The 57,671-nt window shown below is 40.9% G+C and carries 45 protein-coding genes, 1 tRNA gene and 3 pseudogenes (1 of these 49 cut by a window edge); 22 read left to right on the top strand and 27 right to left on the bottom strand.

Going from position 1 to position 57,671, the window contains the following annotated elements:
• Positions 1–628 carry the final stretch of an AAA family ATPase gene (locus HMPREF2086_RS07230; RefSeq protein WP_084330326.1) on the top strand. The gene continues 1,889 nt to the left of window position 1, outside the view, so 628 of the gene's 2,517 nt are visible here — the last part of the coding sequence; the start codon falls outside the window, past its left edge; its stop codon occupies positions 626–628.
• A 74-nt stretch (positions 629–702) separates the two neighbouring features.
• Here HMPREF2086_RS07230 and HMPREF2086_RS07235 read toward each other — a convergent pair whose 3' ends face one another.
• From HMPREF2086_RS07235 to trpS, 3 genes are all read right to left on the bottom strand, one after another.
• The gene (locus tag HMPREF2086_RS07235) at positions 703–1,287 is read right to left on the bottom strand and encodes an RBBP9/YdeN family alpha/beta hydrolase (protein ID WP_023928132.1); all 585 of its coding nucleotides are present in this window, start codon (positions 1,285–1,287) and stop codon (positions 703–705) included.
• A 10-nt stretch (positions 1,288–1,297) separates the two neighbouring features.
• Positions 1,298–1,603 (bottom strand): DUF5408 family protein, encoded by a 306-nt coding sequence (locus HMPREF2086_RS12475; RefSeq protein ID WP_023928133.1) that lies wholly within the window; start codon positions 1,601–1,603, stop codon positions 1,298–1,300.
• 117 nt (positions 1,604–1,720) lie between these two features.
• Positions 1,721–2,809 carry a tryptophan--tRNA ligase gene (gene trpS, locus HMPREF2086_RS07245; RefSeq protein ID WP_023928134.1) on the bottom strand — a complete coding sequence of 363 codons (1,089 nt, stop codon included), beginning with the start codon at positions 2,807–2,809 and terminating at the stop codon, positions 1,721–1,723.
• Between the two features lie 198 nt (positions 2,810–3,007).
• On the opposite strand from trpS, the gene HMPREF2086_RS10915 reads away from it, so the two are divergent.
• From HMPREF2086_RS10915 to pseC, 3 genes are all read left to right on the top strand, one after another.
• Complete coding sequence (locus HMPREF2086_RS10915) at positions 3,008–3,601, top strand: LPP20 family lipoprotein (protein WP_023928135.1); 594 nt, start codon at positions 3,008–3,010, stop codon at positions 3,599–3,601.
• 187 nt (positions 3,602–3,788) lie between these two features.
• Positions 3,789–4,247: a tRNA (cytidine(34)-2'-O)-methyltransferase gene (locus HMPREF2086_RS07260; RefSeq protein ID WP_023928136.1), complete on the top strand. Its 459-nt coding sequence runs from the start codon at positions 3,789–3,791 to the stop codon at positions 4,245–4,247.
• Between the two features lie 39 nt (positions 4,248–4,286).
• Positions 4,287–5,510, top strand: a complete 1,224-nt coding sequence (pseC, locus tag HMPREF2086_RS07265; protein WP_023928137.1) for a UDP-4-amino-4,6-dideoxy-N-acetyl-beta-L-altrosamine transaminase — start codon at positions 4,287–4,289, stop codon at positions 5,508–5,510.
• Positions 5,511–5,705: 195 nt separating this feature from the next.
• Here the strand turns inward: pseC and HMPREF2086_RS07270 are convergent, their stop codons facing one another.
• Positions 5,706–8,156 (bottom strand): TonB-dependent receptor, encoded by a 2,451-nt coding sequence (locus tag HMPREF2086_RS07270; RefSeq protein ID WP_023928138.1) that lies wholly within the window; start codon positions 8,154–8,156, stop codon positions 5,706–5,708.
• A gap of 471 nt (positions 8,157–8,627) precedes the next feature.
• On the opposite strand from HMPREF2086_RS07270, the gene HMPREF2086_RS07275 reads away from it, so the two are divergent.
• Positions 8,628–8,703: transfer RNA gene (locus tag HMPREF2086_RS07275), tRNA-Ala, on the top strand.
• Positions 8,704–9,104: 401 nt separating this feature from the next.
• On the opposite strand, the gene prpD is transcribed toward HMPREF2086_RS07275, so the two are convergent.
• The 4 genes from prpD to HMPREF2086_RS07300 all read right to left on the bottom strand — a co-directional run bounded on the left by prpD (position 9,105) and on the right by HMPREF2086_RS07300 (position 14,700).
• Positions 9,105–10,559: a 2-methylcitrate dehydratase gene (prpD, locus tag HMPREF2086_RS07285; protein WP_023928139.1), complete on the bottom strand. Its 1,455-nt coding sequence runs from the start codon at positions 10,557–10,559 to the stop codon at positions 9,105–9,107.
• A 77-nt stretch (positions 10,560–10,636) separates the two neighbouring features.
• On the bottom strand, positions 10,637–11,764 hold the full coding sequence (locus HMPREF2086_RS07290) for a citrate/2-methylcitrate synthase (protein WP_023928140.1): 1,128 nt from the start codon (positions 11,762–11,764) through the stop codon (positions 10,637–10,639).
• 47 nt (positions 11,765–11,811) lie between these two features.
• The gene (gene prpB / locus HMPREF2086_RS07295; RefSeq protein ID WP_023928141.1) at positions 11,812–12,690 is read right to left on the bottom strand and encodes a methylisocitrate lyase; all 879 of its coding nucleotides are present in this window, start codon (positions 12,688–12,690) and stop codon (positions 11,812–11,814) included.
• An 87-nt stretch (positions 12,691–12,777) separates the two neighbouring features.
• Positions 12,778–14,700, bottom strand: a complete 1,923-nt coding sequence (locus HMPREF2086_RS07300; protein WP_023928142.1) for a propionyl-CoA synthetase — start codon at positions 14,698–14,700, stop codon at positions 12,778–12,780.
• A 386-nt stretch (positions 14,701–15,086) separates the two neighbouring features.
• Between HMPREF2086_RS07300 and HMPREF2086_RS07305 the strand changes: the two genes are divergently transcribed.
• The 7 genes from HMPREF2086_RS07305 to HMPREF2086_RS07335 all read left to right on the top strand — a co-directional run bounded on the left by HMPREF2086_RS07305 (position 15,087) and on the right by HMPREF2086_RS07335 (position 21,993).
• Positions 15,087–16,007, top strand: a complete 921-nt coding sequence (locus HMPREF2086_RS07305; RefSeq protein WP_023928143.1) for a hypothetical protein — start codon at positions 15,087–15,089, stop codon at positions 16,005–16,007.
• A gap of 290 nt (positions 16,008–16,297) precedes the next feature.
• Positions 16,298–17,836, top strand: a complete 1,539-nt coding sequence (locus tag HMPREF2086_RS07310; protein ID WP_023928144.1) for a flagellin A — start codon at positions 16,298–16,300, stop codon at positions 17,834–17,836.
• Between the two features lie 44 nt (positions 17,837–17,880).
• Positions 17,881–18,168 (top strand): hypothetical protein, encoded by a 288-nt coding sequence (locus HMPREF2086_RS07315; RefSeq protein ID WP_034560466.1) that lies wholly within the window; start codon positions 17,881–17,883, stop codon positions 18,166–18,168.
• 11 nt (positions 18,169–18,179) lie between these two features.
• A complete protein-coding gene (locus HMPREF2086_RS07320) occupies positions 18,180–19,469 on the top strand; it encodes an argininosuccinate synthase (protein ID WP_023928145.1) in 1,290 nt (429 codons plus the stop codon).
• Positions 19,470–19,647: 178 nt separating this feature from the next.
• Positions 19,648–19,785 (top strand): hypothetical protein, encoded by a 138-nt coding sequence (locus HMPREF2086_RS11640; protein ID WP_156921323.1) that lies wholly within the window; start codon positions 19,648–19,650, stop codon positions 19,783–19,785.
• Positions 19,786–20,098: 313 nt separating this feature from the next.
• Positions 20,099–21,283 (top strand): HipA domain-containing protein, encoded by a 1,185-nt coding sequence (locus tag HMPREF2086_RS07330; RefSeq protein ID WP_023928146.1) that lies wholly within the window; start codon positions 20,099–20,101, stop codon positions 21,281–21,283.
• Positions 21,284–21,537: 254 nt separating this feature from the next.
• Entirely contained in the window at positions 21,538–21,993 is a 456-nt protein-coding gene (locus tag HMPREF2086_RS07335; RefSeq protein WP_023928147.1) for an LPD3 domain-containing protein, read from the top strand.
• Between the two features lie 650 nt (positions 21,994–22,643).
• Here HMPREF2086_RS07335 and HMPREF2086_RS10920 read toward each other — a convergent pair.
• The 6 genes from HMPREF2086_RS10920 to HMPREF2086_RS07370 all read right to left on the bottom strand — a co-directional run bounded on the left by HMPREF2086_RS10920 (position 22,644) and on the right by HMPREF2086_RS07370 (position 29,753).
• Positions 22,644–24,587: a hypothetical protein gene (locus tag HMPREF2086_RS10920; RefSeq protein ID WP_023928148.1), complete on the bottom strand. Its 1,944-nt coding sequence runs from the start codon at positions 24,585–24,587 to the stop codon at positions 22,644–22,646.
• Positions 24,588–24,679: 92 nt separating this feature from the next.
• Complete coding sequence (locus tag HMPREF2086_RS07345) at positions 24,680–26,470, bottom strand: hypothetical protein (RefSeq protein WP_023928149.1); 1,791 nt, start codon at positions 26,468–26,470, stop codon at positions 24,680–24,682.
• Positions 26,471–26,953: 483 nt separating this feature from the next.
• Positions 26,954–27,907: a carbon-nitrogen hydrolase gene (locus tag HMPREF2086_RS07350; RefSeq protein WP_023928150.1), complete on the bottom strand. Its 954-nt coding sequence runs from the start codon at positions 27,905–27,907 to the stop codon at positions 26,954–26,956.
• A 6-nt stretch (positions 27,908–27,913) separates the two neighbouring features.
• A complete protein-coding gene (locus tag HMPREF2086_RS07355) occupies positions 27,914–28,180 on the bottom strand; it encodes a hypothetical protein (RefSeq protein WP_023928151.1) in 267 nt (88 codons plus the stop codon).
• Positions 28,144–28,905 carry a tRNA threonylcarbamoyladenosine dehydratase gene (locus HMPREF2086_RS07360; protein WP_023928152.1) on the bottom strand — a complete coding sequence of 254 codons (762 nt, stop codon included), beginning with the start codon at positions 28,903–28,905 and terminating at the stop codon, positions 28,144–28,146. The genes HMPREF2086_RS07355 and HMPREF2086_RS07360 overlap by 37 nt, the downstream gene beginning before the upstream one ends.
• Before the next feature lie 218 nt (positions 28,906–29,123).
• A complete protein-coding gene (locus HMPREF2086_RS07370) occupies positions 29,124–29,753 on the bottom strand; it encodes a class II aldolase/adducin family protein (protein WP_023928153.1) in 630 nt (209 codons plus the stop codon).
• A gap of 808 nt (positions 29,754–30,561) precedes the next feature.
• On the opposite strand from HMPREF2086_RS07370, the gene trpB reads away from it, so the two are divergent.
• Both trpB and HMPREF2086_RS07385 read left to right on the top strand, forming a co-directional pair.
• Complete coding sequence (gene trpB / locus HMPREF2086_RS07380) at positions 30,562–31,779, top strand: tryptophan synthase subunit beta (RefSeq protein ID WP_023928154.1); 1,218 nt, start codon at positions 30,562–30,564, stop codon at positions 31,777–31,779.
• A gap of 268 nt (positions 31,780–32,047) precedes the next feature.
• Positions 32,048–32,647 (top strand): outer membrane beta-barrel protein, encoded by a 600-nt coding sequence (locus HMPREF2086_RS07385; RefSeq protein ID WP_051397618.1) that lies wholly within the window; start codon positions 32,048–32,050, stop codon positions 32,645–32,647.
• A 6-nt stretch (positions 32,648–32,653) separates the two neighbouring features.
• Here HMPREF2086_RS07385 and HMPREF2086_RS12375 read toward each other — a convergent pair whose 3' ends face one another.
• The 3 genes from HMPREF2086_RS12375 to metK form a co-directional block, all read right to left on the bottom strand.
• On the bottom strand, positions 32,654–32,785 hold the full coding sequence (locus tag HMPREF2086_RS12375; RefSeq protein ID WP_267902082.1) for a hypothetical protein: 132 nt from the start codon (positions 32,783–32,785) through the stop codon (positions 32,654–32,656).
• Between the two features lie 257 nt (positions 32,786–33,042).
• Positions 33,043–33,393, bottom strand: a complete 351-nt coding sequence (locus HMPREF2086_RS07390; protein ID WP_023928156.1) for a TIGR04076 family protein — start codon at positions 33,391–33,393, stop codon at positions 33,043–33,045.
• A 15-nt stretch (positions 33,394–33,408) separates the two neighbouring features.
• Entirely contained in the window at positions 33,409–34,572 is a 1,164-nt protein-coding gene (gene metK / locus HMPREF2086_RS07395; protein WP_023928157.1) for a methionine adenosyltransferase, read from the bottom strand.
• Between the two features lie 269 nt (positions 34,573–34,841).
• Here metK and HMPREF2086_RS07400 point away from each other — a divergent pair, with 269 nt between their 5' ends.
• Positions 34,842–35,750, top strand: a complete 909-nt coding sequence (locus HMPREF2086_RS07400; RefSeq protein WP_023928158.1) for a menaquinone biosynthesis family protein — start codon at positions 34,842–34,844, stop codon at positions 35,748–35,750.
• A 4-nt stretch (positions 35,751–35,754) separates the two neighbouring features.
• Here the strand turns inward: HMPREF2086_RS07400 and HMPREF2086_RS07405 are convergent, their stop codons facing one another.
• Positions 35,755–36,342 carry a flavin reductase family protein gene (locus tag HMPREF2086_RS07405; protein ID WP_023928159.1) on the bottom strand — a complete coding sequence of 196 codons (588 nt, stop codon included), beginning with the start codon at positions 36,340–36,342 and terminating at the stop codon, positions 35,755–35,757.
• Positions 36,343–36,428: 86 nt separating this feature from the next.
• Positions 36,429–37,691, bottom strand: coding sequence for a glycosyltransferase family 9 protein (locus HMPREF2086_RS07410; RefSeq protein ID WP_023928160.1), 1,263 nt, complete (start codon positions 37,689–37,691; stop codon positions 36,429–36,431).
• Between the two features lie 96 nt (positions 37,692–37,787).
• On the opposite strand from HMPREF2086_RS07410, the gene hisS reads away from it, so the two are divergent.
• The 3 genes from hisS to HMPREF2086_RS07430 all read left to right on the top strand — a co-directional run bounded on the left by hisS (position 37,788) and on the right by HMPREF2086_RS07430 (position 41,973).
• Positions 37,788–39,191, top strand: coding sequence for a histidine--tRNA ligase (gene hisS / locus HMPREF2086_RS07415; protein WP_023928161.1), 1,404 nt, complete (start codon positions 37,788–37,790; stop codon positions 39,189–39,191).
• 413 nt (positions 39,192–39,604) lie between these two features.
• A complete protein-coding gene (locus HMPREF2086_RS07425; protein WP_023928162.1) occupies positions 39,605–40,918 on the top strand; it encodes a CapA family protein in 1,314 nt (437 codons plus the stop codon).
• 197 nt (positions 40,919–41,115) lie between these two features.
• Positions 41,116–41,973 carry a flagellar hook-basal body protein gene (locus HMPREF2086_RS07430; protein WP_023928163.1) on the top strand — a complete coding sequence of 286 codons (858 nt, stop codon included), beginning with the start codon at positions 41,116–41,118 and terminating at the stop codon, positions 41,971–41,973.
• An 81-nt stretch (positions 41,974–42,054) separates the two neighbouring features.
• Here HMPREF2086_RS07430 and HMPREF2086_RS07435 read toward each other — a convergent pair whose 3' ends face one another.
• The 4 genes and pseudogenes from HMPREF2086_RS07435 to HMPREF2086_RS07450 all read right to left on the bottom strand — a co-directional run bounded on the left by HMPREF2086_RS07435 (position 42,055) and on the right by HMPREF2086_RS07450 (position 46,615).
• Positions 42,055–42,366, bottom strand: coding sequence for a DMT family transporter (locus HMPREF2086_RS07435; RefSeq protein WP_023928164.1), 312 nt, complete (start codon positions 42,364–42,366; stop codon positions 42,055–42,057).
• 272 nt (positions 42,367–42,638) lie between these two features.
• Positions 42,639–42,956 (bottom strand): annotated as a pseudogene (locus HMPREF2086_RS12135) (DMT family transporter); the annotation flags it as partial.
• Between the two features lie 239 nt (positions 42,957–43,195).
• On the bottom strand, positions 43,196–45,886 hold the full coding sequence (gene lon, locus HMPREF2086_RS07445; protein ID WP_023928166.1) for an endopeptidase La: 2,691 nt from the start codon (positions 45,884–45,886) through the stop codon (positions 43,196–43,198).
• A 72-nt stretch (positions 45,887–45,958) separates the two neighbouring features.
• Positions 45,959–46,615 (bottom strand): outer membrane protein assembly factor BamD, encoded by a 657-nt coding sequence (locus tag HMPREF2086_RS07450; RefSeq protein ID WP_034561414.1) that lies wholly within the window; start codon positions 46,613–46,615, stop codon positions 45,959–45,961.
• Between the two features lie 541 nt (positions 46,616–47,156).
• On the opposite strand from HMPREF2086_RS07450, the gene htpX reads away from it, so the two are divergent.
• Together htpX and folE are read left to right on the top strand one after the other, a co-directional pair.
• Positions 47,157–48,098 carry a zinc metalloprotease HtpX gene (htpX, locus tag HMPREF2086_RS07455; RefSeq protein WP_023928168.1) on the top strand — a complete coding sequence of 314 codons (942 nt, stop codon included), beginning with the start codon at positions 47,157–47,159 and terminating at the stop codon, positions 48,096–48,098.
• A 56-nt stretch (positions 48,099–48,154) separates the two neighbouring features.
• Positions 48,155–48,715 (top strand): GTP cyclohydrolase I FolE, encoded by a 561-nt coding sequence (gene folE / locus HMPREF2086_RS07460; protein WP_023928169.1) that lies wholly within the window; start codon positions 48,155–48,157, stop codon positions 48,713–48,715.
• A gap of 98 nt (positions 48,716–48,813) precedes the next feature.
• Here the strand turns inward: folE and HMPREF2086_RS07465 are convergent, their stop codons facing one another.
• The 4 genes and pseudogenes from HMPREF2086_RS07465 to HMPREF2086_RS12615 form a co-directional block, all read right to left on the bottom strand.
• A complete protein-coding gene (locus HMPREF2086_RS07465) occupies positions 48,814–51,816 on the bottom strand; it encodes a TonB-dependent receptor plug domain-containing protein (RefSeq protein WP_023928170.1) in 3,003 nt (1,000 codons plus the stop codon).
• 105 nt (positions 51,817–51,921) lie between these two features.
• Positions 51,922–52,869: a DMT family transporter gene (locus HMPREF2086_RS07470; RefSeq protein WP_023928171.1), complete on the bottom strand. Its 948-nt coding sequence runs from the start codon at positions 52,867–52,869 to the stop codon at positions 51,922–51,924.
• Between the two features lie 226 nt (positions 52,870–53,095).
• Positions 53,096–53,590, bottom strand: a pseudogene (locus HMPREF2086_RS12610) (methyl-accepting chemotaxis protein); the annotation flags it as partial.
• A 678-nt stretch (positions 53,591–54,268) separates the two neighbouring features.
• Positions 54,269–55,087: pseudogene (locus HMPREF2086_RS12615) on the bottom strand (PDC sensor domain-containing protein); the annotation flags it as partial.
• A 299-nt stretch (positions 55,088–55,386) separates the two neighbouring features.
• Between HMPREF2086_RS12615 and HMPREF2086_RS07480 the strand changes: the two are divergent.
• The gene (locus HMPREF2086_RS07480) at positions 55,387–56,178 is read left to right on the top strand and encodes a pentapeptide repeat-containing protein (RefSeq protein WP_023928173.1); all 792 of its coding nucleotides are present in this window, start codon (positions 55,387–55,389) and stop codon (positions 56,176–56,178) included.
• Positions 56,171–57,634, top strand: a complete 1,464-nt coding sequence (locus HMPREF2086_RS07485) for a hypothetical protein (protein ID WP_023928174.1) — start codon at positions 56,171–56,173, stop codon at positions 57,632–57,634. Before HMPREF2086_RS07480 ends, HMPREF2086_RS07485 begins: the two co-directional genes overlap by 8 nt.
• The last annotated feature ends 37 nt before the right edge of the window (positions 57,635–57,671 follow it).

The following is a 57,671-nucleotide window of genomic DNA, read 5'->3' on the forward strand; positions in this document are numbered from 1 at the left end:
CGGTGCACCTGCAGGATATGTGGGCTATGAAAATGGCGGAATCCTCGTAGATAAAATCCGCAAAAATCCGCATTGTGTCCTTGTCCTAGATGAAATAGAAAAAGCACATAGCGATATTTATAATATCCTCTTACAAGTGATGGACAATGCCACTCTTACGGACAATATGGGCAATATCGCACGGTTTAATAACTCTATTTTGATTCTCACTTCAAATGCAGGGAGCAAAGAGGGCAATGCTATTGGATTTGGCGCGGATAATTCCGCTCGCATAAGCGGTGCGCTAAAAGATATTTTTAGCCCAGAGTTTCGAGGCAGGCTTGATGGAGCGATTCACTTCAATCCACTTAGCAAAGCAGAATTTAGAAAAATAGCGCAAAAAATATTTAGCGATATAAACGAGTCGCTAAAGAGTCGCGGGATAAAAATCACGCTTGATTGCAGTGCACTAAATCGCCTAAGTGAGAGCAGTGGGGAGAGTGCGCTAGGTGCTAGAGAGATAAAAAAGACGATTGATAGTGAGATAAAGGCAAACTTAAGCGAGATTATCATTAGTGGCAAGCTAGATAAAGGTGGCGAAGTGCTTGTAAGTTTTGCTAAAGGCGAATTTGTATTATCACTGAAGTAAGTCCCACTTAAGCGCACTATGTTGAAATGTGCTTAGAATGGGGCTTAGAATTTAGAAGTGTGTTGAAAATGTGCCTAGCATTCTAGCTGCATACGCAATAGCGAGAACCCAAGCTCAAAAGTATCAAACCCATCACTTTGCATAAAATGCCCTCCCTTTGGCTCGCACACAAATGTCGCTTCGATATTTTGAGCTAGATTTTGGCTTAGCTCACAAGGCACGATTTCATCATCTTTTGCAGCGATAATGATACGAGAGCGAGCAGTAGAGATGATACTACCATACTCTAGCTCGCCATTTGTGAAGCTATCTAGCTGCGGAAGTGATGGAAGCGGAGCGCAAAAGCCCGATACAAGCAGGATTCCACCGAGTTTTTGTGAATCTTTTTTCAGCGTTTGGACATAGCGCAGTGTGGTAATCGTCCCCAAACTATGAGCGACAAAAAAAGTATTTGTATCTGCTACGCCCACATTGTCCTTTATGCACTCTAGCCATTGTGTTAGGGTTGGCATTTGTGGATTTGGCATAGCCAAAATCTCTGCCCTCGCCCCTAGATTTTCTACCTTCTTTCTTAGCCACACAAACCAATGCTTACGCGGGTGTGCGTCAAATCCGTGAATGATAAATACGCGCTTTTGCTGATTCTCTGCGGATTTCATTTGACACTACTTATTTAGTGTTGATTTGGTTTTGATTTGGCATTTGGCTAGATTCCACACTAGAATCTACATTAGAGGGATTTTCTAGCACTTGCTTTATTGTTTTTATCTCACGGCTTATTTGCGCAGTGGCAGTGATTTGATTTAGCAGTATATAGATATTTATCATTAGTAGCACCACTGAAGCCATACCGATAAATATCACGATTTTCATCGCCCTACGAGCGATACATATAGCTAGTTGGCTATCACTAGAGGTGCTAGAAGTGTTTTTGCGAGTTTCTTGCAAAGTGTTTTGTGTATTTTGTGTATCCATAAATATGCGCCTTTTTTAGAGTATTTTTTGATTTCTAGTCTAAAGCAACAATCTTGCCAAAACCCCACACAAAAACCAAAAAAGCTAGATTCTAGCAAAACCATTGTCTTATACATCTCACACAAGCCCTATAAGATTTTTTGCCCTCTCATAAGTGGCTTTGGCTATGGGGCGGACTTTGTCCGCGCTAGATTCCAAAACCTGCTTTATATAGCCCTTTTCGCGCATTATTTCATCATATTTTTCCCTAATAGGACGCAAGGACTCTACTAGCAAATCTCCTAGCCTAGACTTTAGCTCGCCATAGCCCTTGCCTGCGAACTCCGCTTCTATCACCTCTCTACTTTGCTCACTAAAAATCTCATACATACATAGCAAATTATAAAGCCCCAAGCGATTCTCATCAAACACGATTTCACGCGCAGAATCTGTCGTAGCTTTTTTGATTTTGCGCGTGATGACTTCAGGGCTATCAAGCAAAAATATCGCGTGATTTTCGCCCTTTTGGGATTTGCTCATTTTTATTTGAGGATTATCAAGTCCCATTATTTTTGCACCGACTTTTTGAATAAGTGGATTTGGGATTTTGAAGCACTCGCCATAGTCGCGATTAAATTTTTGCGCGACATTGCGGGTAAGCTCTAAATGCTGCTTTTGGTCTTGCCCCACAGGGACGAAATCCACCTCATAGAGCAAAATATCTGCCGCCATAAGCGCAGGGTAGTTAAAAAGCCCAACGCTTGCTTTTTGTGCACTAGATTTCGCGCTTTTGTCTTTGAACTGCGTCATTCGCCCCATATCGCCCATAGAAATATTACAATCCAAAATCCACGCTAGCGCAGGGTGATAATCAATCGCGCTTTGGACAAAAAGTGCGGATTTTTGCGTATCTATCCCGCAAGCTAGTAGCATAGCAGCTAGTTTATAAGTGCTAGATTCTAGCTCTTTTGGGCTATGGGGCATCGTGATAGAGTGAGAATTGGCGATAAAAAAGATATTTTCATACTCATCTTGGGAATCTACCCAATTTTTCACTGCACCCAAATAATTTCCTAGATGAATCTCTCCTGTGGGCTGTATGCCCGAAAAAACGCGCTTTTTTGCGCTTAAGTTTTTGACAGATTTGGTGTTTGAGGGCAAATCTGTGGGGGCTTTTGCCAAAGATTTTGTCTGTGGATTTTTGCTAGCAGAATCTTTTTTGTGCATCATTATCCTTTTTGTTGATTTTCTTAAGATTTGTCAAATTTAGGCTTACCAAGTTTGCGCAAACAAAGTGCATAAAAAAGTGCATAAAATGGAAAAAACCTCATATAAGGTTATTTTAAGCGCATTATATCGTTTTTTAGAAATCGTTAATCTTTTAAAGGATATAATGCGGGCTTATTCCAAAACAAAGGATTCAAAATGAGGAATGTAGTAAAAATGTCAGCTAACCTAGTTCTTGGGCTAGTATTTGGATTTATCGCGTTGCTAGGCTTTGTGGGCTGTGGCGACAAAGGCGGACTACAAGGGATAAAAAACGATGCAGGCGTAGCAGCAGAATTTGATGGCGCACCTGATTGGGTTACGGGCGATTCTGGGCTACTTGCTGCCACAGGCAGTGCCAAAATCAAAAACAACAATCTTAGCTTTGCCACTACCCAAGCAGAAGCAGCTGCTCGCACAAAACTCGCAGGGCAAATCAACACCCAAGTAGAAAGCAAGTATAGAGAGCTAACCACAAGTGGCGAAGACAGCGTAAACCAAGAAGCAGTCCAAGCCATACGCCAAAGCGTAAATGAGTCCCTAGCTGGCTCTCGCGTGGTAAATAAATGGGTAAGCAAAACAGGAAATCTATATGTGCTTATCAAAATCGAAAAACTTGACACACGACTTTTAGAAGAAAATCTACAAAAAGCAAAAGGTGTAAATCAAGCCGCCGCCAAAAAGCTAGCTCAAACCGTTGATGAACTAATCGATGGCGAAAAAGCAAAAAGCCAAGAGCTAAACGCTCAATAACTTTTAAGCCAAAAGCACCAAAATCTTAAAGTAATTTTGCTTAGGATTTTGCGTGTTTGACTTTGTCCGCTTTAAGATTGCATTTTAAGCATTTGGGTTAGATTCTAGCCCAAATGCTTTTTTTATGTTTTACGCATTTTGATTCTGCTTTTTTCTTTTTATCATCTCTATCTTTTTAAGTGCTAAAATGACACACATTATCTTACTTCAGCCTAGAATCCCCCAAAACACAGGAAATATCGGCAGGCTTTGCGTAGCAGCGCAAGCCAAGCTACACCTTATCCACCCATTAGGATTCCACCTAGATGACAAATACCTAAAACGCGCAGGAATGGACTATTGGGAGCATTTGGACTTAAAAGAGTGGGATTGTGTGGAGGATTTTTGGGAGTGCTACCCGCTTGATTGCAATCATTATTTTTTCAGCACAAAAGCAAAAAAGATTTTTTATGAAGCACGATTCCAAAAGGAATGCTTTTTGTATTTCGGTAGAGAAGATGCAGGAATCGATGAAGTGATTTTGCAAGACAATGAAGAAAAAACTTTCAAAATCCCTATGTCGCCAAAAGCACGAAGCCTAAACCTCGCCACAACCGTAGGCATAGCACTCTATGAAGCTATAAGGCAAAATGGCTTGCAACAATAAACCACCCCATACTTTAGACAAAAACACAAGTGAGAAAAAATGCCAAACCAAAAAACCAACATATTTCTACCATACAGCACACAGCTAATTGATAAGCGCGACATAAAGCGCGTAAAATCCGCACTAAAATCCCCGCTTTTGACACAGGGCGAGCTATGCGAGGAGTTTGAGGGCAAAATCGCCAAATACATAGGAGCAAAATACGCGCTTTGCTTTAATTCTGCGACTTCCGCGCTGTATTGCGCGTATCGTTGCGCCTTTAAGCAAGGGCAAAGTGTGATAACCACGCCAAATAGCTTTGTGGCTACGGCAAATATGCTCCTTGCGTGCGGGTGCAAGCCCATATTTGCTGATATTTTAGATGATGGCAACATAAGCGTAGAATCCATAAAATCCCTGCTAACAACAAAAATCAAAAACACCACAGACAATAATGCAAAAGCGCAAAATATCGCAGGAATCGTAAGCGTGGATTTCGCAGGCAAAAGTGTAGAAGCAAAATCAATAAAATCCATTGCCAAAGCGCACAATCTAGCCTTTGTCTCTGATAGCTCTCACGCCTTTGGTGGCGAGCTAGATGGGCGCAAAATCGGCACTTTTGCAGATGTGAGTATTTTTAGCTTTCACGCCATAAAGCCTATCACAACCGCAGAGGGCGGAGCGATTATCACAAACGATAAATCTATCTATGAGAGAGCAAAACTTTTGCGCTCACACGGGCTTAGCAAGATTTCACTTTGGGATAGTGAGGTGCAAGATTTTGGGTTTAATTTCCGCTTAAACGAATTGCAAGCCGCACTAGGACTATCACAGCTAGAAAAAATCGATGAGTTTCTAGACAAGCGAGAAAAAATCGCTAAAATCTATGATGAGGCTTTTTATGAAAATCCAAAATTTGCCAAAGAATACTTTACCCCCACCCACGCGCAAAATCCTCCAAATATCAAAAGCACAAATCATCTCTACCCTATCTTATTGTCAAATAAGCTAATCCCACACAAAGAAGCGATTTTTAGGGCATTGCAAGCAAGGGGGCTGGGTGTGCAGGTGCATTATAAGCCGATTTTTGATTATGAGCTGTTTAGAGATTGTGTGCGAGATGGACAAACAAAACAACACCAAGCAAAAAGCCAAGCAAGACACAAAGCAAGGCAATGGTATGAAGCTGAAATCTCTATCCCACTTCATCAAGCGATGAGCAAAAAAGACATAAAATACTGCATAAAATCCGTTCTAGAAGTGTTTAGAAATGCGTATAGATAGTGATATTTTTTAAGCAAAACTAGATTTTGCTTTTTTTATAAAAGTTTTTGCAAAAAAGATTTTGCTAGCAAAAATGCGTAGCAAAATCTTAAAAAATAGCTTTTAGATTTTTTCACTTTTACTTTGCTTTTTATGCTTTGCTTTTTTGCACGCTTTACTTGCCTTGCACCTTTTAGAATTATTGCTTTGTTTGGCTTAAAACTCCCATTTACCTGCGATATAGTAGCTTCTCCCCTCCCCTGCTAGATAAGTCCTAGTATTTGTAGTTGTTTGCCCTCTAGCCGAGCTAGAGCTACTTTGATAAGCGACATAAAAGCTATCATACACATTTCGCACGCCCGCACTTATGCTAAATCCATTATAAGCGTAAGTAAATCCTATATCCCCTAGCACATATCCTCCACGATTCATTAGCGCGTAGTTGTTATCCACTTGTTGTCCATAGTAGCTGTTGTTATAAAAAATATTTAGAGAATGCTTGCCTACTTTTATAGCTTGCACATTTGCTAGCAAACTTACCTTCACTATTGGCACATAAGGGATTTGCTTGCCCTCTTGGCTTGCATCACTCGCACCTATGGCATTGGCATTAAACATAGCAGTTTCATCTCTCCCCTTTAGCACATTTGAGTAGTTAAAATTTATCGATTCTTGCAAACTCAAAATCTTATCAAAAAGTCGCTGTTTGCCCACAAACTCAAAGCCAAATCGTTGCGTCTCGCCAAGATTAAAAAAATTTCTTACAGCAGTTTGATAGATATAGCGGATTTCATTAAATGAGTGCGTATAATACGCACTTGCAGAAAAGCTAGAAAACAAAAACTCATCTCTCCACCCTATCTCACCTGTGAAATACTGCTCTGGCTTAATGTTTGATTTTGCAAATTCTTTTGAAGTATTACTTGTGCTAATTGCGTTTATAATCTGTGCGACACTAGGGCTAATAAACCCTATCTCGCCTTTGGCATATACAGTTCCCGCCTCGCCGTAGTGAAATGCTGGAGTGATTTCAGCTGCATAGTTTGCCTTAATATCTTGGCGTGAGCCCACACTGCTTACAATGTTGGTAGGTGGAATAGCAAATCTTGTAACCGCAGTTCTATCCACATCATAATATACCACTTCCCCTCTTGCACCACCTGTGAGTGAGAAATATTTACTCGGCATAAACGAATCTAGCAAATACACTCCACCACTATATCTCACTCCCTCACGCTTATCGCTACTTCCGCTATTTGCGCTACTGATTTCGACATTATTATCTAGCCCTACATAGAGTTTATTATTTTTGGTGCTATGCTTTAGCTTTAGAAACACACCTGCGTTGTGATTGCTATTTGTGCCTGTGATATTTGCATTTGCAATCGTTGGGTCGCCTGAAATTTCAGGGAAAGCAAAATCACTAAATGAATAAAATCCAAGTGCGCTAAAGCCCAAATGCTGACTAAAATCTGCGCTATATTTCAAAGAAGCCTGCACCAAATCCTGCATAACAACGCCATTTAAAGTAGCTTGCGTGGGTGTGCTATATCGCTCTTGCTTCATTGCAGAGATAGATTTTTCTTGTGTGCCGTTTATAAATTTATTATTATAGCCTGCAAAAAATTGATAAGATTTTGCATAGTTCGCACTAAAATCTAGCTTGTGTTTTTCGCTGATTTGGTATGAGGCTTGCAAAGAAGCATAAGCATTTTTGGTGTATTCTCTCGGGCGCAAGCCATTTTTGTAGGCATAAGATACATTTGCACTTATGAATGCTTTGTCCTTGATATTATAGCCTCCACCTACGCTTGCTTTGCCGCTTAGAGCTTCTTTTGCTTCGTATGCCACTCCCTCTAGGCTGACCCTGCCATAATTTTTGCTAGGCTTTTTGGTAATGATATTTACCACACCACCGCGTGTGCCACTACCATATAGCACAGAGCCACCACCCGCAAGCACTTCTATGGACTCTATGTCGTTAATGTCTATGAGATTAAATGGATTTGCTCCATTTAGCGAAAAGCCATTGCGGCTCGCGCCATAGCCTGTGTCGTTTATATTGATTGGCACGCCATTTATGTATGTTTTTACAGATTTGATTGCATCTAAGCCCTGCCCTCGAATGTCGATTTGTCTTTGCCCATTTGCACTGGGGGTAAGCGTGATAGAGGCTTGGTGTGAGAGGGCTTGCTCTAAGTCTGCATATCCTTTGTTTGCCAAGTCCTCCTTATTGATAAAAATAGCATTTTCTCTATTCATTTCTCGCTTTGGTGCGCTAGCACTTACTCTCCCCAAATCTTTTGCTTCTAAGTTTTTGTAGCTTGCTTGGGTATCTAAATCATCTTGTGTGTTTTGACTAGAGTGATTGCTTGAAGTGCTTTGAGGAGATAAATCCTGCGAAGTGCTTGCGGGATTTGTAGTGGTTGTAGCGTTTGTAGTAGTTGTGGTGTTTGTGTTATTTGTGGTGTCTAACGCGGAATCGATTTTATCCCTAGATTTCACGCTTTGTGGCTCTTTGGATTCTAGGCTAGTTTGCGCTAGGATTACTCTCTCTCTCTCTCTCTCGTTGTCTGCATTTAGCTCTACTGAAATAGCACTTTGAGATAGCAGCATAGTAGCCAAAGTCGCGCTCAAAGTCGCACTAATGTGGGTATGCCTTTTCATTTTTATTCCTTTTGCAAGATTTTTTTGTGGGTAGGTTTTATTTTTTATTAAAAGCGATTTTTATTTCGCTTAAATAAAAATAGCGCATTATAATACAAAAAAATAATAATAAAATAAAAATGCGCTTAATTCTTAAAAATTCTCAAAAATAGCATCATAATAAGAGTGCCTATAAAAATTTCAAAATAAGTTTTTACTCTAAACAATGCTTGATTTAATCCCACAGCTTTAAATCAAAATCTATTTTGTGGGACAAATATTTATTTCAAACTCGTTTATCAAAACCGCTTAATGATTTTTGGCAAATTGCTATATCTTAAAAAAAGTTTGGAAAGTGCTTGGAAAATATTTGAGGGGTATTTGGAGTTTTTTTGCTGATTTTAGGGATTTTTCAAGGATTTTTTGGTAGGATTTTGGTTTTTATTTCATAAGATTTTGGCGTAGTTTTAGCTTAAGTATCAAGCATAAAAAGGGGTGTTAGCTCAGTTGGGAGAGCGCAACGCTGGCAGCGTTGAGGTCAGGGGTTCGAACCCCCTACACTCCACCATTTTTTGCCACTATTTTTATTACCACCATTTATTCTCTTGTAGCCTTTTGTTTTTCTTACAAAACCTCATTTATTCTTTTTTACAACCTTTTTGCAAAATCACTTCTTAAAGCACATAGTCGCCAAATCTTTTTTAATGTGTTTTTTTTTACATATTTTTTTGCACGCCAAATTTTTATATGAATTTTTTTTTTATAAGTTTGAGAAAGTATTGAAGTATTTATAAAAATATTTTCAATGATTCTACCAAGCCCAACTTAAAATCTAAGATTCTTGCTAGTAGATAAAACACTAGCAAGTAATTTTGTGATTTTTTGTGCTTTTTGCTAGATTCCCCCTCCTTGCGCAACATTGATTTTTAGCACCGAGCAAATTCTCACTCCACGCGTGCCACCTCACAATTACAGCACAAACAAATCACTAAATTCATTAAAATTCATATTAAGCAGGTTTTTATCATTCTCAAACGCGCTTAAAATCATCTCGCACTGCTTTGGCGAAAATCTAGTCGCTAGATTTGTCCTAAACTTCGCTTCAAGCACGGGGATTCCCTCTTTGCGTCTGCGCTTATGCCCGATTGGGTATTCTACCTCGACTTTTTGCGTGCTAGAGCCGTCTTTGAAAAATACTTGCACGGCGTTTGCGATACTGCGCTTATCGGCTTCCAAATACTCGCGTGTGTATCGCTCATCGACTTCTACCACCATTTTTGCGCGTAGCTCATCGATTTGCTTATCGCTCGCTACGCTGTCCTCATAGTCATCAGCCACAAGTCGCCCAAAGATAAGCGGCACGGCAACCATATATTGTATGCAGTGGTCTCTATCCGCGGGGTTTGCTAGCTCGCCTACTTTGTTGATGATTCGGTGTCCAGATTCTTGAGTGGTGATGATGATTTTATCAATCTCATCTAGTCTATCTTTGACTTCGTTATGCAAACTTAGCGCGGCTTCTACGGCAGTTTGCGCGTGAAATTCCGCAGGGAAGCTGATTTTGAAAAGCACATTTTCCATTACATAGCTACCAAATTCTTGCGGGATTGTGAGCTTTTGCCCTTTCATTTTGACATCGTGGTATCCCCAAAAGCTCGCAGTTAGTGCGCTTGGATAGCCCATTTCGCCCGTTTTTGCTTTGAGTGCCAAATCCACTCCCCTAGAGCTCGCATCGCCTGCAGCCCAGCTTTTGCGTGAGCCTGTGTTTGGCGCGTGGCGATAAGTGCGAAGCGCACCACCATCAATAAATGCGTGCGAGACAGCGTTGCGGATTTCGTTAAAATCACAGCCCAAAAGTTTTGCTGCTACTGCTGTGCTAGCGATACGCACAAGTAGCACGTGGTCTAGCCCCACTTTGTTAAAGCAGTTCTCTAGTGCAAGCACGCCTTGAATCTCGTGCGCTTTTATCATCGCTTGTAGCACGCAAGAGACTTTGAGTGCTTCTTTGCCCTCGCTTATGTTTTTGCGACTTACATAGTCTGCCACTGCCCAGATTGCGCCTAGATTATCGCTTGGGTGTCCCCACTCTGCAGCTAGCCAAGTATCATTGAAATCTAGCCAGCGCACCATTGCCCCGACATTAAACGCCGCGCGAATAGGCTCTAGCTGATAGCTTGTGCCCGGCACCTTGCTCCCTAGCGGGCGAAACTCCGCGCCCTCCACGCTTGGTCCTAGTAGCTTTGTGCAAGCAGGATACTTTAGTGCCAAAATCCCGCACCCTATCGTATCCATTAGGCAGTATTTTGCCGTTTCTATCGCTACATCACTCTTTGCTACAAACTCATCAGCGTATTTTGCGATTTTGGTTAGTAGCTCATCAAATTCAGGTCGTTTTGCCTCTAGTATTCCCATATCGTTACTCATTGTGTTCTCCTTTGGTTTAAGTTTAAGTTTTGATTACGCGTTTTTAAGTCTAGATTCTAGAATCTAGACTTGTGAGCTTAGCGATTTTTAAGCTCTACAAAGCCACGAGGTGGCACGCCTATATACTCACTGCTAGGGCGGATAATTTTGTTATTTGCCCTTTGCTCTTTTATGTGCGCAGTCCAGCCAGAAACCCTACTCATTATAAAAATGGGCGTGAAGTATTCTGTGGGGATTCCCATAAAGTGATATGCCGAAGCACTATAAAAATCCGCATTTGGTGGCAAGTTTGGCTTTTTTTCTTTCATTAGTGATTCGATTGCTTCGCTCACTTTGAATAAAAGCGTGTCGCCTCCTAGCTTCTTGCTCCACTCTTTGATAAGCGCGTTTCGCGGGTCGCCACCTGCGCCATAGATTCTATGTCCAAATCCCATTAGCAACTGCTTTGTCTCTAGCTTGTGATTTACGCCAGCTATGGCTTCATCTACGCTAGAGAAGCTCTCTATGAGGTGCATTGCTGCTTCATTTGCCCCACCGTGAAGCGGTCCTCTTAGCGCACCGATAGCCGCTGCCACCGCGCTAAAAATATCACTTCGTGTGGAAGCACAAATCCTAGCTGTAAAAGTCGAGGCGTTAAACTCGTGCTCGGCGTAGAGGATAAGCGAGCAGTGCATAGCCTTGATAAACTCGCTTGGCGGATTTTCCCCCTTTAGCTTTTCTAAAAAATACCCCGCGATAGAATCTTGATTGCTTGCAAAATCAATTTCCTTGCCCTTATACACAAAGTTGTGCCAAAAGCATAGCACGCTAGGTAGCACGCCAAGCAAGCGGATAATCTTGCTATCTTGGTCGCTAAAATCCTCGCTCTCTCCCTCTAGCGCACCAAGTGTCGCCACCGCGCTTTGCATAAGGTTCATAGGATGCACGCCTTTTGGGATTTGCTTTAGGACTTCTTTTAGCTCTTTTGGTAGCCCTCTTTGCGCGGCGATTTTAGATTTGTATTCAGCAAGTTTGTTTGCATTTGGTAGCTCGCCAAACTGCAACAAATACGCCACTTCCTCAAACTCACAATGATGAGCCAAATCCTCGATAGCATAGCCATAGTAATTTAGCCCATTTCCTAGCCCGCAGGTGCATATCGCGCTTTGTCCAGCGATGATTCCTGCTAAGCCGCCACTTTTTTTACTCGCTTCACTTTTACTCATTGTTACTCTCCTTTTTTATGATTTATGTGGATTTGTCTTACGCAACGCTATTTTTTAAACAACTCATCAAGTTTGTTTTCATACGTATAATAATCAAGCATTGCATAAAGCTCCTCACGCGTTTCCATTATATCAAGCACATCTTTTTGATGCCCATTTGCCAAAATCGACTTATACACGGTATTTGCCGCCTTGCTCATCGCACGATTTGCCGAGAGAGGATAGAGCACCATTGAGATTCCCGCACCCTTTAGCTCATCTGCGCTAAAGTAAGGCGTCTTGCCAAATTCTGTGATATTTGCTAGCACAGGGACTTTGACAGCTTTGACAAAGGCAGAATACTCCTCAAGTGTATGCACTGCTTCGGCAAATATCATCTCTGCTCCCGCTTCCACATAAGCCACAGCGCGCTCGATTGCTTTATCCTGTCCCTCGATAGCGTGCGCATCGGTGCGTGCCATAACGACAAATTCACTATCGATTTTGGCATCCATTGCAGCTTTTATCCTATCGCACATTTCTTGCGTGCTTACTAGCTCTTTGTTTGGGCGATGTCCGCAACGCTTTTGTGCGACTTGGTCTTCTATGTGCGTAGCGGCTGCACCTGCGCGGATTAGCTCTTTTATCGTGCGAGCAATATTAAACGCCCCACCAAAGCCCGTATCACAATCCACAAGCAGGGGCGTATCCACGCGCGAAGTGATTCTACGCACATCGATACAAAAATCCTCTAGCCCCACGATTCCCAAATCAGGTAGCCCATAGCTCACGCTTGCCACGCCCGAGCCAGAGATATAGATTGCCTTATGCCCGATTTTGGTGGCTTGCAGCGCGGAGTATGCGTTTGGTGTGCCTACGATTAGCAAAGGAGAATTTTCCTTTAATGCCTGCCTAAATCTCTTTCCTGCTGAAGTTATGTTACTCATTTTGAACTCCTTATTTTAAAATTTAAATTCTAGAAAATGCTTGATTTCGCGCTTAAAAATCTGCAAAACCCGCTCTTATCAAAAAACCTACTTCGCGCTTGGCTCTTCTTTTTTAGCCTCTTTTGGGTAGCCAAGTTTTGCGATTGCCTCCTTGCAACTATCAAGCACACTCACATCTTCGATAGTCGCAGGGATAGCGTATTCTACGCCATCAGCGATTTCTCGCAAAGTCTTGCGCAAGATTTTGCCACTTCGCGTTTTTGGCAGGGCATTTACCACCGCTGCGGTTTTAAATGACGCTACCGCGCCGATTTCGTGGCGCACAAGAGAAACCACGCCATCTACGATTCCCTTGTGGTCGCGCTCGATTCCTTGCTTTAGCACGATAAAGCCAAATGGAATCTCGCCCTTTAGCTCATCATTCACGCCGATTACCGCGCATTCTGCGACATCGGGGTGCTTAGAGATGACTTCCTCCATTTCGCCTGTGGATAGTCTGTGCCCAGCGACATTGATTATGCCGTCCATTCGCCCTAGCACATAGACATAGCCGTCTTTGTCGATATAGCCTGTGTCGCCTGTGAGGTAGTAGCCTTTGAAATGCTCCAAATAGCCCTTGCGATACCGCTCCTCATTTTCCCAGATTCCCATTAGGCACGCAGGCGGAAGCGGTAGCTTAATACACAGCGCACCTTTTTTGCCCGCTTTTAGCTCTTTGCCATCTTCGCCTAGCACTTTTAGATTAAACCCCGGTGTAGGCTTAGTAGGGCTTCCGGGCTTGACAGGCATAGGGTCTAGCCCCATAGGATTTGCCGCTATCGCCCAGCCTGTCTCTGTCTGCCACCAATTATCAATCACAGGCTTGCCTGTAACCTTTGCAATCCACTTTAGCGTATCGCTATCGCACCGCTCGCCCGCGACAAAAATACTTCGCAAGCTATCAAGGTTGTATTTTTTGGCTAGCTCGCCTTTAGAATCTTCTCGCTTAATCGCACGAAATGCCGTAGGCGCGGAAAACAAAATATTGACTTTGTATTCATCGATGATTCTCCAAAAGCTCGCAGGATTTGGCGTGCGCACGGGCTTGCCCTCATAGACAATCGTAGTGCAACCATTCATAAGTGGCGCATACACGATATATGAGTGTCCAACCACCCAGCCTACATCAGAAGCAGTGAAAAAGACATCGCCCTCTTTGGCGTTATAGATATTATCCATACTCCACTTCATCGCCACAGAATGCCCACCATTTGAGCGGATAACGCCCTTTGGCGTGCCTGTCGTGCCCGAAGTGTAGAGGATATAAAGCGGGTCGGTTGCGAGCACAGGCACAGGCTCTACGGGGTGGGTTTTCTCCTCCTCCACTTCCCAATCGACATCTCTCCAAGGAAGCATACTTGCCTTATACTGCGGTCGTTGCCACACGATACAAGTAGTGGGCTTATGTTGGGATTTTTTGATTGCTTCATCTAAGATAGGCTTATACTCAATGATATTGCTTACCTCGATTCCACAGCTTGCTGTCATTATCACGCGGGGCTTTGCGTCCTCTATCCTCATCGCTAGCTCGTGGGAGGCAAACCCCCCAAACACCACGCTATGAATCGCCCCAAGCCTCGCACACGCAAGCATAGCAATCACTGCCTCTGGAATCATCGGCATATAGATGATGACTCTATCGCCTTTGACTACGCCTTTGTTTGCCAAAATCCCCGCTGTCTTTGCCACCCTATCGCGTAGCTGCTTGTAGGTGTATTTTTTCTTTGTGTCTGTTACGGGGGAGTCATAGATGAGGGCTAGCTGGTCGCCTCTGCCGTGATGAATGTGCAAGTCAAGCGCGTTGTAGCAGGTATTCATACAGCCCCCTACAAACCACCTATAATGCTCGCCACTATCATCAAGCACATTGTCCCATTCATTATACCAATGCACTTTTTGGGCTGCCTCTGCCCAAAAAGCCTCTGGATTTTCTATTGACCGTTTGTATGTTTCATCATAAATTATTCCCATATTTTTACCTCCTAAAAGTTGTTGTTAGGGAAATTCCATTATAAACGATTTCATACACAATCTAGGCACAATCCACACAAAAAGAGAATCAAATTTTTGGGACAATACGCACAAAAGATTTGGAAAAAACTTAAAAAAACGACTACTTTTTACAAAAATGCGCAAAAATTGTGCAATAATCTTGTATAGTTTCATAAGAATTTTTAACCCAAAAGCCAAAATCTAACCAAAAAAACACCCAAAAAAGTGTTACAAAAAGTAAAAAGCCTAAAATTTTTTGCAAAATCTATGAAAAATCCATAGACAACAACAAAAAAAAGTAACAAAAACGCTTCACAAAAATCATTTGCAAGATTTATAAAATGTTGCAAGAAAAAGGAAAGATAATGCTAGATTTTACACAACGATTACAAAAAATGTTTGCTCGCTCTGGTTTGAGTGTGAGCAAGTTTGCCACTATGGTGCAAAAAGATAGACGCACTGTGGCTAGCTGGATAGAGGGAAATGCCAAAAAAGAGCTAAACATACATATTAGAAATGCTATCTCAAAAGCGTTGCGCTACCCAAAAAAAATATGGGAATGCGATGAAAAAGAGTTTTATGAATTGTTAGATTCTGCAAGCGTGAGTGAGATAAGTATCATTGATGAGAGCTATTGCGCTGGGGTAAAATATATCTATGAAAACGAAAATGAGGGTTCGCTAATCATTCACCCATCTTTCCCAAATCCTGCGTATAGGGATTTCATAGTCCCCCTTGTGTATAAAAAAAGCAATGATGAGCTAACAGAATCCTACCGCAGAAGACGCGGGGAAAAAATGCGAGATTATTCATTTAACGCTAGTGAGTGGTATTCGATAAAATCTTTGCTAGAGTTTTGCTTCTCGCCTATTGGCAATTTTTATACCAAAGACCAAAAAATACAGATTTTATCCCTTATGATAGATATTTTCCGTGATAATCTAAACAAATCACTATATTTCTTTGATTCATATAGCCAAAAAATCTATGGGCTTGATATTTTCTACACCTCTATAAATACCAAAACCCAAACAATGTTTTTTAAAGCCCCTATGGAATCAATGATAGTAGAAGTGCGCAACTCTGAACTTATCAAAAAACTCCACCGACACTACACAAATGCCAAAGAATGCCCTCCACATATCGCACCGCGAGATGCAGTAATGGTGCTAGAAATGCTACTAGAGTGCCTAGAAAATGATTTATCTTTGCAAGAGACTTGCGCTTATGTGGATAGAAATAGCAAGTATGGAGAGCTATTTTTCCGCACGATAAATGTGGATTAGTCAAATTATCGCGCCACATTATTACCGCTTAAATACAAAATCATAAACGCAAAAATCGTTTTAAGACAACTCTATTTTTTGCTTTTTTTTGGCTTTTTGGCTTTTTACGAGATTCCACTAAAACAACATAAAAGATATATAAATTCAAATACTTTGTCAAATATTTGCGTATTTTTGGGTGTTTTTACCAAAAATCCCTTAAATTCTATTAAAAAGAGTTTTTTTATGTCGATTCTAGCCTAGTCAAAGGCAAGGATGCCTTTAGACTAATCCCAAAAAGGAGTTTCACAATGGCTTTTCAAATTAACACGAATGTCATGGCACTAAATGCCCATGTGCAAGGTGTAGGAACACAATGGAATCTCAAGAACTCTCTTGAGAAACTAAGCTCAGGTCTTCGTATCAATAAGGCAGCTGATGATGCTTCTGGTATGATTATTGCGGACTCTTTGCGCACTCAAGCAAGCGCGCTAGGACAAGCTATCCAAAACACAAACGAGGGTATGGGTATTATCCAAATCGCTGATAAAGCGATGGACGAAATGCTTAAAATCCTTGACACTGTGAAAACCAAAGCTATCCAAGCAGCCCAAGATGGACAAACTTCCGTTTCTCGTAAGGCAATCCAAAACGACATTATCCGCTTGGTGCAAGGTCTAGATATGGTGGGTAACACTACCGCTTACAACGGACAAGCTCTTTTGTCTGGTCAATGGACTAACAAAGAATTCCAAGTAGGTGCGTATTCTAACCAATCTATCAAAGCCTCTATCGGTGCGACTACTTCTGACAAAATCGGGCAAGTTCGCCTTGAGACAGGTGCGATGATTACCGCTTCTGGTGAAGTGGCTATCAAATTCCGCCAAGTCGATGGTGTCAATGATGTCCAGCTAGAATCTGTCAAAATCTCTCACACTGCAGGCACAGGGCTAGGAAACCTAGCAGAAGTCATCAACAAAACTGCTGATAAAACAGGTATCCGCGCTAATGCTGTCGTGCTTTCTACCTCCGACCAAGAAATCCAAGCAGGTGAAATGCTAGGCGTTGTCATCAATGGATTTTCACTAGGCGACATCAAAGGTATCAAGCAAGCTGATAGCGATGGAAGACTAGTCCAAGCATTTAACGCTGCAACTGCTGAAACAGGTGTGGAAGCATTTGCTGACAATGAAGGACGACTAAACTTGCGCTCTATTGATGGACGCGGTATCGTGCTTCAAGCTGGCACTCCTGTGGGTGGCGGTAAGCAAACAGGTGGTCCAAAAGCTATCGAAAAGATGAACGGACAAGTCCTAACAGGACCGGGTTCTGTGAATTATGGTAGATTGGCACTTGTGCGACAAGACTCTCGCGATATCCTTGTATCTGGGACAGGTAACCTTGCTTCCACAGGATATGCAGCTGGACAAGCCGTAGCTGAAACAGTTGTAAACCTACGCGATGTGCTAGGGCTATTTAAAGAAGACGCTCGCTCTGCTGCTGGTGCAAACGAAAACAACGCGGCTGTGGCAAGAAATCAAGTGCTAGGTGCTGGTGTAACAACCTTAAGAGGTGCTATGGTGGTTATCGACATAGCAGACTCTGCGACAAAGACACTTGACAAAATCCGCGCTGACTTGGGTTCTGTGCAAGGGCAAATGATTGCAACTGTAAATAACATCTCCACTACACAAGTGAATGTAAAAGCAGCTGAAAGTGGAATCCGCGAAGTGGATTTCGCTAGAGAATCAACAGAGTTCAACAAGTGGACGATTCTCGCACAATCTGGTAGTTACGCGCTAAGCCAAGCAAACGCAGCACAACAAAATCTACTAAGGCTTCTCTCTTAAATAGATTTTGGGGCTAAGATTTTCCCAAAGGATAAGTCTTAGCTTTGGGCTTTTTAGCTAGCCTTGTGCTTGTCTTTAGATTTTCGGCAGATTCTCTAGGGATAGGCTTAAAGGCTAGCTTTTTTATTGCCCAAATCCGCCACGATTTTAAAAACTTAAAAACACAAAATCCCACCCTAAAATATTCTTACAAAAACTCAAGCCCAAAAACTTCCCACAAAAATCCCCACACAAAAAAACCTCGCAAAAAATATACAAACAAACTTCTTGCAAAACTTTCCCAAACATATTCCAAAATCTATTATAATTGTGCCATTTCACTACTTCCATAAGGAGCGACCAAATGGCAAAATCTGCTAAAACCACCACAAAAAGCACCAAAAAATCCATAAAAAAAGTAGTCCTTGCTTATTCGGGCGGACTTGACACAAGCGTGATACTCAAATGGCTAAGCGATGAGTATGGCTGCGAAGTCATCACTTTCACCGCAGATATAGGGCAAGGCGAGGAAGTCTCTCCTGCTAGAGCAAAAGCCATAAAGCTAGGAATCAAGCCAAAAAATATCTTTATTGAGGATTTGCGCGAAGAGTTTATCGCTGATTTTGTGTTTCCTATGTTTCGTGCAAATGCGATATATGAGGGCGAATATTTGCTAGGCACGAGTATCGCTCGCCCCCTTATCGCCAAGCGACTTGTAGAAATTGCTCGCAAAGTCGGTGCAGACGCCATAGCACACGGCGCGACAGGCAAAGGCAACGACCAAGTGCGCTTCGAGCTAGGGGCTTACGCGCTAAACCCAGATATAAAAGTCATAGCCCCGTGGCGTGAGTGGAATCTAAACAGCCGAGAAAAGCTCCTAGCCTACGCAGCCAAGCACCAAATCCCTATCGAAAAAAAGAAAAATGCCTCGCCCTACTCAATGGATGCAAATCTATTGCACATAAGCTATGAGGGGCAAAATCTAGAAAACCCAAGTCAAGCACCAAAAGATGATATGTGGCGTTGGAGTGTCAGCCCCAAAAACGCCCCAGACAAATCCCAAATCATCACTATTGATTTTGTAAATGGCGATGGCATAGCAATCGATGGCAAAAAGCTAAGTCCTGCGAAATTTTGGAGCAAGCTAAATGAACTAGGTAGCAAGCACGGAATCGGGCGACTTGACTTGGTGGAAAATCGCTTTGTGGGTATGAAATCACGCGGCTGCTATGAAACCCCCGCAGGCACAATCTACCTAAAAGCCCACCGCGCAATAGAATCTCTAACCCTAGATAGAGAAGTCGCCCACCTAAAAGATGAGATAATGCCAAGATATGCAAGCCTTATTTATAATGGATTTTGGTTTAGCGATGAGAGACGCGCACTCCAAGCCCTAATCGACTACACCCAAAAGCGCGTAAGCGGACGCGTGCGCGTAGAGCTATACAAAGGCAATGTAATCATTCTAGGCAGAGAGTCAAACAACTCGCTATTTAACGCTGCGTATAGCACATTTGAAGAAGACAGCGTATATGACCAAAAAGACGCCGCAGGATTTATCAAGCTAAATGCACTACGCTTCATCATCGCAGGAAAAGCAGATAAATCAAACACAAACAAAGCAAAATCTAGAAAGACACGCAAAAAGTCTTAAGCCACCACAAAGGCTAAATTAGCAAGGCTAGGCAGAAAATCATCTTTGCCAAGCCTTTTTACACCTTTTACACTGCTTGCGTTATTGTGCGCTTAGTGCTTGTGCGACAAACTATATCCCTTGCAAGCCACAGGCATAAGCCCACCCGCATAAAGTCGGCAAAGCAAGGCGCATAAATGTGCTATATTTCTGGGGCTACACTACTATCAAAGCAACCAAAAATGACGGCATAGAGGACATTAGCACGGTGGATTTTATCTCAAGTGAAATCAAACATATCTACACCAAGCGCACTGCGATAATCTCGGAGGAATAGTTGGTAGTCGTTTTAGCAAATCCGCTAGGCAAATGTCTTTTATCATTGCTAAGCATACTTGGCTAGGCACATTGCAATACTTTTGCTACTCCAAACTAGCTTCTTAAATCATTAGCAAAATCTTGCACGCACTTTATCACTCTTCATCGCACTTCATCATAAAAGGCATAAATGATTTTATAGCATTGTCAAAATTTTTAGGGGCAAGAGAAGTTTTGCAAGCAGTTTTGGCATTTATGCTAGCCAAAAAGATTTGTGCTATAATCCAAAACCTTGCAACCCAAAATCCACAAACACCTAAAAAAGGGTAAATATGAAATATCTGCTAAAAAACAAAGATAAGATTGTTTTGGAATTTGAAGTAAGTATAAATACACAAACTTATCAAGGTATTTCAAGGCAATATGCCACCATAAAAAATACAAAAGCCATAAACGATGATTTATTGCCACGCTCAATGAATGATTTAGATTCTTTGCAAAAATGGATAGAAAAACGAAAAATCCCAAAAAATCGAGCTTTTGTCAATGATATTTTAAAAACGCTAGGCGTAGATTCGGATGGTAATTTTATGGCATATATAGATATATCGCTAGGATTATCACTCAATGATTCTTATTGGATAGTGCCTAGCGATAGGAAATACAAATGGAGTGATTTTAATCTCTATGATAATGAATTTGAAAAGGCACTAGCCTTAGTAGCATTTAGTGGTGGTAACTACAAAGCAAACAAAATCACTAGCTCTCCTGAATACACCACAAATGGAATGCTAAAAAAATGCTGGCATAGAGAAGATAGAGGAATCTATCTCTACAAAGGCTCTAGCGAAAAATACGCAAATGGCGGGAAAGAATCTTACGCAGAATACTATATGGCACAAATCGCAGAATCTCTAGGATTTAAACACATTTCTTATGATTTGAGAGAATTTCACGGACAGCTTGTAAGCACTTGCCCTATCTTTACTAATGAAAATGAGGGATATTTAAATATTTATGATTGCTTAGATAAAGACATAAGGCAGTCATATAAGTTTAAGCTAATAGAGCCGATTCAAAAAGTGTATGGAAAGGGTAGCTTTGAAGATTTAATGCTATTTGACGCGCTCATTTGCAATGTCGATAGGCATTTAGGCAATTTTGGAATGATAGTAGACAACAACACAAATGAGATTTTGCGCCCTGCACCGATATTTGATAATGGATTTTCTATGATAAATATCCTAACGCAAGATGAGCTAAGCGACATTCCAAGTGCTATTACAAATATGCAGCACAGCTTTTTTGATTTTAGCTTCGATGAGCAACTAAAATTATTTGTCCAGCCACGCCATATCCCAAACCTAGAAAAACTACAAACCTTTGAATTTAAAAAACATAAAGAATTTAACCTCCCTGATGAATGGCTAGAATCTATCCAAAAAGCTATCCAAGATAGAGCCAAACTAGCAATAGAACTATGTCATAAAAAACCAACAATCCACACAAACCAATAACCCAAAATACACACCCAAACTACAAAGATTCTCATTCCCCTCCCTCCTCTTAGATGATAAAAAAAATAGCACAAAAACTATGTCTTATATCTCTTAACATACATTTTCAAACACATACATTCTGCAAAGTTGATTAAATTTGCCAAAGACTTTGCAAACAAATGGATATAAAGGGCATATCAAGCAATTTGGATAGCACAGCATCAAAAATGATACAATACCGCCCCAGAAATGCGATAAAGGATAACAATCAAATGGAAACTATAACGATAACAACACAAGGCACGCAAAATATAAGAGATTTGCGCAGTGAAGCACACAGAGCAATCGACAGCATACTAAACCAAAAAATCACAAACAAAAATGACGGACGAGTAGCGCAACTAAGTGCAAATGGTAGAGATAAAATACTAAGTGGCGAGGCACTAAAAAAATCCATAAACAACGACTTTAGCAAAGAGGAACATTTCAAAGCAAGCAAACACATAAAAGAGCTTTATGAAAATTCAATATTGCAAAAAAGCCACCAAGACACAAAAAGCAAGGATATAAAACAAACGCATAGATATTTGGCAGATACGAAAATAAACAATAAAGAAGCACAAGTATTATTAACTATAAGAGAAGTCATAGAGCACGGAAACAGGATTTATTCACTAGAGTTGCAAGAAATACGCCCTATGCCAAATGCCAAGCCCACACCAAGCTAAACGCGAACAAAGGGCGAAGTCTAATCTCACTTAAGGAGGTAGAATGTGGAGGAAAATCCTTACCCCGACTATTGAAAAGACTAAAAGCAATATAACCAAAAACGAAAAATAAGTCAATAAAAAGTAATGTCAAAAATCAAAGAGCTACAATGTCAGGTAAAATCCACAAATCCATTTTTAGAAAAATTCTCTAGTGATATGACACACCAAATATGGCTACGCAACAAAAGATAAAAATGCTTGCTCTTGCTTAGAGTGCTCTCATAAAATCAAAACCACACCAATACCCCATACCACCCCCCTCACAGATTTACTAGCTTTAGTTGGGATTGTTTGTAGGTGGTTTTTGTGTGTGGTTGCGTGTGAGGTTTGGTTGGGATTTGTTTGGTAAGAGATTGTTTTGTGAGTTTAGTTTGGGTTTGTTTGGCAGTGGTTTTTGCGAAAGTTTATTTGTGGAAGTGTGTTTGACAGGGGTTTATTTTGCAGTGTTGTTTATGGAAACTTGTTTGACAGGGATTTGTTTGTAGTGGTTGTTTATGGAAGTTTGTTTTGCAAAGGATTGTTTGTATAAATTTGTTTAGTGTAAGTTTGTTTAGTAGAAGTTTATTTTGGCAAGAGTTTATTTTTAGGGCTTTGTAAGTTTAGTGGGTTTATTTTTTGGGTTTAGTTTGTTTAGTTGGCTTAGTTGGAGTGCTTGGCTTTGCAGTAGGTTTAGCAGGTTTGGCACTAGATTTTGCATTAGTTGGCTTTGTGGTAGGCTTAGTAGGCTTAGTATTTTGCTTAGCAGATTGTTTAGCACTAGATTTTGGCACTTTAGGTAGGTTTATCTTTGGTGGAGTAGATTTGGGTGGAGTTGATTTAGCAGCTTTAGCAGCTTTCTTTTGTGCTTTTTGTGCTTCTTTTTGGGCTTGCTTTTGTGCTTTTTTCTCTGCTTTAGTTAGTTCAGGTTTTTGAGATTTATTAGAATCTTTAGCAGGTGTTTTAGCTAGTGGTGTAGATTTTGCATTATTTGTGCTATCAGCCTTAGGTGCTAGGCTTGTAGCTCGTTTGTTGTTTGTAGTTGTTTGATTGCTTGTAGGAGCAGATAGAGTTTTTCTTGCGTTTTTGTTTTTTAGCTTTTGGTATCGGCTAGATTGTCTTGTAGCTCTATTGCTATCCCCCCCAAACTCATACCCTAGTAGCATTCCAGCTTTTAGAATGTAGGGTTTATTAGTTATGCTATCTAGCACTCTATCGACAAACACTCCACCTATATCAGCATTTAGATAAAATCTACCATTATGATTTTGCAAAGGAAACTTTTGAGAAAACACAAAGCTAGCAGAATATATAGCATTATTAAAAAATGTAGTGTTTTTATAGTTTGCTCCATTACCCAAATCAATACCAATAGATTTCAAAGAATTTAGCACTCCTCCTGCACTTCCTCGCAAGAGGAGTGAAGTGTTTTTTATTCTTACGCCCGTATCAAGTGCGACATTGCCAAATCCTAAATGATTAGCAGGCATATATGTGCCTTTAAGTGTAGCGGCATAGTAGAGATTTGCACTAGGATTTAGCACCCAAAAGACATTACCACTACTTCCTAGTGTAAAATCAAAGTTCTTTAGCACACCTAGCCCAAATACAAGCGAATGACTAGCTAGCGTGCTAGAACCAAAGTAAGTATAATAAGCCACTCCTCTTAGATAAAGTTTATTTGCAACTGCTATCTTTAGCTTAGCTCCTATATCAAAGCCATTTTTTGAGTTGTAGTTATAATAGCGAGCAAATCCTCCGTTATTAAACGCACCAATTCCTACTTGATGTCCTAATCCATAATCATAGTTTATATAAGTGCCATCATAATTATTAAGAATGTTATAGAGTATGAGGGTGTTGGTGGATTCTAAGTGTAGTTGTTCATTTAGTGCTTGCGCATACTTTATCACTGATTGAAGTAGTTGCTCTGGTGTTGCGTTTTCAGGTGGAGTGAATTCCCCTCCTTGGTTGCCTCCCCCCCCCCCTCCTGTGCCACTAGTCTCTTTTCTAGGGATATATGCCCCTGTTGCGTCTTTGCTTAAACCTGTGTTTTCTAGACTTACTGTAAAACTACTAAATCTAACCACAAGCGCATTTGTTTCATCTACACCCCCTCCTAGCACTATATCTCCCACTGTCAAACGAGCATCTTTTTGTTTATTATAAGCGTTAAGAGATAATTGTTTAGCAGTTCCTGATTTTCGTTGTATGATAATTTTACCAATTCTGTTATTTCCTGATGCTTGGGCAGTAAGACCAAGTGCAGCAGGAAGTGCGCCACCTATAACAGTCAAAGTCTCTATGTTTAGATTACTGGGTACATAACAATATCCCTCTCCACTTAAAACGCATTGTCCTGTATAGCCCGCTCCACTGCAAGTTAATGTAGCATTAGTGCCTGCACCACGACAAGTTAATGTATCAGCATAGATAGTTTCTACAAAAAATAAACAAAAAAATATGGCAAATTTTTTCATACTAAAAATATTTTTTACTAGATACGATTTGTGTTGAGGTATTACCCCCCCCCCCCGCACAGTTTCGTGCGAGTAGGCATAGCTTATCCGTATCATTTTTTATCCATTTTAGACTTTTTGACTATTTCTTAAAGTTTTATCTAGTTTTGCTAGATAGACTTACGCACTAGTTGCTTGGCGTTTTCGTTCTAATAGCTAGCACTTACGCGCTCTGGACGCAAATGACTTCTATCTGTCCTTGCCTCTCTTGTGCTTCTAGCACTAGACTTTCGCATAGTCCTGCCGTATCTATCTCTTTTGGCAGACTCTCTATATATGCCCTCCTCATCATAGTAGCCCATCATATTATCAAACCTATTGCTTCTAAATTTGTAGATAATCATCGCATTTGCCCTAAACACACCTGACTTTAGCTGTCCTCTTTCCCAAAACTGCTTGTCTAAATACACATATCCCGCTTCTGCTGCGATATGAAGCCCGCCAAAAAGTCGCTGATTTACCCCTACACCTAGCGTATATACATTGTTGATAAAAGTCGGCTCATAGCTCAAAGCACCATTATCAAGCGAAATCGTTTTTAGTGAATTGTATGCCTTGCCTGCACCTGCTTTTGCTAGCAGTGTGGTGCGCCATAGGCGAACCCCTGCTTGCAACTCGGCAGTGAAAAATCCTAGATGATTTGTAGGGATATAGTCCTTTTTTAGCGTCATAGCATAGTTTGCGTTTATAGAGGGAGTAAGCACAAAGCCAAAAGAATCACTAAGATTAAAGCTAAATTCTCTCTTTAGCCCAAGTGTAGCCACTATGGAGTCTTGGTAGTAGTGGCTATAATATAGATTTGCCTTAGTCCATTTGCTACGAAACTTTATACCTATGTCATATCCGTGGTCATTGCCACTTGAAGCCCATTTGTTTTTTGTGTAGTAGCGAGCAAAAAATCCGTTTTGAAACGCACCTACGCTAATGGTGTTTGCTAGCCCATAGTCATAGGCTAGATATGTCCCCTCATAGTTTGAAAGCATATTATAGATAAGCATAGTGTTGTTATCAGCGATATTGGATAGATTTTCATAGGATTTTCTTGGGTTTAGCAGAGTGTTTGTATTTGATTGTGCGTTTTGCGTGCTGTTTTGTGCACTGCCCTGTATGCTGGAGTTAGAACTATTTGCGGGGGAGTTATTTTTGCCCTCTATATTTTGCTTGGCTTTCCACTCGGCATAAGGCTTGCAATTATCCTTAGACACACATACGCGGACATATTCTGCACCCTTGCCAATCTCTATATTTGCATTTTCCCTGCCACCTGTATTGATGTCTAAAGTAGTTTGGTCTTGATAGACTTCATTTTTTACTCCACCCACAACTTCATTTATCTTTAGCGTATCTGTATCCATAAGATAAGCACCTGCACCCGTATAGGCTTTGTTTATGATTGTTTGTTGTTGTGCTGTAATAATAGATTCTAAACCTAGCGCACTCTTTCCATTGATTGTGATTTTGTCCCTAGCCATATTGCCTGTTATAAGCACAAGTTCAGGTATAGTTGTGATAATATTTGCTCGTCCTATCCCCTCAAAATCATCGATTATAAGATGATTGCCCTCAAGCCCTACAAACATAATATCTATGGTGTTGTTTGTATCTACGCTTAGCGTTCGTATCCTGTTTTGCCCACCAAAAGACACACTTAGTGGGACACCTCTAGTGAAATTTAGCCAGCCTATATCCACACCATTTGCAACTAGCTTGCCTCCACCTGCCACAGAAGCCGCAGCAATATAGTTATACGCATTGGCAAATGAAAGCAAAGAGCTGATACAAAGTAGCGCGACAAAGGGAGCGCAAGACTTCGCAATACTCTTGTGAAGCACTAGCTTACAAAATCGCGCTAAACTCGCTGGGGCATTCGTAAGTGGTGGGGGTAGCAAAAATACAGCGAAGTTTTTTGCAAGGCTTTTGAAGTTTGGAGGAGTTTTCATTTGGCATTCCTTTTATAAAAATGTGTAAGCACTTTGTGTGCTATGGCAAAATCTTTAAAACCTCTGCTTAAATTTTGATTTTTGGATTTTGCCTAGATTTTGCTTTGGGAATCTTGGCTTAAATAAAATCCATTAAAGCCATATAAAAGCAGGTTTAAGCAAATTGTATGTCAAATACAGCCAAAATACAGCAAAAGTGTAGATAAAAGCGAGATTATATCATAAAATGTATGTTTTTAGTGAATATTTCAAATCTAGCAAAAACGCGCTTGGCGTGTGCAAATGGCTTATATTGCTCACTTTGATAGAAATATACAAGGGTTTATAAACGGCATTGTCGCAAGAATGTCGCTGAAATATCGCAAAATGCCAAAAAGTGTGATAAAAATACCTTAAAAGATTTTGCAAAAAGGCGTAAAAATTTGGAGTTGATTTTTAAGATTTTAGCTGACTAGATTTTGTGTTTTTAAAGTTTGTCAAAATCTAGCGACAAAATCGCTTCAAAATCGGCTTGTAAGCATCGATTCGTCTATCGCGTAAGAATGGCCAGATTCTGCGGACATCTTGGGTGCGGGACAAATCCACCTCACATTCCAAAATCCCCTCTTTGTCGCCAAGATGAGCCAAAATCTCGCCTTGTGCACCGCTAATGAAGCTATGTCCCCAAAACTCTATCCCCTCGCCCACTCCGCTACTATCAGGCTCAAAGCCTACGCGGTTTATAGCGATAGTAGGGAGGGCATTTGCAATGCTGTGCGCTCTCTGTATCGTGCGCCACGCATCTAGCTGACGGGATTTTTCCTCACTATCATTACTTGGGGTAAACCCAATCGCAGTGGGATAAAAAAGCATATCAGCCCCCCTCAAAGCCATAATCCGCGCCGCCTCTGGATACCACTGGTCCCAGCACACTAGCACACCTAGCCTACCCGCACTCGTATCAATAGGCTCAAAGCCCAAATCCCCCTGCGTAAAGTAAAATTTCTCATAAAAACTTGGGTCATCGGGTATGTGCATCTTGCGATATTTTCCTGCGATTTGCCCGTCTTTTTCAAAAACTACGGCGGTATTATGATATAGCCCTTTTGCCCGCTTCTCAAAAAGCGAAGTGATGATTACCACGCCACATTCTTTTGCAAGTGAGGAAAAAAAGGCAACCTCATCATCAAAAGATTCTGCCAAGTCAAAAGTATCTACATTTTCACTTTGACAAAAGTAAAGATTTGAGTGCAATTCTTGCAAGGCGATAATGTGAGGGATTTTGCTACTTGTGCTCACACTATTTGTATCGCTTTTTGTGTCGTTTTTCGCGCTATTTTTTGCGCTATCGTTTTTTGTGGCTTGTCTAATCTCTTTGGCGATGAAATCCTGCGTAGCGCGAAAGCTACCTTTGTAGCTATGCTGAATCACTGTGATTTTTACTTTTTGCGCGGACATTGTGGGCTATTCCTCGTATTCGCTATCAGGATTTTGATAGTCATCATCATCATATTGCTCAAAGCCAGACTCATCAAACTCATCATCTTCCCACTGCTCCTCATCATCGCTCCACTCACTCCCCTCATCATCATCAAAGCCAGATTTCGCACTAAATGGAAATGTGTTTGCAAAGGCATTTGTGCTTGGAAGCGCATTTACATAAGCAAAATCATTCATAAAATCGCCCATATTGTCTATATTTCTAGCTGTGGTTGTTGCTGTGGCAAACATCGATTCTCCCTTATGATGATGTCTTGTATAATCTCACTTGCGATTTGTAGCCCAAAGCTCGCTGTAACCGCTTCAAAGCTCCCTAGCAAAGAGCAATGCGCCCTTTCAGAGCTAAAGACTACTTTGAAATTCCCATCAAAGCCAGCTTTTTTTAGATATGCACGGAATTTCCTTGCGAACTTATCCCCGTGAGTAATCCAAATATTGCCAACGCGGATATTAAGAGGGTTTATCTTTTTACCACTACCCATAGAGGATATGTGTCGTCCGTAAGGGAGGTTTTTGCACGCTTGTGCGACTAGGACTTTTGCGTCTATATCATCAATCGCATCGACAACATAGTCAAAATCTATGATTGGCTTATTTAGCCCTAGCACTTCGATTAGCTCCTCATCTAGCGTGGCTTCTATGCCTTTGACTCCCTCATATAGTTGCTCTAGGACGCGCACTTTTGGCTCGCCTATGCGCTCCGAGCCGATTTGACGATTTTGGTTGCTTACCTCAAAGCAGTCTTTATCTACAATAGTGATATGGCTAATGCCTGTGCGATATAGCGCGTCTAGGACAAATCCCCCTACACCACCCGTGCCAAGTATCAGCACGCGGGCATTTGCGATTTTTGGATAATACTCGCCAAAAAGGATTTTGGAGCGCGAAAATCTATCAGTAGAACTCCCTTGAAGTATGATTTGTTCCTCAAGTGGTATTGGTTTTGGGCTAGTCATTATAATTCCCCTTAAATGATGATTATGATTTGATTTTTTTGCAAAGAAAATTAGCGATTATAGCACATATACCCCAAAATATGCCCCGTTTTTTGACAAAGTGCCAAAAAGATGTGCGAAAACAAGGGCTAAAAAGGCTTGTTGATTTTGGTTTGATAAAAATCTGCTTAAATAAATTTTTGGTGGATTTTGCAGATTTGGCAAGGTGCTAGACTTGCCTAGACTTCAAATTGAGATTCATCAGTGTATAGCTCGTTTATGGATTCGCTAAATAGTGAGATTTTGCAGCTATGCTCTGCTGTGGCTATGAGCTTCACCACAGCGTTTAAATCGCGTCCATAGGCATAAATCCCAAAGCCCTTTATGATGACAAAATTGCTTTTGTGTGTTTTGAAATACCGCACAATATCCGTATCCACGCGCTCATAGAGGGTATCATAGTCTTTGCTATCCAAAATCGGGCATTGCTTGCCTAGCACTTTGTAGCCCAAATAGTCATTTGGGATAAGGCTAGTGCGCTTTAGCGAGTAAGCACTAGCAAACGGGGTATACGCACAAATCACAAACTGCGCGTCTAAAAAATTGCGATAAATGCTTGCGTGAATATAGCTATCAAGGCTTGCTTCTTTCCAGCGGTAGTCCTCTTTGTCGTGCAGTAGCATAAACGAATCCAAATCCATAGAATCTAGCAAGGCATCTTTGCGATTGATGAGGAAATTTTCTTTGCTAAGCCTTGCAGAAATACTGCCATAAAAAATCCCAAAAAGCCCGCTTTGAAAAAGAGAGGAAGAAACCTTGCAAAGCCTATGTATCAGCTCGGTATCAGTGTGCTTAATGTGGATATTCATAAAATACTCCTAGATTTTAAGTAATCAAGTATTTGGAATTTTCAGGTGTTTTGGCTTAGATTTTGTGCTTTTTTTGGGGGTTTTTTGGATTGTGTGCGCTTGAGTTTTTTTGCTATTTTTTAAGTGGAATTATAGCTTATAAAGAGGATAAAATCTATGTAGATTTTATAAGTGTGCTAAAGCATAATATGTGTGCTTGATTATTTCGCTATTTTTTGGTGCGCCATTTAGGATAAATTTTGTATATTTTGCATAAATGATTTTGTAAATCTATCACAACGGCTTAAATCAAGCAAATCCACCGCTTACAAACAAATACAATCCTTTTTGCATTTTTGTGCTACAATTTGGATTTTTAATTCTTAATTAAACTATTTGTGAAACTTAATTTGTGAAACGCAAATCTATCAAAGGGGCAAAATCAAATGGTGTATATCACGCACTTAGCGAGATTTTTTTATTTAAGTGTTGCAAGTTTTTATCGCTCACATTGTGATTGCATAGAGCGAGCGATAAGCCTAGCACAAAATCCTAATACTATTTTTCCCTGCAATACCACTTATTTTTCTCACAACTCTACTTCTTTTTTCTGCAATGTTATTTTTCTCTCTACTATTTCTTTTTCTCACAAAAATTCTACTTTCGCGTGGTGGTGCGATTCCGCACCAAAATCTACACTTTTACACCATAACGCATAGTTATATTTTGGCGTGAATCGCGCAAGATTCGTTAAATCGATTTAAAAAAAACTTGGCAGATTCACAAAGATTTAGGCACAATTTTACATTTTAAAAATAAAGGATAAAAAATGAAAAACAACACTACAAAGCCTTATCTTAAGGCATTCCCTAATGAAGAGGGATTTTTTGGTAAATTTGGCGGGGCATTTGTCCCAGAGGCGATTGCAGAGCAGATGAAGCAAATCGATGAAGCATATCATCTAATCGCGCAAAATAGCGACTTTATCGCAGAATTGCGTAAGATTCGCAAGACCTTTCAAGGGCGTCCCACGCCCATATATTTCGCGCACAATCTCACGCGCAAACTCGGCGGAGCGGGGATTTACCTAAAGCGCGAGGATTTGAACCACACAGGCGCACACAAGCTCAATCATTGTATGGGCGAGGGACTTTTGGCAAAATTTATGGGCAAAAAAAAGCTCATAGCCGAGACGGGTGCAGGACAGCACGGCGTGGCGTTAGCCACTGCGGCGGCGTATTTTGGAATGGAGTGCGAGATTTATATGGGCGAGGTGGATATAGCAAAGGAGCACCCAAATGTCGTGCGTATGAAGATTTTGGGCGCGAAAGTCATTCCTGTGAGTGCGGGAGCAAAAACGCTAAAAGAAGCGGTAGATGCGGCTTTTGAGGCGTATTTGGCTGACCCGATAAACTCTATGTATGCCATAGGTAGCGTGGTAGGACCGCACCCATTCCCCAAAATCGTGCGCGATTTTCAAGCGGTGGTGGGCTTTGAGGCAAGGGAGCAATTCCTAGAAATGACAGGCGAGTTGCCCGACATTGTAACTGCCTGTGTGGGCGGTGGAAGCAACGCTATGGGGATTTTTAGCGGGTTTATCGATGATGAATTTATCGAGCTTGTAGGCGTAGAGCCACTTGGCAAGGGCGCAAAGTTAGGTGAGCACGCCGCAAGTTTGAGTTACGGAAGCGAGGGCGTAATGCACGGCTTTAACTCCATAATGCTAAAAGACGCAAAAGGCGAACCCGCGCCCGTGCATAGCGTAGCAAGTGGCTTAGACTACCAAAGTGTGGGACCAGAGCACGCATATCTGCACGAAATCGGGCGCACAAAGGTAGAAACCATAAGCGACAAAGAGGCGATAGAGGCGTTTTTCACACTGAGTCGTAACGAGGGCATAATCCCCGCAATCGAATCTAGCCACGCCCTAGCCTACGCGCTAAAAATCGCGCCAAAGCTAAAGGGCAAAAAGATTTTGGTAAATCTAAGTGGCAGAGGCGATAAAGACATAGACTTTGTAGCAGAAAACTACGGCTATGGAGATTAAATAAAAAGCATATCTTTTTGGCAACAAAACGCCAAAAAGATATGCTACAATCCCACTTTCAATCCCGCCTTATAGATTCGTGCGTTTTGTGCGAAATAGGTAAACACTTACATTCAAATACATTCAAAGGATACAAAAATGTGGCAAAATTTTTCTCACAGGGGGGGGGGGCAATAGCAAATTAAATTCAGTTAGGCTAGCTTGGCAACACTTTTTACAAAATCTTACAAAATCTCACAAACTCCCTAAAATCGCTTTAGCATTGTTTTTGCTTGGTGCAAATATCACATTTGCCGAAGATAGTAGCGCATTCGTAGGAATTGGAATCGGTGGCGGTGGCAATGCTTTTGGCATTGAGAAAATCAAGCAATCTCGTAGTGGCTTAAGTTATGGTTTTGTGATTGGGTATAAGAAATTTTTTAATGAGTATTTGGGGCTTCGATTTTATGCAAACTTGGATTTGCACCATAATATGAGCAAGCTTAATAGTGAGGACAAAGCACTAAAAGCGATTTTTGTAAATTTCGGTGTAAATATGGATTTTTTAGCCAACTTTATTTCTAATGAATCGCTTGAATTTGGAGCATTTGCAGGGACTAGAATCGGTGCGACAAAGATAACAGGCAAGGATATTGAAAAATCAAAAAATAGTGCGGAAAGGTTGGGAGTAAAATTTATAGACACAGCCCTTGATGTCGCTCTAAATGTGGGACTTCGCACAAATATCGCTACAAATCACGGAATCGAAATTGCGCTACAAGTGCCATTTTTACCTGTGGAGCTAATGGGCGAAACGACAACCACATATAAAGTAACTTTTGGGCAAGAATATAGCATCTTAGCGCGATATACATTTCACTTTGATTAGAATCTATTATGTAGATTTTGCATTTTGGCTACGCTTGCAAAAGCGTGAAATCGCTTGGAATCTAGCTTGTGGATTTACACGCCACTTGTCATTGCAAGATTCTGCAATAGTAAAGATAGCAAAATAGTGGCTATTCATTATGGCGACTTTTCGGCAAAATATCGCAATGACTAAGAATTGCAGGCTTGAACTTGATTTGTAAAATCGCACAAAAAATAATCAAAGTAATGGTAGTAGTGCTTTGCGTTGTTTTATCGCAAAACAAGCGAGGAATAACTTTGGGGTTCAATCAAGCAAAATGTTGTCACCAAAATAACGCAAACGATTGCCCTAAGTTATACAAAGATTTCTCTAGATTCTTAAAATGACAGGATACTTTGCACCCCAAGCGACTTTTAATGCGCTACAAATCCGCCTTTGAAAAAGTTTTCATTGCCCATCTTAGTCGCTGTTAGCTTGAAAATCACGCAACCATCTGGGCAAACGATAACCTTGCTATACTTGCTTTCTCCACCGATATTTTCCAAATCCCCGCCACTTCGCACCGCCTCCATAGCAGGGAACATTATCATCATTGTTTTTGAGCAAATGCCCTGCCCCTCCGCATTTACAGGGCAACCATAAGTGCATTTATATTTATCGCCAATCTCCTCGCCATTCCTACAATACCCTTGTGTTTCCTCGCCCCGCAAGAATCCCACCACTTCGATTTCAAACTCGTATTCCTCGTTATACCATTTTTTCATCGCAAGCCTTATTGCCTACTTGATTTTGCAAAAATCCTTTATTGCTTCGACTTTGTCGGTTTTCTCCCAGCTAAATTCGGGCAGTTCGCGTCCAAAGTGCCCATACGCCGCAGTTTTGCGATAAATAGGGCGGAGCAAGTCAAGTGATTCGATGATTCCCTTTGGCGTTAGGCGAAATACCTTTTTTACGCATTCTGTGAGAGTGGAATCTTCTACTTTGCCCGTGCCTTGCGTATCGACAAGAATCGACACAGGCTCTACCACGCCGATTGCGTAGGCTAACTGCACCACTGCTTTGTCGCACACGCCACTAGCCACGAGATTTTTAGCGACATATCGTGCCGCATACGCCGCGCTTCTATCGACTTTGCTAGGGTCTTTCCCGCTAAATGCGCCCCCGCCGTGCGGACAGCTCCCGCCGTAAGTATCCACGATGATTTTGCGCCCTGTAAGCCCAGCGTCTCCTTGCGGTCCGCCGATGACAAATTTGCCTGTGGGATTGACAAAGTAGCGGATATTATCGTTTAGATATTCCTTTGGCAGGACTTTTTGGACGATTTCCTCTATCACGGCGTCTTTTAGATGATTTTGCGCCGTTTCAGGGCTGTGTTGCGTAGAAATCACAATCGTATCAATGCCCTTTGGCACACCATTTTCATAGCGCACGGTTACTTGAGATTTGCCATCGGGGCGCAAAAATGGCAGTGTGCCGTCTTTGCGCTTGGCTGCTAAGCCCTCTGTCAAGCGATGAGAGAGCCAAATAGGCAGTGGCATAAGGCTAGGCGTCTCACGGCACGCATAGCCAAACATAAGCCCTTGGTCTCCCGCGCCTATCTCGCCATCCTCTCTATCCACGCCTTGATTTATATCGGGGCTTTGCTCGCCTATGCCATTTAGCACCGCACAGGATTTGTAGTCAAAGCCATAGAGCGCGTCTGTGTAGCCAATGTCTTGCACCACCTCACGCGCAATGTCCTGCATAGGCGCGTAAATGCTCGTTTTTAGCTCCCCTGCGATGACGCAAAAGCCATTGCTAAGCAGTGTCTCGCACGCCACACGCGCCTTTTTATCACGCGCGATTATGTAGTCTAGCACCGCATCGCTGATTTGGTCAGCCATTTTATCTGGGTGTCCCTCTGTAACGGATTCTGAAGTAAAGAGAAAAGATTTTGTTGCCATTTGAAAACTCCTTAAATTTTAGAATTGTGCAAAAAGCCAAACTCCTATCTAAACTCATATTGTGTTTTAGCGATTTGCAACCTTTATGCGTGAAATCCTAGCTAAAATTTCTAAATAAAATGTGCAAACACAATATGAGTTTGTGCAAAAACTACTTAAAGATTCATACACAAACTTATGCTAGAATCCACAAGTCATTATACGCCAAAATATCACGCCCCAATCACGCTAAAGTAGCAAAATCTTAAGGCTTTATTTAAGGAGAAAAAATGATAAAAATCGCGCATAGCCCCGATGCTGATGATATTTTTATGTATTATGCGATAAAGTTTGGGTGGGTGGATTGCTCTTTGGGATTTGAGAGTGTCGCCCTTGATATTGAGACACTAAACCGCGCCACTTTAGAGGAAGTCTATGATGTAAGTGCGATTTCTTTCGCACTATATCCGTTTGTGAGAGAATCCTACGCACTGCTTCGCACAGCAGTTAGCTTTGGCAATGGCTACGGTCCAAAGCTAATCAAACGCAAAGGAGCAAAGCTAAAGCCAAATTTCAAAGTCGCCCTAAGTGGAAAATACACCACAAACGCACTACTTTTTTCTATCGCTTATCCGCAGGCACGAGTGGTGTATAAAAACTTCTTAGAAATCGAATCTTCTGTGCTAAATGGCGAAGTCGATGCAGGAGTGCTAATCCACGAATCAATTTTGGATTTTAGTGATGAGTTAGAAGTAGAGCGCGAGATATGGGAGATTTGGCGTGAGCTATCAAGCGAGGTAGCAAAAGAATCTTTTAGCGATGAAGCAAGAGAGGTTTTGGATAAAGATGAATGCCTGCCACTGCCACTAGGAGGAATGGCACTGCGCCGCTCTATCCCGCTAAATCGCGCCATAGAGATAGAATCCACCCTCACAAAAGCTGTGCAAGTCGCCACAGATAATAAACCCCTGCTATCATCTATGCTACTAAATCGCAACCTAATACGCGTAAATGCCACGCAACTAGATACATATCTAAATCTCTATGCAAACGCAGAATCTATAAGCCTTAGCAAGAAGCAGATTCTCGCTTTAGATGTGCTTTTCGCACTTGGAGAAAAGCATAACAAGTATGACAAAGCGATAAAAGCAAGCGAGTTTTTTATCCCGCGTGAATACGCACAACTGCGAAATTGCTAGATTTTTACTCTTTGATTTTAGGGTCGATGACTTCTTTTGCTTGCAAGTAGTATTTGCCCACCCTGCCTAAATGAGGTGGCAAAAAGCGCAAATCATCTTTATAAATCTCATCATCTACAAAGCATTTTTTTGCCTCTATGAGTGCGGTAGTGTTTGCCACACTTAGATTCAAAATCTCTCTTAAATCACAAAAATAAGCCACTTTCACGCCCTTTGGCAACGGCGGATAGGCACAATCTACGCTTTCTAGCTCTATACCAAACGCGCTAGCCTCACTCCTATTTGGCTCTATCTCACTAGCACTTTGCTCGACTTTTTCTAGCCAATCAACCATCACTAGCGATATACTCACACGCTTTGTATCACGCAGATTTTGCAAAGTATCTTTTGTAGTGCCATCACTCTTTAGCGAGAAGCACAGCGAAAATATCGGTGGCGTAGAATTTACCACACCAAAAAAACTAAAAGGTGCTAGATTTACCACACCATTTGAATTTATGCTAGACACCCACGCAATAGGACGAGGTGTAATAGTATTGCTTAGCAGTCGGTAGTTTGCAAGTGCGCTTGAGAATCCAAAATCCACTATCATATTGCCTCCTTAAGTTTTTGCTTTTTGCTGAAAATCTTGCGTTTTGATTTTTTACAAAATTTGCATTTTAACATTGTAACGCACTTTTAGGATTTGGCGTATTTTTCTAAAACCTTATTTGCTTCATCTATCACCAAAGAGGGAAGCAAATCCACCATACACTTATGATGTCCCTCGCCCTTTGGCAGTGGGCATTCGCGCTTTTTGCACGGAGCGCAAGGCACTTCCTTTTGCAACAAAGTAAAATCTTTAGCGCGAAATCCATTTGTCTCACTACTTTTTGTAGGACCAAAAAGCGCGATAGTAGGCACACCTAGCGCACAAGCAATGTGCATAGGACCGCTATCATTTGTGATAAACGCGCCTAGCTTGCTAATCGCCCTCATAAGCCCTTGAATATCTGTCTTGCCACAAAGATTTAAGATATTTTTTTGCACGCTATCTTGTTGTGTGCTTTCTTCTTGTATGTTTTCTTGGGCATTTGATTTTTTGGCAAAATCTGTCCCAAAATCTTGCGCAACATTTTGGACAATATCTTGGGACAGATTTTGCGCTTGAGTGAGTATCTGCTCACCTAGTTCATAGTCCCCTTTTGTGCCAAAAATCACCACCACTTCCCCGCGCAGTGCAAAATAGCTAGCAACCTCTGCAAAATAGCTAGGCAGCCACCTCTTAGCACTTCCATAAGCTGCGGCTGGATTTAGTCCAATGATTTTTTGATTTGATTTCTTGGTAGCGTTTTTATCGCAAGTTTTATCACAAAAAATATCCAAAAACTCGCTTGGGATTTTTGCTTCTTTGGCTAAATGTAGCTTAAGATTTGGCGTTATAGATTCTAGCGTTTTAATATCGCAAAATCCAAAATTTGGCAAATCTATCACGCACTTAGCTAGATTTGCATAGCTTAACACTTGGTGGATATTTCGTAGCTTTGGCACGCTTTTATTTAGTAGCACACTGCCAAAAGCGCGCTTATATCCCACCCTAAAACGCGCTTTAGTAAGCCTTAAAAATAACGCACTATAAAAATGATTTGTAAGCGTAATGGCAATATCTGGCACTCCAAAATCACTTATCACGCGATTTGCTAGGGCTTTTGTGGCTAATACTCGGCACTTTGATTTTTTACTCTCATCAGGGATAAAGACTTCTACGCGCTCATCACCCCTAAAGACTTCTAGCACCGCGCTTGGTGCGACTAGACAAAATCTAGCCTTGCTAAAGTGTGATTTTAGTAGCTCTAGCGCAGGAGTGCTCATAACCGCATCTCCTAGCCAATTTGGCAAGCGAATGAGGATTTTTGGGGATTGTGGCAGATTTTGGGCTTTGGTAGTTGTGTCGCGTTTCATTTGGCGTGCCTTTAGTTGTTTTATTGCGCGTTTTTGTTGGTTGCATTTTAGCAACTTTGTTATAATACGCCAAAATTTATGCACTTGGAGCGCACTATGCCAAAATCTAGCCAAAAATCTAACAAGCAAACCACCCCAAAAGACTCTACTAACCCCCAAACCAAAGCCCAAAATCAAAACACACTTATCACGCCACGCACACTTAGTGGGTTTCGCGACTATCTCCCAAAAGAAGCAATGGCAAAAGAAAAGCTAATTGCTTCGCTTACAACGGTGTTTGAAAGTTTTGGATTTGCGCCTATTGAGACACCGCATTTGGAATATGCCGAGATTTTGCTGCGACAAGGAAGCGATGAGATACAAAAAGAGCTATATAGATTTGTGGATAATGGCGGGCGAGATGTAGTGCTACGATTTGACCAGACTGTGCCTTTGGCACGATTTATCACGCAGTATAGAAATGAGCTAGATTTGCCTTTTAAGCGGTTTGCTATTGGCAATGTGTTTCGTGGAGAGAGAGCACAAAAGGGGCGATATAGGGAATTTACCCAATGTGATTTTGACTTCATAGGAAGCGATAGTATCGGGTGTGATGCCGAGATTATTGAGGTGATTTATGCCTCTCTTAGTGCGCTAGGGCTAGATGAATTTACCATTTGGGTAAATCACAGAAGCGTGCTAAATGGCATTGCAGAGCATTTTGGGATTAGGGATTCTAAGGATTTGGAAAGTTTTTTGCGCTTGATAGACAAACTTGACAAAATCGGGGAGGAGAATCTAGCCAAAGAACTACAATCCACCCTAAAACTTGATAGCAAAAAAGTAGATGAAATAATCTCGCTAATATCTATCAAGCAAATCACGCAAAGAGATGAGTTTTTTGCCTCTGTGGCACACCTAAAAGAATGGAATGCCGAGCTAAAAAAAGGCATAGAGGAGCTAGAATCTTGTTTTAGGATTCTCTCAAGTGTGCAGATGGCGACTTCATCGTGTCGTGTGAGCTTTGCTATCGCACGCGGACTAGGATACTACACAGGAATCGTGTATGAAACCACGCTAAATCGCCTAAAATCACTCGGCAGTGTCTGCTCTGGCGGGCGATATGACAATCTCACGCGTAGCTTCTCGCGTGAGCGCATAAGCGGCGTGGGTGCGAGTATCGGGTTAGATAGACTGCTAGCAGGACTTGAGGAGCTAGGAGTGCTTAGAGGAAAAAGCACAAGTGCGGAAGTGCTAATCGTATGTATGAGGGAAGAGTTCATCGCTTACGCACACCAAATCGCACAGAGTTTGCGCCGAAGTAAAATCTACACCGAAGTCTATCCGCAAGCCACCAAGCTACAAAAATCGCTTAGCTATGCAAACAACAAAGGACACGAGCACTGCATAATCATCGGTGAAAACGAGTTTAGCACCCAAACACTCACCATAAAAAATATGACAACGGGCGTGCAATTTGATTCTATCAGCCTTTTGCGCGTGATAGAGATAGTGAAATAAGTAGTCTATTTAAGTTTTTGGCAGGTTTCTTGCAATGCTTTTAAAAGCTTTTATGACGTGAATCTTTAGAAAATCTTGCATTTCTTGTGATAGAATTTTGGGTATGAGCAAAAAAGATAGAGTAAAAACAAAACTTGATTTGTTAAAAAGCCTGATTTTAGGCTTTATGACTGCTCTTTTTGGCGTGGGTGGCTACACTTTTGCCAATAGAAACGAGCTTCACCTAATAGATTACGCCACCATAGGAATTGTATCTTGCATATTGGTAGGCTTGATATGTTGGTGTGGGTTTAGTTTCAAAAAAGAACTTGATAGATTGGAGAAAATGAAATGATAGGACTTTTAGTAACCGTGCTAATCGCCATTGCACTAGCCTTTTCGACCATTTTTGTCATCAAAGTGATGAACTAAAAATGCAAAATAGATTCCAAAGTGTGCTCTACGCCTTTTTGTGTGGCTTTGTGGCATTGTGGCTAGCAGGCTGTCATAGTAGTATCAAACCTAGCATTATAGAGCCTAGCGAGCAAGATTCCCTAGAATCAACCCAATCAGCCAAAGCAACAAAAAAAGCCAAAAAAGATTCCACTAAAGCAGATTCTCAAACAGATTCAAAATTAGGCTTAAAAAGGGACTCCACAAAAGATTCTGCCAAATCCATTTGCAACGCCCCAACACCCAAGACTTCCGCGCTTCTTAGCTTTGTAGGCGATAATGTGCTAGGCGATTACAAAGGTGCGAGTGGAGAGACTTTTAATGCAAAATTTAGCGAGGTTAAGGGGGATTTTGCCTACTTCAGCAATGGAGTGCGCGAAGTGCTAGGTAGCGATGATTTAACCATAGGCAATATGGAGGGTGTGCTAAGCGATAGAGAGCTAAAAAATGCCTTTGAAAAGCCTTTTTCTTTCAAGGGACACTCAAGCTACACTCAAGTTTTGCGTGAAGCAAGCATAGAAGCACTAAACCTAGCAAATAACCATTCTCGCGACTATGGAGCACAAGGATTCCAAGACACAAAAGAGCATTTGATAAATGCTGGATTTCACACTTTTGGCGAGGGGATTTTAAGCATTGTAGAAGTAAATGGTATAAAAATAGGGCTAGCAGGACATCGCGGGTGGAATCTAGCGATAAAATCCCAAGTCGCTAAAGAGATTGCCGAGCTACAATCACAAGGTGCGGATTTTGTGATTTTTACATTTCATTGGGGCGAAGAGCGAGAGCATTATCCCAATGCCACGCAAAAACAGCTAGGGCGATTCACGCTTGATAGTGGCGCAGATATGGTGGTAGCCCATCACCCCCACGTATTGCAAGGAATCGAGCAATATAAAGACAAGAAAATCATATATAGTCTAGGCAACTTCATCTATGGTGGTGCAAAAAATCCTAACGACAAAGATACGATGATTTATCAAAGTTTGATTTTGGATTTTGCTAGCGAGGAGGATGCGGGCGAGTTTGCAAGTGTGTTTGAGCAAAATACTTGTTTGCAAAAGCAATGGTTATCTCGCTTTTCTCAAGGAGAGTTTTTGCCCTCACAAAGTCGCATAACAAAATCTAGCCACTTTGTAGTGCTTCATAATATCGTGCCTGCAAGTATCAGCTCAAGCACCACACACAACGATTACTCCCCCAAAATCTACAAAAAAAATGGCGATACGAATTCTAAAGCAGGCTATGAGCGCGTGCTAAAACGACTAGAACAATACTCACAAGGCTTGCACTAGATTTCATACTTTTGACATAATGGCAAAACTTAAGCCAAAAAAAAAAAAAAAATACACTGCAAAGCAAAAATACAAAGCGGAACACTCATTGCTTCAAATCCACTTAATAAATCTGTGCGCATTCATACATTGGGCTAAAAATGGAGCGAAAATCCACGACAAGCCACAAAAAATGTCAAAAATGTAAGGACACACAAATGATAAATGGATACTACGCAAATGCGGGCGGTATGGTAACGCAGATAAATCGCCTAGATGTAATCTCAAACAATCTCGCAAATCTAAACACCAATGGCTTCAAACGCGATGATGTCGTAATCGGCGACTATCTACGACTATATAAAGAAACCCAAGACACGCTACCGATAAAAGACCACACACGAGCCGCAGCCCAATACCAAAACCGAAATCTAAACCGTGTGCCAAATATCAGTGAGGAATACACAGAATTTCAAATCGGTGCGTTTGCTGAAACACAAAATCCACTAGACTTCGCCTTGCAAAATCCAAACGCCTACTTTGTGGTAAGCACTCCTGATGGCGTGCGCTATACGCGTGATGGGAGCTTTGTGATAGATAGCGAAGGGTTTTTGAGCACAAAAGAGGGCTTTAGGGTGCTACCTCGCGCTGCCCTAAATGAAGCAGGCGATGAGGAGGAGCAAGATATGGGGGGAATAATGATGAATGCAGGAATGCAGCTAGAAGCGGATAAAAATGGGAATCTAACTTTTCGCAATCTAGCCACAGAAGAAATAGGCATAGCCGCAGATGGAGGAGCTCTAGCAATCGTAAGTTTTGACAATCCCAAATACCTAAAAAAAGTCGGCTACAATCTCTACAAATACCCAAAAGAGCGACTAGAAGATAGAATCATAAACACCACAAATATCGGGCTAGCACAAGGCTATATCGAAAAAAGCAATGTCAATGCCGTAAAAGAAATGACCGCACTCATAGAGACAAATCGCTTGGTGGAAATGTATTCACGCGCTATGAGGGCTTATGTCGATGACTTCGCACCTGAAGCGATAGGCAAGCTAGCAGTTCGTGCATAAGCAAACAACGCTAGTTAAACAAAAAATCACAAGCATAGAATCTAGCCAAAAGTAGGGATAAGCAAACCCCCGCAAAATCCACTACATATACTTCAACCCCACGCTACACGCGATGATAATGGCAATAAGCAAAAGTTTATCAAAACTTTTGCTCTCATTAAAAAACAAAATCCCCACCACTACGCCTCCGCCAGCTCCTATCCCCGTCCATATCGCATAAGCCACGCCCATAGCGATGTCGCGCATAGAGAGTGAGAGTAGCGATAGGCTTAGCACAAAAAGCGCGGCGATTAGCAGTATGTAGAGATTTTTGCCACTCATTGCGTATCGCTTCATCGCAATCACGCCAAAGATTTCCATTAGTCCAGCGAGCAAAAGATAAGTCCAGCTCATTTTCGCCCCTCCTTTTTAAAATCTTCCTTGTAAGAATCCTTTTTGCGAGAATTTTTATCGTGGGAATTTTCATCGCGATAAGTTTTATTGTGCGAAACTTCATTATGAGAATTTTCATCGCGAGAATCCTTTTTGCGCAAATCCCCTGCACATTTTAAACTACCCTTTTGCAACTCTCTTTTAGCCTGCAGTGCAGAATCTAGAGCATTATCTATCCCTAAATCACTTGAGAGATTTTCTACCAATGCTTCATCGTGGGCTTTTCCGTCTTCTTTTTGGCTCACAAACTTAAGCGCGATGACAGCAAACAATAATAGAGCTATGAGGCTTACCTTTATCGCGGAGAAAGGCTCTCCAAAGATAAAAATCTCGCCCGCCACAACGCCCGCCGTGCCAATGCCGACAAACACGCTATAAGCGATACTTACCTCTAGCACCTTGCAAGCCAAAATCATCGCGCTAAATGAAAAAATAATGCCAAGCGCGGTAAGCGCGTAAAGTAGCGTGCTATCGGCGTGCTTTAGCCCGCTTACCCAAAAGCACTCCACAATCCCGCCAAGCACCACAAGCCCCCACGCAAGGTTTATAATGCGATTTGTGCTACCAAAATCTTGCTGAAGTTTCCTAGCAAACCTGCGCCGTTTTATGCGCATTTTTGTAAGATAATTTACCTGCATAACCTCCCCTTGACATAATAGATTTTCTTTTAATTTTTACTTGGTTTTTTTCTGGGTGTAAAGGTTATGGCATTTTGGCAAACATTGCCCAAATAGCCAAAATATCTCAAATGCCACAAAAAGAGTTGCGCAAAAAAAAAGGTTACGCAGAATTACCCAAACACTTGCACAAAGACTTCATCTATATTTTTTACAGGGATTATTTGTAGGCTATCTAGCACTTCTTTTGGTATATCGTTCAAATCCCGCTCGTAGTTTTTGGATGGAATCAGCGCACGCTTTATTCCCGCTTTGTGTGCGGCGATTAGCTTTTCTTTTAGTCCACCTATGGCTAGCACATCGCCACTAAGCGTTAGCTCTCCCGTCATCGCTATCTCTCCACTTATAGCCTTATCACAAAGTATAGAAGCGATTACGCACGCCATAGCGATTCCCGCACTTGGTCCGTCCTTTGGCACTGCGCCCTCTGGCAAATGCAGATGAATGTCAAACTTTGAGTAAAAAGGCATATCCCCACTAAAATCTTTAGATTCTTTTTTGGATTCTTTTGCACTTTGAGCTTTGGTGGATTTTTTGTTTTTTGGCTTTAGCTTATTTTCATCTAGCAGGACTTTTACCACAGAATGCGCGATTTTGGCAGACTCTTTCATCACATCTCCTAGACTTCCTGTGAGAGATAGTCCTCCTTTGCCCTTTAGCTTGATTGCTTCGATTTTTAGCACATCTCCACCCACACTTGTCCAAGCAAGTCCATTTATGATTCCCACCCTTGCAGCCTTGCTAGCAGGGTCGATTTCATACACGATTTTATCAATAAAATCAGGGATAAGTTTGGGCGTCAAGCGTATTTTTTTGTAGTTTGGTTGGGTTAGGATTTTGGTAGCGACTTTGCGCATTATAGAGGCTATCACTCTGCGCAAATTCCGCACTCCTGCTTCGCGCGTATATCGCTCGATAAGCGTCTTTATCGCTTCTTTGCCAAACTCGATTTCTTCACTACCTAGCCCGTGCTTTTTAAGCTCTTGGGGGATAAGATATTTTAGTGCGATTTGCTCTTTTTCTTGTGGTGTGTAGCTAGAGATAGAAATAAACTCCATTCTATCACGCAATGGCGGTGGAATCGCACCTATATCATTCGCCGTAGCGATAAAAATCACTTGAGATAAATCAATGCTAAAGTTGTTGTAATAATCCCTAAAAGCGACATTTTGCTCAGGGTCTAGTATTTCTAGTAGCACACTTGTGGGGTCGCCCCTCACACCCCTAGCGACTTTGTCGATTTCATCTAGCACCATTACAGGATTCATCTGCTTTGCTTCGATAAGCCCTTGTGTGATTCTGCCCGGCATAGCTCCGATATATGTGCGGCGATGTCCTCTTAGCTCATTTACATCTTCTAGCCCACCTAGTGCTATGCGGACTAGCTCTCTGCCTACGGCTTTTGCGATAGAGTTCGCAAGGCTGGTTTTGCCAACCCCCGGTGGTCCATAAAAACACAAAATCGTGCCTTTTTCTTTTGTGTTATCTTTTTCTTCTCTAGCTTCGCTGTCATCTTGGCTAGAATTTTTACTAGTCTCCAAGCTAGAATCTTTTTTTGTGATTTTAGATTCGCTTTTTGCGCGCTCTTTGGATTGGGCTTGTGCTTTTTGTGCTAGGAGGTCTTTTACAGCGAAATACTCTACAATGCGCTCTTTTGGTTTGATTAGCGAGTAGTGGTCTAAGTCAAGCTGTTTTTGCACATTTTTGATAGATAGCGATTCTTTGGCGTATTTGCCAAATGGTATTTCTAGCACCCATTCTACATAGTTTTGCAAGATATTTGCATCGCCACTTTCTTGGTGCATTTTACTTAGGCGAGATATTTGCTTTTTTATCTCTTTGTAGGCTTCTTTGTTTAGGTATGGTTTTATGGATTCTAGCTTTTTTTCATACTGCTCGATTTCCTCATCTCTTTGTTTATCAATCCCTAGCTCTTTTTGGATTTGTCGTAGTTGCTCTTTTAGGAAATATTCTTTGTTTGTTTGCTCCATTTTGTTATGCACGCGGGTTTTGATTTCTTTTTGGAGTTTTTGGATTTGGATTTCTTCTGAGACAAAGTCGATTAGCAAAAGCAGTCGCTCCTCAATATCATCACTCCTAAATAGCTTGTATGCTTGCTCTTTTTTTAGCCTTATGCTTGAAGCGACTAAGTCTATCATTCGGTTTGGCTCGCCTGTCTCTTCGATAGACTTTAGCAAATCTGGCGGAAGCAAGACTTGACTAATATTTGCTAGATTTTGCACTTTTTCTCTTAGCACCTTACTCATCGCTTCCACTTGGGCAAAGCTACATTCTTTGTAGCTGATAATATCTACCAATGCTTCATAGCACTCGCCCTTTTGCAATGACAAAATCCGCCCTTTTGTAAGCCCCTGAAATAGTAGCTTCACGCGACCATCTGGCAAGTGGACTTTACGCATAATCGTGCCGATAACACCCACATCAAAAAAAGGCATTTGGTGTTTGGCGATTTTCTCAAGTGTATCTATGGCACTAGGGATTACATCAGGTTTGGGCATCGTAGTGGGTTTGTCAGCTAGATTTGTGGCGATGAGGCTAGATTTTTCAGTGCTAGATTTTGGGCTAGATTCTTTTGTGATATTTTGCGCGACTTGCTGCATATCATTTGGCTCTTTTGCGCAGCAGACAAACACCAAGTCATTTTTATCAAGTGCTTTAGTTGCGGCTTTTATGTTTTTCTCATCGTGGGTAAAAATCGGCACAATGCTAAAAGGATAAGAGAAATTATCCTCTTCCACAATCACAGGAAGTCTCATAGGAAAATCAATATTACTTGGTTGCATTCTTGCTCCTTAAAAATTTGGGGGAAATGATTGGAAAATATTTGTAAAAATTAAAAATCAGCTAAAAAACTTTTACCAATTAAACATTCTCACATACCAAGGGATATGCGATGGCTTGGGCTTAGTAGCTTGCTCTAGCTCATCATCGATTCTCTCTTCGTATTTTTCCCTTGCGCTATGTTTTTTTGCTTTTTTATACACGCGCACGATTCCTTTGTTTAGCTCATTTTGTCCTAGCACAAATCGCACCTGCATTGTTTTGACAAATGGTGCGTAGCGACTATCAGGGAAAGTATCCAAAAATTCATCAAAATCATTCAAACTATCAGAGAAAAACTCTTGGTCTTTGCTTGAGCTTTTTAGCCCATAGTAGCGACTCTGAAGTTTCAAAAAATGCAAATAATCAGCGTTTTTTGCATTTGCAAATCGCTTCAAATACTCATCAAAGTAAAATTCTGCAAGCAAATATTGCTCTTTTTGGATATGTGCTTGTCCCAAAATCATCATTGCTTCGGGTAAAAGTGGCGAGTTGATATGCTCACTTTGCAAAGAGGCATAGAAATTATCAGCATTTTCTAGATTGCCCATACGAATCTCTTTTAAGATATTTTGATACCAATACATTGCTGGCTTATTTAGCTCATTTTTTTCTTTCTTTTTACACGAAGTAAGCACACAAGCTAGCAAAATCCCAAGCGCAAAAATAAAAAATACTTTGGCAAAGCCCAAAACAAAATCCCTAAATCCACCACAAGATTTTTTAGTGGATTTTGCAGTAGATTTTGTGGCTGGTTTTGTAGATTTTACGCAAATCATCGCGTCATAAAAAAAGGCGGGTAAAAAATGTGAAAAAAAAGTAAGATTTTTAGGAGGATTCATAATGTGCCTTTCGTTTTTATTTCATTAGTATCTATTATGGTGTTTGCCCGCAGGTAAGGCAATCAAAGCAAAACGCAACATTATAGCCAAAAAAGGTTAAGCAGTATCAAAACGACATTGGGAAATAAAGTAAATTTCGCCAACATAACGCAATCTTTCATAATGCAATTTTTTGCACAATCTTTTTTTTGTAGCTTGGGCTTAGCTTAGGCGCAGCTTTTGGAGGCAATTTTTGTAGCAATCCTTAATATAGCGATTTTTGACATATATTTTTGCAGTATTTTGGCATAGATTTTGCCTAAAATCACATATAATAAAAACCGCATAAAATGCTAAAATGCGTAAGATTTTATTAGGCATTTTACGGACTTAAATTTCAAGGAGCTACATTATGGAGACAACTTTTGATGCTATATTGCAAAAAAATCGCTTAAAAACAAATATCGTGCTTATCTGCTATGTGGCTATCTTTGCGCTTGTGGGACTGCTAGTGGATATTGTGCGCATTGACGCGCCTAGCTTGGAGTGTGGATTTGCAGTGCTTCTAAGCGGGCAAGAACCCCCACTTGTAACCATTATCGCCTCCCTTATTGCGTGTGCTATCATCGCTTATAGCCTTAAGCGGTTTGATGCGATAATGCTAAAAGGCGATGAGTATGAGCTACTAGATGCTAGCACTCACGCCTTGCCCCCGCTCCAAGCACGCGTGCGAATGGCGTTTGATAATGTCTTGCTTCGTGCTGGGATTAGTGCATCATCTAGCCAAACCCCTCGCCTATACCTTATCCACGCGCCATATATGAATGCCTTTGCAAGTGGCTGGAGAGAGGAAAATTCACTTGTGGCTATCACTTCCGCGCTTGCAGAAAATCTAGATGAGCAAGAGCTAAAAGCCGTGCTAGCCCACGAGCTTAGCCACATACGACACGGAGATATTAGGCTTACAATGTGTGTGGGAATTTTAAGCAATATTTTGCTTTTGGTGTGCAATAACGCTGTGTGGCTATTTATGGGCAATAATCGAGGTGGTGGCGCAAACAAAGCTAGAAGCATTTTGCTGATTTTGCAATTTGTCTTGCCACTTTTGACTTTGTGGCTACAAATGTTTCTTAGTCGCTCGCGTGAATATATGGCTGATGCGGGAAGCGCATACCTTATGCACTCGCCAAACCCTCTCATAAGCGCACTAGAAAAAATCCACAACAACTACGCAAAAAACGACTTCAAAGAGATAGACACAAATCCAACTAGAAAAGCCGCATATATCTTTAGCGACTCTTTTAGCACGCACCCAAGCCTGCAAAATCGTATCCGCTCTTTGCGCGGGGAATAGATTTGCCAAATTTTACCAAGAGCGTAAAACAAGTGCATAAAATACGAGAACAAGAAATGCAAAATCAACAAATAAACGAGCAGATTTTTAGAGACTTTTGTAAGCGCATAGGCGAGGACTACACTCGCGCAGGACTTCAAGCCACGCCCAAAAGACTAGCACAACTAGAATCTATCCTCTATGCAGGCTACTCCCTTAGCCCAAAAGAAGCACTTGGCGGACTATTTGCAAATAGTGGAATTGATGAGATGATAAGCATAAAAGACATTGCGTTTTATTCAATGTGTGAGCATCATTTGCTACCATTTTTTGGCAAGGTGCATATCGGCTATGTGCCAAAAGATTCTATCGCGGGGATAAGTGGATTTGTGCGGCTTGTCGAGGTGTATGCTAAGCGATTGCAAATCCAAGAAAATCTAACCAACCAAATCGCCCAAAGTATCACAGAGCTACTTTCCCCAAAGGGCGTTATGGTGGTGTGCGAAGCGCATCATCTATGTATGAGTATGCGTGAAGCGACAAAAACTCAAGCCCAAATCACCACAAGTGCCGTGCGCGGAATCTTTAAAAGCGATTCTCGCACACGAGGTGAATTTTTGCAACTTATCAAAGGATAAAATCCACGCTAATGATAAAAATACAGCACACAAATCTTTTTGTCAAAATCCATACTTTTAAAAATCTACACTCTTTGCCAACGCCAAATTTTATAACGCTAAAATTTATACCCCACTTGCACCCAAAACTGCCTCCCCACCTCATAAGCAAGCGTAGGAGAAAAGCTATTTCCCGTGTAGTTTGTAGTGGCAATAGTAGGGATTTGACTATCAAGCACATTATAAATATCTACATTCATATACAAGGTATGTGATTTATATATGCTAAATTCCGCACTTATGCGCATATCCCAAGTAAATGCTGCTTTTATCGGCACTTTGCCGTATTGGTCATAGTCTGAATAGTTTGGGTTATATTGATTAGAAGCTACTCCGTTATTGCTTGGCTTCCCCCCTGCCCTAGCGATAAGCGCATCTGCATCATATTTGGAGCGAAATCTAAAAAAATTATTCCATATCCATTTTGTTTTGGCTATATAAAAAATATGCGTGGTATTTAGCCTAAAGGTATATGGGCGCAAAAAATTTGTAGCCCTCCTTTGACTTTGGTGGATAAGCTCTCCGTGCCACAATATAATCCTGTCCTCTAGCTCGCTTGTGCTAGCACTACTTGTATAGTCTTGGTAATTGCGCACCACATTAGTCCAATCAAAACCAAACATAAAATAATGCGCCACTCCATAAGTATGCAAAGGACGAGCATTTTCGATAAGTAGTGTAACGACATTTGTATAGGATTTTCCCTCATTTGTATAGACATAATATGTGCCAGCATAGCCCTCTATCGGAGGTAATTTTGCATAGTCGCTTCGTATCTGTCGCACTTCATCTTTGCCCTCTCGGTAGATATACTTCACGCTTAGATTCCACGATTTTATTCCTTGTGCTAGCCCTATGCTTAGCTCATCAGCATAAGGAGTTTTGATTTTTTGGAATCTAGTAGAATTTGCCATAGTGCTTATACAGTTCGTATCATACTCATAATATTGTATCTTTTGCGTGCCTGTGAGCGGGTCTATATAAGGTTTGTCCACCCTTGTGCGTGGAGCGCACTTTTTCCCACTTGCTAGGATACTCTCCCACGACTTATCAGGGCTATCTCTATAAATATCAGTCCTTAGAGTGTTGATTCCATCTTTTAGCCAATACGCATAGAGATTTGACGCATAGTAGCGATTTACCCCAGCAGTGATTTGTGTGGGATAAGTGCGTCCTTTTTGGGTTTGATTCCACGGGGCTTGGTAGTTTAGCACAAGTCGTGGCGCAGGATTTGCCCTTTGCATATAAGTATCAAAATCTAGCCTAGCACCAAGCCTTACATTTAGTTCGCCTAGCTTGGATAGCGGGATAGCAATATCATCTTGGAGGAAAAGTGCAAATGTGCCGTTATTTAGCTTGATAGGTTTTGCATTCTCAAAGCGCGTGATTTGGTTGAAGTATTGCCCATTTTTCCATACAAGCATATTTTTGCCATTGAAAGATTCTAGCTCAAAATCAGCCGTATTTGCATTGCCTGCTCCTAAGCCCTGCAAAGAAGCTGCATAAGATTCAAACCCCCTTGTATCATAAGCTTTTGCTACATCGCACCACTGCCCGTTTAAATCAGATTTTAGGCAGGCTTGTTTTTGTGCCGCAGTCATAAAAGTAGCCGTTTTTACCGCAGAATCATAGTGCTTAGAAAAGCTAAAATCAACATAACTGTAGCCTATCTCTGCACCTAATGAAAAGCTATGCTTACTAAAGCCAATACTAAAGGGGATAAAATCTTGGATAAGTTTATTGCTAAGTGTATGCTGTGTGGATTCACTTGGCGCATAGCCCCCGCTCCTTACCCAAGTCGCCCAATTACTCCACGCTTTGGAATCACTCGCCTGCCAATACTTAGTCGCGCCAAAGTTCGTATCTGTGGAGTTTTTCAAAAACTGATAGCCTAGTGTGTAAGTGAGTGAGCCTAGATGATTTTCCCACGAGGTTTTTAATGCCACATTATGCCCACCAGAATCAAAGCTATAAAAATCCTTAACCGTGCCTACGATGAAGCGATAATCATATTGTGGTGCATAAGTGTAGCTAAACTCCAAGCGCACTCTCTCACTTGGGTCATAATAGGCTTTGATGAAGTAGTTATAGATTTCGCGTTTTTGATTTTGCTTAGCAGTGCTTGAGTCTTTTGGGTCGATAGGAGTAGCTTGAGAGTTGCCACTTGAGCTAGCATAGCTATCATCACTCCTGCGCAATGGTATGTAGCTAAGTGTCGAACTAAACGAGCTGATAATCCCAAATCTATCGTTAAACTTAGATTCTATGTTTGCGCGAATAATATGCTTTGTGAAATTTGGTTGGTTACTATCGCTATATGAGTTAAGAAATGCTGATATATCGCTTGTCTCGTAAAGATGATAGCGTGTCATAGATATGGATTTTGGGTTTGCACTGCCTTGCGTGAATTGATAGCTGATATTTCCACCAAATTTTTTCTTAGGACGCTGTGTATTTGCTTGCACCACTCCTCCACTAAACCCTCCATACTCTGCACCGACATTGCTATCTAGCACAGTTATAGATTCTAGCAGGCTTGTATCTATGGCTAAGCCTTGACTTCTGCCCGGTGCTTGCCCTTGCCAATCCCCCGTGCCCGCAGGGTCAAGGTTGTTATTCATTCCCACACCGTCAAGCAAAAAGCTATTTTGATAATGCAATCCGCCGCTTATGCTAATTCTTGCAGGGTCGATTTCTCCCGGTGTGGTGGAGCGATTTTGTGCGTTATCAAACTGCACATTTGGCAGAATTCTAAGGATTGAGCCTATATCGCCATTTCCACTTGGGCTAGATTCTAGTGTTTGCGCGCTTATTTTGCCTGAACTGCTTTGATATTTTCTTATTTGTGAAGTGTCTATATCACTTGTGCCTGTTGCTACGATTTTGCCCAAATCCTTTGCTTGCAATTCTTGCTCTAAATGTTTTGCTTGCTCTTTTGTTTGGCTATCATTCTCTTGGTTATTTGGGACACTTGTTTGGCTTTGGGTTGGGGGGCTTTGAGCTGAAAGCAAATAGTGCAACAAGCACAAAGCTATCAGCAAATTTCTAAAAATACTTGACATAAAATCCCTTGTATTTTAAATTTGGACTATGATAAAACTCGATAATAAAATGCTTTATCACTTTATATCAAAATTTATCAAAAAGTGCACATAAAATCTATCAAACTATTTTTGACTCACAAAAAGCCCAAGCAAAGTGAGAATCCCGCCGATGATGAGATAAGGCGTGAGTGGCTCTCCTAGCGTAATCGTAGCGATAAACACGCCCACCACAGGAATCGCATAAATATACGCGCTTGCTTTAAGCGTGCCAAGTCGTTTGAGGCAGGCATTCCAGCTTAGGTAGCAAAGCGCGGAAGCCACCAGCCCCAAAAAGAGCAGGTTTGCAAGATTGCTAGGCTTAAGATAGCGCGAAGATTCTGAAATCGCACTTAAGTTCGCGCTAAGATTTTCCCCGTCCAAAATACCGCCCAAAAACCCGCTTTGATACAGCGCGAAAGGAAGCGTGAAAATCAGTCCATAAAAAAAGATTCTGCGCGTCATTGCGATAGGATTGCTCCCACGATACGCGCTAAAAAGTCGCTCCAAGATAATGGTATAAACCGACCACACAAGCCCAGCAAGGATACACAGCATATCCCCAAGCGGCGAGATTTGCACGCTAAAGTTGCCATTAAACACCACAAGCACGATACCCACAAACACAATCACAAAGCCAAGCACAAAAAATCGCCCAAACCTCTTGCCAAAAAAGAGCCTTAGCAAAAGCGCGGTTGTGATTGGGTTTATAGCCACTAGAAGTGAGGCGTTTGAGGCATTAGTAAGGGTAAGTGCGATATTTTCTAGCAAAAAATACAAACAGCTCCCACTAAGCCCCGCACCGATGAAAAGCAGCTCCTTTTTACCACGCTCAAAGGCAATGCTTTTGTGGCACAAAAGGGCTAAAAAAATATACGCCAAAGCAAAGCGGATAAAGAGAATCTCCGCAGGGGCAAAATCCTCTAGCAGTGCCTTTGTCGCGCTAAAAGTGCTCCCCCACACCACAATGGTAAAAATCGCCAAAAAGTGCCCAATAAAACTATGCCAACTCTGCCCCAAAAATACACCGCGCAAATCCACTACCCCTTAAAAATAAATAAAAACCACACAACATTATAAAATCTAAAAGTTTATACAAAAGGATTTTTTATATAGATTTAGCAAATGAACTGCGCTTGGCAAAATTTTAGACAAATAAAAAACCGCTAAAAAATGCAAAATCATTTACAAGGCGTGATGAATATAAAAAGGCATAGATTTTACCACGCATAAATTTTATGCAAATTTTGCGCTAAAATCCCTAGAATTTTTTCTTACTCACATCTTCTAGGATTTCATCGGCTATGCCATTTACGCGTTTGGCGACTTCGTTTGTGGCATTTACCACCTCGACATTTTCTTGTGTGGTGCTCTCTAGTTGCGCGATTGCCTCATTTATCTGGCTTAAGCCACTTGTTTGCTCGTTGATAGATTCGCTCATCTCATTGACAGATTGCACGAGGATATTGACATTTGCTTCGATTTCGCCGAGTGAATGCCCCGTGCGCTCGGCTAGCTTCCTCACTTCATCTGCCACTACGGCAAATCCCCTGCCGTGCTCGCCCGCACGCGCGGCTTCAATCGCAGCATTGAGCGCGAGCAAGTTTGTTTGGTCGGCTATGTCGCGTATCACGCCCACGATGTTTTTTATGTCTTCGGCTTGGTGTGTGCATTCATCGGTTTTTTCGCTCACTATGTGCATAGAGGAGCTTATCTGCTCTACTGCAGTAGCGGACTCCTCAAGCGAGGTGGCTTGCTTTTGAGAACGCTCTGTGAGGGCTTGCATAGAAGTTTCTAGCTCGCTAGATTTCGCCCCTAGCTCTTTGGCAAAGCCCGCAGAGTGCTTTAGCATTTGGGTAATAGAATCTCCTAGCGCGTTTATGTCTTTTTCGATTCCTTGCGGATTTTGTATGCGCGAACTAAAGTCGTTTTTGCGATAGGCTTCAAAGGCTTGTGTGGCGTTTGAGAGCTTATGCCCTACGAGGTTAAATAGCGTTTGACTCATCTCATTTAGCCTATCTTTGAGAGAATTTGTCTGCGGATTTGGGCTACTTAGCGTGATAGTCTTGCCAAATTTCCCTTGCTTTGCCTCATCTACCACAGCACTCACCTCTTTTATAATCGCAGAATCTTGCTCTATCATCTCTTGGGTGTGTGTGATATTTTTGTCAATCTCGCTGCTCATTTTCCCAAATTCATCTTGACTTGTGAGATTGAGCGGTTTGGGGGCTTGCTTTGTCTCATAGTTCAAAAACGCAAAGAACTTGTGCAAGCTCTCTTGTATCGCGCCTAGCGGCTTAAAGAAATATTTAATCGCAAAAAATAGCCCTACCCCGCCAAGAATGAGTAGCACCAAAGCAAGCGCGCTAGAAGCGATGAAATTCTCATTTATCGCCTTTGTCAAGTCCGCTTCGTTTGCTTCAGCAGCGATTATCCAGCCAAAAGGCATTTGCTCATAAAACACGATTTTATCCACACCCAAAAACTTCATTTTAAACTCGCCCACAGGCTTTTGACTTGCCTTGCTTACGACTTGTGCGCCTAGTGCTTTGAGTTTGTCTTTGCCGATTGTTTCTAAATCCGCGTGAGAAAACACCTCGCCTTCAGAATCTATAAGCAAAATCCGCAGGCTTGGCAACTCTTTGCGATAGAAGTTTTTGAACCTATCTTGGAATCCGCCCACCGAAATATCCACCGCTATCACGCCCTCAAACTTGCCATTGCGAAAAAACGGCATAGCCGCAGTGGCTGAAATAGTCGCCTCCATTCCAGCGACTTTGCTTTCATAAGGCGCGGTTACGAAAAATTTTTGCGTATTTTTAGCAGCTTGATACCAGCCTCGCGTGCGGAAGTCAAATGTGCCATCATCGGGCATAGAGGATAGGCGATTTATATCGCTTTTTGGCATACCTGAAATCATTCTGCCATCGCCTTGCTCATATACGATGAACGCGGCGTCATATTGGACAAATTTAGCGAGATTTGCCAGAATCTTTCTTTGGGCAACAATGTCGTTTCTATCGACATTTGCAAGAAGCGCGGAAAGCTCGCGCAAATGCTGCTCCGCCTCGATTCCCATCGTTATGTTTATGGTAGTGAAAGATGAGTGAAGCATAAGCTGCTGCAAGCCGTTAAAAATATCGGTGGTGGATTTTGAAGTGCGCGTGTAATTTACCACGCTGACAATCCCAATCATAATGACAAATATGCCAATAGCGAGCGTAAGAATCTTGGAAGCGACGGTTTTGAACATTTTTTACTCTCCTTGTTGTTTTTTTTAACTTTTGTTAAAAATCATTATAACAAAAAAAAAAAAAAACGACAAGAGGTGTATTATTTGTGGGTTTTTGGCAAATTTTAGCGATGAAATATTAAATGTTTTTGCAAGTTTTTGAAGTATGCAAAGTATGCAAAGAAGTGGAGTGAAAATAAAAAATTGCAAAAAAGTGTCTTTTTGCAATTTTTTATTTTAGGATTCTAAGACTAATATTATGGCAGTAAAATGATACAATAGTGCCTAGATTGTTTGTCAAAAATTTAGTGAGATAGCAAATGACAGAGCTAGAAATACAAAGAGCAAAAGAAAAAATAGCCCGCGCTCTATGGGGAGATACAATCAGTATTCAACTGCCTCTAGAAAAAACGCATTATATTACTTCATTTAGCCTTATAAGCTACGACAAAACAACAAATGAATACAGGATTGACAGTAAAAACAATCATAATTTAAGCAATATCGACTTTAAGCTAAACATATATGATTTTGACATAGAAACCATAGCCAAATACAATATAAAGTTTGTTAATTGCTCGTTTGAGTGCGAAGTAAATCTCAATCCAAGCAATAAAAGCAAAAAAGACAAATTGTTTGAATATAAAAATACTCTTGTTTTTGATAATGTTACTTTCAAAAAAAATTTTGATTGCAGTTTTATCAAAACCAATGGAAAGATTATGTTTGACAAAATCATTTTTAATGAAGCGTCTTTTGAAAATTCTATATTCAGCAAAAAGGCTAATTTTTCTTACGCAAAATTTGTTGGAAAATCTTGCTTTGCAAATGCAGAATTTGATGAGGAAGCAAACTTTAGCAATGCTAAATTTTGCGATAATGCTGATTTTAGTGGCGCGATTTTTAGAGCGGATGCGTATTTTCATAGAGCAGTTTTTAAGCAAGATTTACAAATGTGTAGAGTAGCATTTGAACGAGTGGCAAATTTTTATTTTGCCACCTTTGAAACCGTAGTAAATTTTTCAGCGTGCGTTATCCAAAATCCAAGATTCCTAAACTTTGTCGGTGTTAACACAAAACACAAAACACATAACATTAAATCAAATGGCTGAATATATAAATAAAAAAGTAGAATATGAAGCTAGAGACAATAAAGAAAAAGATAAGACAAAAATACACTTAAAGATTCAACACGCACAAAATTTAAAAGATTCTTTTAGGGCTATTAAAGATACACTTCTTTCACAAAACAATCTTTTAGAAGCGCAAAATTGGCACATACTAGAGCTATATGCAAAAGAACTTGAATTAGAGTTTTCCATAGAGCAAGGACAACATAAAAAAGTAGATACAACACAAAAATGCGATGAGGATAACAAACAAGATAGCAAAAAATATAAAAATAATGAGCTAGATTTTACGCTGTGGATAGACAATGCGATATTAAAACTATATAGACACACAAGCAATCATCACACAAATTTCACAACTATATTAAATTTCACAACCACGATGATAGTATCTTATGGTAGTTTACTATTTTTGATGAGGGTTATATTGCCATATATGATGACTTATGGAGAAACCATATCTTATAGTGTTACATTGTTTATTGGGTTAATTTTTTTGGCAATCTTTTATTCTTTTAATAAAAACGCATTTAGTAAAAAACTAACTTTGTTACTTATATTGTTTATGCTTATTTATTTTCTGTTATCAAGCACTTTCTTAATCTATTTTGTGTATACGCTTTGCTTTTTAATGATATATGTAATTGTTTTGGGAATATTTTACTCCTTATTTCGCACAAAAAATATTGCTGATTATTTTAGGGCATTTATGTATTTTTTTCTACTATGGATTCTCGTTGCAAAACCACAACTCCTAAATCCACTTGTAGGCATATTTTCAGCTGATACATTGAGCGAAAATCGATTAGAAAAAAGGCTTAACAATATGGAAGCAAACGCTATAATAAATCTATCTAAAATTTCGCAAAAAGAATTTAATTTAAAAAACGATGATAACGCTTCTTTTACAGAATCAAAGTCAGTAAAAGAAATTATATTATCAAACAAAAATGAGCTAAGCAATATCATATCATTTTTGTTTGATGATAGAAAAGTGAATAACTTTAAAACCATTTTAGCTACGCTTAAAGATAATCCTAACAACCTATCAAACACAATAAAAAATATTGATGATAGCAACAGCAATAGCGTAATTTTTTGTGATATGAAAAAGTTACTAAAGTATGATTTTGATAGAGATGATTATGATATACCCTGCAATATAAGAAGAGAATTTACCTCCATATCAATGAATCCAAGCCATAAAGAATATCAAATTTTTGAATCACAAGAAAATCAAACTAGATTAAAAAATATTTTGGCACTTATAGATTTGAATGACGAACTAAAACTTAAAGAGATAAAAGAAATTATTGATTATGATGAAGCTAGTAATAGCATTATAAAATCTACTAGCATAATTTATGGCATCATTCTTCTGCTTTGCCTCTTTTCTTTGCAAAAGAGTGCGCGCAAAAATTCTATAATACCTTCTTAAAGCATTTGATGATATAGTAAAATCTAAAAATGTGAAA

The sequence above is a fragment of the Helicobacter macacae MIT 99-5501 genome, assembly GCF_000507845.1.
In the GTDB taxonomy this organism is placed as follows: domain Bacteria; phylum Campylobacterota; class Campylobacteria; order Campylobacterales; family Helicobacteraceae; genus Helicobacter_B; species Helicobacter_B macacae.

What these genes read in the sequence shown, in the direction of transcription:
- HMPREF2086_RS07350 (WP_023928150.1), bottom strand. Translation starts at nt 27,907, where the DNA reads ATGTCCGCGCAAAAAGTAAAAATCACAGTGATTCAGCATAGCTACAAA.
- HMPREF2086_RS07260 (WP_023928136.1), top strand. Translation starts at nt 3,789, where the DNA reads ATGACACACATTATCTTACTTCAGCCTAGAATCCCCCAAAACACAGGA.
- pseC (WP_023928137.1), top strand. Translation starts at nt 4,287, where the DNA reads ATGCCAAACCAAAAAACCAACATATTTCTACCATACAGCACACAGCTA.
- HMPREF2086_RS12475 (WP_023928133.1), bottom strand. Translation starts at nt 1,603, where the DNA reads ATGGATACACAAAATACACAAAACACTTTGCAAGAAACTCGCAAAAAC.
- HMPREF2086_RS07345 (WP_023928149.1), bottom strand. Translation starts at nt 26,470, where the DNA reads ATGAAAACTCCTCCAAACTTCAAAAGCCTTGCAAAAAACTTCGCTGTA.
- HMPREF2086_RS12375 (WP_267902082.1), bottom strand. Translation starts at nt 32,785, where the DNA reads ATGAATAGCCACTATTTTGCTATCTTTACTATTGCAGAATCTTGCAAT.
- HMPREF2086_RS07305 (WP_023928143.1), top strand. Translation starts at nt 15,087, where the DNA reads ATGCTAGATTTTACACAACGATTACAAAAAATGTTTGCTCGCTCTGGT.
- prpB (WP_023928141.1), bottom strand. Translation starts at nt 12,690, where the DNA reads ATGAGTAACATAACTTCAGCAGGAAAGAGATTTAGGCAGGCATTAAAG.
- HMPREF2086_RS07400 (WP_023928158.1), top strand. Translation starts at nt 34,842, where the DNA reads ATGATAAAAATCGCGCATAGCCCCGATGCTGATGATATTTTTATGTAT.
- HMPREF2086_RS07290 (WP_023928140.1), bottom strand. Translation starts at nt 11,764, where the DNA reads ATGAGTAAAAGTGAAGCGAGTAAAAAAAGTGGCGGCTTAGCAGGAATC.
- metK (WP_023928157.1), bottom strand. Translation starts at nt 34,572, where the DNA reads ATGGCAACAAAATCTTTTCTCTTTACTTCAGAATCCGTTACAGAGGGA.
- HMPREF2086_RS07310 (WP_023928144.1), top strand. Translation starts at nt 16,298, where the DNA reads ATGGCTTTTCAAATTAACACGAATGTCATGGCACTAAATGCCCATGTG.
- lon (WP_023928166.1), bottom strand. Translation starts at nt 45,886, where the DNA reads ATGCAACCAAGTAATATTGATTTTCCTATGAGACTTCCTGTGATTGTG.
- HMPREF2086_RS10915 (WP_023928135.1), top strand. Translation starts at nt 3,008, where the DNA reads ATGAGGAATGTAGTAAAAATGTCAGCTAACCTAGTTCTTGGGCTAGTA.
- HMPREF2086_RS10920 (WP_023928148.1), bottom strand. Translation starts at nt 24,587, where the DNA reads ATGATACGGATAAGCTATGCCTACTCGCACGAAACTGTGCGGGGGGGG.
- HMPREF2086_RS07425 (WP_023928162.1), top strand. Translation starts at nt 39,605, where the DNA reads ATGCAAAATAGATTCCAAAGTGTGCTCTACGCCTTTTTGTGTGGCTTT.
- HMPREF2086_RS07330 (WP_023928146.1), top strand. Translation starts at nt 20,099, where the DNA reads ATGAAATATCTGCTAAAAAACAAAGATAAGATTGTTTTGGAATTTGAA.
- HMPREF2086_RS07270 (WP_023928138.1), bottom strand. Translation starts at nt 8,156, where the DNA reads ATGAAAAGGCATACCCACATTAGTGCGACTTTGAGCGCGACTTTGGCT.
- HMPREF2086_RS07370 (WP_023928153.1), bottom strand. Translation starts at nt 29,753, where the DNA reads ATGAATATCCACATTAAGCACACTGATACCGAGCTGATACATAGGCTT.
- HMPREF2086_RS07465 (WP_023928170.1), bottom strand. Translation starts at nt 51,816, where the DNA reads ATGTCAAGTATTTTTAGAAATTTGCTGATAGCTTTGTGCTTGTTGCAC.
- htpX (WP_023928168.1), top strand. Translation starts at nt 47,157, where the DNA reads ATGGAGACAACTTTTGATGCTATATTGCAAAAAAATCGCTTAAAAACA.
- HMPREF2086_RS07480 (WP_023928173.1), top strand. Translation starts at nt 55,387, where the DNA reads ATGACAGAGCTAGAAATACAAAGAGCAAAAGAAAAAATAGCCCGCGCT.
- hisS (WP_023928161.1), top strand. Translation starts at nt 37,788, where the DNA reads ATGCCAAAATCTAGCCAAAAATCTAACAAGCAAACCACCCCAAAAGAC.
- HMPREF2086_RS07430 (WP_023928163.1), top strand. Translation starts at nt 41,116, where the DNA reads ATGATAAATGGATACTACGCAAATGCGGGCGGTATGGTAACGCAGATA.
- prpD (WP_023928139.1), bottom strand. Translation starts at nt 10,559, where the DNA reads ATGAGTAACGATATGGGAATACTAGAGGCAAAACGACCTGAATTTGAT.
- HMPREF2086_RS07390 (WP_023928156.1), bottom strand. Translation starts at nt 33,393, where the DNA reads ATGAAAAAATGGTATAACGAGGAATACGAGTTTGAAATCGAAGTGGTG.
- HMPREF2086_RS07360 (WP_023928152.1), bottom strand. Translation starts at nt 28,905, where the DNA reads ATGACTAGCCCAAAACCAATACCACTTGAGGAACAAATCATACTTCAA.
- HMPREF2086_RS07405 (WP_023928159.1), bottom strand. Translation starts at nt 36,342, where the DNA reads ATGATAGTGGATTTTGGATTCTCAAGCGCACTTGCAAACTACCGACTG.
- HMPREF2086_RS07235 (WP_023928132.1), bottom strand. Translation starts at nt 1,287, where the DNA reads ATGAAATCCGCAGAGAATCAGCAAAAGCGCGTATTTATCATTCACGGA.
- trpS (WP_023928134.1), bottom strand. Translation starts at nt 2,809, where the DNA reads ATGCACAAAAAAGATTCTGCTAGCAAAAATCCACAGACAAAATCTTTG.
- HMPREF2086_RS07300 (WP_023928142.1), bottom strand. Translation starts at nt 14,700, where the DNA reads ATGGGAATAATTTATGATGAAACATACAAACGGTCAATAGAAAATCCA.
- HMPREF2086_RS07335 (WP_023928147.1), top strand. Translation starts at nt 21,538, where the DNA reads ATGGAAACTATAACGATAACAACACAAGGCACGCAAAATATAAGAGAT.
- trpB (WP_023928154.1), top strand. Translation starts at nt 30,562, where the DNA reads ATGAAAAACAACACTACAAAGCCTTATCTTAAGGCATTCCCTAATGAA.
- HMPREF2086_RS07355 (WP_023928151.1), bottom strand. Translation starts at nt 28,180, where the DNA reads ATGTTTGCCACAGCAACAACCACAGCTAGAAATATAGACAATATGGGC.
- HMPREF2086_RS07485 (WP_023928174.1), top strand. Translation starts at nt 56,171, where the DNA reads ATGGCTGAATATATAAATAAAAAAGTAGAATATGAAGCTAGAGACAAT.
- HMPREF2086_RS07320 (WP_023928145.1), top strand. Translation starts at nt 18,180, where the DNA reads ATGGCAAAATCTGCTAAAACCACCACAAAAAGCACCAAAAAATCCATA.
- folE (WP_023928169.1), top strand. Translation starts at nt 48,155, where the DNA reads ATGCAAAATCAACAAATAAACGAGCAGATTTTTAGAGACTTTTGTAAG.
- HMPREF2086_RS07410 (WP_023928160.1), bottom strand. Translation starts at nt 37,691, where the DNA reads ATGAAACGCGACACAACTACCAAAGCCCAAAATCTGCCACAATCCCCA.
- HMPREF2086_RS07435 (WP_023928164.1), bottom strand. Translation starts at nt 42,366, where the DNA reads ATGAGCTGGACTTATCTTTTGCTCGCTGGACTAATGGAAATCTTTGGC.